The 57,671-nt window shown below is 43.2% G+C and carries 47 protein-coding genes (2 of these 47 cut by a window edge); 33 read left to right on the top strand and 14 right to left on the bottom strand.

Annotated features, from left to right (window positions below; translation table 11 throughout):
* The 10 genes from araA to Q1W14_RS06020 form a co-directional block, all read left to right on the top strand.
* Positions 1–512 carry the 3' end of an L-arabinose isomerase gene (araA, locus tag Q1W14_RS05975; protein WP_300699899.1) on the top strand. It extends 1,015 nt beyond the left edge of the window, so the window shows 512 of its 1,527 coding nt (coding positions 1,016–1,527); its start codon lies off the left edge, out of view; it ends in the stop codon at positions 510–512.
* Positions 513–622: 110 nt separating this feature from the next.
* A complete protein-coding gene (locus Q1W14_RS05980; RefSeq protein ID WP_300699901.1) occupies positions 623–2,221 on the top strand; it encodes an FGGY-family carbohydrate kinase in 1,599 nt (532 codons plus the stop codon).
* Between the two features lie 6 nt (positions 2,222–2,227).
* Positions 2,228–3,772: an alpha-L-arabinofuranosidase C-terminal domain-containing protein gene (locus tag Q1W14_RS05985; RefSeq protein WP_300699903.1), complete on the top strand. Its 1,545-nt coding sequence runs from the start codon at positions 2,228–2,230 to the stop codon at positions 3,770–3,772.
* 178 nt (positions 3,773–3,950) lie between these two features.
* A complete protein-coding gene (locus tag Q1W14_RS05990; RefSeq protein ID WP_300699905.1) occupies positions 3,951–5,960 on the top strand; it encodes a transketolase in 2,010 nt (669 codons plus the stop codon).
* Positions 5,961–6,048: 88 nt separating this feature from the next.
* Positions 6,049–6,492: a ribose 5-phosphate isomerase B gene (rpiB, locus tag Q1W14_RS05995; RefSeq protein ID WP_300699907.1), complete on the top strand. Its 444-nt coding sequence runs from the start codon at positions 6,049–6,051 to the stop codon at positions 6,490–6,492.
* A gap of 239 nt (positions 6,493–6,731) precedes the next feature.
* Positions 6,732–7,007 (top strand): tetratricopeptide repeat protein, encoded by a 276-nt coding sequence (locus Q1W14_RS06000; protein WP_300699908.1) that lies wholly within the window; start codon positions 6,732–6,734, stop codon positions 7,005–7,007.
* A gap of 12 nt (positions 7,008–7,019) precedes the next feature.
* Positions 7,020–7,247, top strand: coding sequence for a 4Fe-4S binding protein (locus Q1W14_RS06005; protein WP_294585707.1), 228 nt, complete (start codon positions 7,020–7,022; stop codon positions 7,245–7,247).
* 12 nt (positions 7,248–7,259) lie between these two features.
* The gene (locus Q1W14_RS06010; RefSeq protein ID WP_300699910.1) at positions 7,260–8,339 is read left to right on the top strand and encodes a 3-methyl-2-oxobutanoate dehydrogenase subunit VorB; all 1,080 of its coding nucleotides are present in this window, start codon (positions 7,260–7,262) and stop codon (positions 8,337–8,339) included.
* A gap of 280 nt (positions 8,340–8,619) precedes the next feature.
* A complete protein-coding gene (locus tag Q1W14_RS06015; RefSeq protein ID WP_300699912.1) occupies positions 8,620–9,381 on the top strand; it encodes a thiamine pyrophosphate-dependent enzyme in 762 nt (253 codons plus the stop codon).
* 22 nt (positions 9,382–9,403) lie between these two features.
* Entirely contained in the window at positions 9,404–9,949 is a 546-nt protein-coding gene (locus tag Q1W14_RS06020; RefSeq protein ID WP_300699913.1) for a 2-oxoacid:acceptor oxidoreductase family protein, read from the top strand.
* Positions 9,950–10,066: 117 nt separating this feature from the next.
* On the opposite strand, the gene Q1W14_RS06025 is transcribed toward Q1W14_RS06020, so the two are convergent.
* The 6 genes from Q1W14_RS06025 to Q1W14_RS06050 form a co-directional block, all read right to left on the bottom strand.
* A complete protein-coding gene (locus Q1W14_RS06025) occupies positions 10,067–11,194 on the bottom strand; it encodes a hypothetical protein (protein WP_300699914.1) in 1,128 nt (375 codons plus the stop codon).
* A 6-nt stretch (positions 11,195–11,200) separates the two neighbouring features.
* On the bottom strand, positions 11,201–11,782 hold the full coding sequence (locus Q1W14_RS06030) for a hypothetical protein (protein ID WP_300699915.1): 582 nt from the start codon (positions 11,780–11,782) through the stop codon (positions 11,201–11,203).
* 76 nt (positions 11,783–11,858) lie between these two features.
* Positions 11,859–12,464, bottom strand: a complete 606-nt coding sequence (locus Q1W14_RS06035) for a response regulator transcription factor (RefSeq protein ID WP_300699917.1) — start codon at positions 12,462–12,464, stop codon at positions 11,859–11,861.
* Between the two features lie 118 nt (positions 12,465–12,582).
* Positions 12,583–13,083, bottom strand: a complete 501-nt coding sequence (locus tag Q1W14_RS06040) for an ATP-binding protein (protein ID WP_300699918.1) — start codon at positions 13,081–13,083, stop codon at positions 12,583–12,585.
* Entirely contained in the window at positions 13,064–14,245 is a 1,182-nt protein-coding gene (locus Q1W14_RS06045; RefSeq protein ID WP_300699920.1) for a tetratricopeptide repeat protein, read from the bottom strand. The genes Q1W14_RS06040 and Q1W14_RS06045 overlap by 20 nt, the downstream gene beginning before the upstream one ends.
* Before the next feature lie 18 nt (positions 14,246–14,263).
* The gene (locus Q1W14_RS06050) at positions 14,264–14,473 is read right to left on the bottom strand and encodes a hypothetical protein (protein WP_300699921.1); all 210 of its coding nucleotides are present in this window, start codon (positions 14,471–14,473) and stop codon (positions 14,264–14,266) included.
* 96 nt (positions 14,474–14,569) lie between these two features.
* Here Q1W14_RS06050 and Q1W14_RS06055 point away from each other — a divergent pair, with 96 nt between their 5' ends.
* Complete coding sequence (locus Q1W14_RS06055) at positions 14,570–16,672, top strand: putative porin (RefSeq protein ID WP_300699922.1); 2,103 nt, start codon at positions 14,570–14,572, stop codon at positions 16,670–16,672.
* A gap of 12 nt (positions 16,673–16,684) precedes the next feature.
* A complete protein-coding gene (locus Q1W14_RS06060; RefSeq protein WP_300699923.1) occupies positions 16,685–17,503 on the top strand; it encodes a transporter substrate-binding domain-containing protein in 819 nt (272 codons plus the stop codon).
* 67 nt (positions 17,504–17,570) lie between these two features.
* On the opposite strand, the gene Q1W14_RS06065 is transcribed toward Q1W14_RS06060, so the two are convergent.
* Positions 17,571–19,496, bottom strand: a complete 1,926-nt coding sequence (locus tag Q1W14_RS06065) for an NAD(+) synthase (protein WP_300699924.1) — start codon at positions 19,494–19,496, stop codon at positions 17,571–17,573.
* 138 nt (positions 19,497–19,634) lie between these two features.
* Between Q1W14_RS06065 and Q1W14_RS06070 the strand changes: the two genes are divergently transcribed.
* The 7 genes from Q1W14_RS06070 (at position 19,635) to Q1W14_RS06100 (ending at position 25,156) form a co-directional block, all read left to right on the top strand.
* A complete protein-coding gene (locus Q1W14_RS06070) occupies positions 19,635–21,572 on the top strand; it encodes an ATP-binding protein (protein ID WP_300699925.1) in 1,938 nt (645 codons plus the stop codon).
* Between the two features lie 83 nt (positions 21,573–21,655).
* Complete coding sequence (locus Q1W14_RS06075) at positions 21,656–22,090, top strand: Fur family transcriptional regulator (RefSeq protein WP_300699927.1); 435 nt, start codon at positions 21,656–21,658, stop codon at positions 22,088–22,090.
* 21 nt (positions 22,091–22,111) lie between these two features.
* Positions 22,112–22,669, top strand: a complete 558-nt coding sequence (locus Q1W14_RS06080) for an NADH peroxidase (RefSeq protein WP_300699928.1) — start codon at positions 22,112–22,114, stop codon at positions 22,667–22,669.
* A gap of 133 nt (positions 22,670–22,802) precedes the next feature.
* On the top strand, positions 22,803–23,324 hold the full coding sequence (locus tag Q1W14_RS06085; RefSeq protein ID WP_300699930.1) for a sigma-70 family RNA polymerase sigma factor: 522 nt from the start codon (positions 22,803–22,805) through the stop codon (positions 23,322–23,324).
* A complete protein-coding gene (locus Q1W14_RS06090; protein ID WP_300699932.1) occupies positions 23,321–23,758 on the top strand; it encodes a hypothetical protein in 438 nt (145 codons plus the stop codon). Before Q1W14_RS06085 ends, Q1W14_RS06090 begins: the two co-directional genes overlap by 4 nt.
* Positions 23,759–23,780: 22 nt before the next feature.
* Positions 23,781–24,227 (top strand): DUF6108 family protein, encoded by a 447-nt coding sequence (locus tag Q1W14_RS06095; protein WP_300699934.1) that lies wholly within the window; start codon positions 23,781–23,783, stop codon positions 24,225–24,227.
* Positions 24,228–24,277: 50 nt separating this feature from the next.
* Positions 24,278–25,156 (top strand): hypothetical protein, encoded by an 879-nt coding sequence (locus Q1W14_RS06100; RefSeq protein ID WP_300699936.1) that lies wholly within the window; start codon positions 24,278–24,280, stop codon positions 25,154–25,156.
* A gap of 123 nt (positions 25,157–25,279) precedes the next feature.
* Here the strand turns inward: Q1W14_RS06100 and Q1W14_RS06105 are convergent, their stop codons facing one another.
* Together Q1W14_RS06105 and Q1W14_RS06110 are read right to left on the bottom strand one after the other, a co-directional pair.
* Positions 25,280–26,851, bottom strand: coding sequence for a TonB-dependent receptor (locus tag Q1W14_RS06105; protein WP_300699937.1), 1,572 nt, complete (start codon positions 26,849–26,851; stop codon positions 25,280–25,282).
* 30 nt (positions 26,852–26,881) lie between these two features.
* The gene (locus Q1W14_RS06110) at positions 26,882–28,258 is read right to left on the bottom strand and encodes a hypothetical protein (RefSeq protein ID WP_300699939.1); all 1,377 of its coding nucleotides are present in this window, start codon (positions 28,256–28,258) and stop codon (positions 26,882–26,884) included.
* A 282-nt stretch (positions 28,259–28,540) separates the two neighbouring features.
* On the opposite strand from Q1W14_RS06110, the gene prmA reads away from it, so the two are divergent.
* On the top strand, positions 28,541–29,386 hold the full coding sequence (gene prmA / locus Q1W14_RS06115) for a 50S ribosomal protein L11 methyltransferase (RefSeq protein WP_300699941.1): 846 nt from the start codon (positions 28,541–28,543) through the stop codon (positions 29,384–29,386).
* A gap of 268 nt (positions 29,387–29,654) precedes the next feature.
* Here the strand turns inward: prmA and Q1W14_RS06120 are convergent, their stop codons facing one another.
* Entirely contained in the window at positions 29,655–30,509 is an 855-nt protein-coding gene (locus Q1W14_RS06120) for a glycoside hydrolase family 25 protein (RefSeq protein ID WP_300699942.1), read from the bottom strand.
* Between the two features lie 105 nt (positions 30,510–30,614).
* The gene (locus Q1W14_RS06125) at positions 30,615–32,261 is read right to left on the bottom strand and encodes a diphosphate--fructose-6-phosphate 1-phosphotransferase (RefSeq protein WP_300699944.1); all 1,647 of its coding nucleotides are present in this window, start codon (positions 32,259–32,261) and stop codon (positions 30,615–30,617) included.
* A gap of 298 nt (positions 32,262–32,559) precedes the next feature.
* On the opposite strand from Q1W14_RS06125, the gene Q1W14_RS06130 reads away from it, so the two are divergent.
* On the top strand, positions 32,560–32,892 hold the full coding sequence (locus tag Q1W14_RS06130; protein WP_300699945.1) for an RNA-binding protein: 333 nt from the start codon (positions 32,560–32,562) through the stop codon (positions 32,890–32,892).
* A 75-nt stretch (positions 32,893–32,967) separates the two neighbouring features.
* Here the strand turns inward: Q1W14_RS06130 and Q1W14_RS06135 are convergent, their stop codons facing one another.
* Genes Q1W14_RS06135 through Q1W14_RS06145 form a run of 3 tightly spaced genes read right to left on the bottom strand, consistent with a single transcriptional unit; the run spans position 32,968 to position 38,736 of the window.
* Positions 32,968–34,344: an efflux transporter outer membrane subunit gene (locus tag Q1W14_RS06135; protein ID WP_300699946.1), complete on the bottom strand. Its 1,377-nt coding sequence runs from the start codon at positions 34,342–34,344 to the stop codon at positions 32,968–32,970.
* Between the two features lie 23 nt (positions 34,345–34,367).
* Entirely contained in the window at positions 34,368–37,478 is a 3,111-nt protein-coding gene (locus Q1W14_RS06140; protein ID WP_300699948.1) for an efflux RND transporter permease subunit, read from the bottom strand.
* A 7-nt stretch (positions 37,479–37,485) separates the two neighbouring features.
* Complete coding sequence (locus tag Q1W14_RS06145) at positions 37,486–38,736, bottom strand: efflux RND transporter periplasmic adaptor subunit (RefSeq protein WP_300699950.1); 1,251 nt, start codon at positions 38,734–38,736, stop codon at positions 37,486–37,488.
* A 311-nt stretch (positions 38,737–39,047) separates the two neighbouring features.
* On the opposite strand from Q1W14_RS06145, the gene Q1W14_RS06150 reads away from it, so the two are divergent.
* The 12 genes from Q1W14_RS06150 to pbpC all read left to right on the top strand — a co-directional run.
* Positions 39,048–39,317 carry a hypothetical protein gene (locus Q1W14_RS06150; protein WP_300699951.1) on the top strand — a complete coding sequence of 90 codons (270 nt, stop codon included), beginning with the start codon at positions 39,048–39,050 and terminating at the stop codon, positions 39,315–39,317.
* 2 nt (positions 39,318–39,319) lie between these two features.
* Complete coding sequence (locus Q1W14_RS06155; protein WP_300699953.1) at positions 39,320–39,874, top strand: lysophospholipid acyltransferase family protein; 555 nt, start codon at positions 39,320–39,322, stop codon at positions 39,872–39,874.
* Between the two features lie 5 nt (positions 39,875–39,879).
* Entirely contained in the window at positions 39,880–40,683 is an 804-nt protein-coding gene (locus Q1W14_RS06160; protein ID WP_300699954.1) for an amidohydrolase, read from the top strand.
* A gap of 48 nt (positions 40,684–40,731) precedes the next feature.
* Positions 40,732–46,344, top strand: coding sequence for an MG2 domain-containing protein (locus Q1W14_RS06165; RefSeq protein ID WP_300699956.1), 5,613 nt, complete (start codon positions 40,732–40,734; stop codon positions 46,342–46,344).
* Positions 46,345–46,679: 335 nt separating this feature from the next.
* Complete coding sequence (locus tag Q1W14_RS06170; RefSeq protein WP_300699958.1) at positions 46,680–47,225, top strand: hypothetical protein; 546 nt, start codon at positions 46,680–46,682, stop codon at positions 47,223–47,225.
* 806 nt (positions 47,226–48,031) lie between these two features.
* Complete coding sequence (locus tag Q1W14_RS06175; RefSeq protein WP_300699959.1) at positions 48,032–49,597, top strand: hypothetical protein; 1,566 nt, start codon at positions 48,032–48,034, stop codon at positions 49,595–49,597.
* Positions 49,598–49,643: 46 nt separating this feature from the next.
* The gene (locus tag Q1W14_RS06180; protein WP_300699961.1) at positions 49,644–50,429 is read left to right on the top strand and encodes a DUF4469 domain-containing protein; all 786 of its coding nucleotides are present in this window, start codon (positions 49,644–49,646) and stop codon (positions 50,427–50,429) included.
* A 207-nt stretch (positions 50,430–50,636) separates the two neighbouring features.
* Positions 50,637–50,864, top strand: a complete 228-nt coding sequence (locus tag Q1W14_RS06185) for a hypothetical protein (protein WP_300699962.1) — start codon at positions 50,637–50,639, stop codon at positions 50,862–50,864.
* A gap of 679 nt (positions 50,865–51,543) precedes the next feature.
* Positions 51,544–52,629: a leucine-rich repeat domain-containing protein gene (locus tag Q1W14_RS06190; RefSeq protein ID WP_300699963.1), complete on the top strand. Its 1,086-nt coding sequence runs from the start codon at positions 51,544–51,546 to the stop codon at positions 52,627–52,629.
* A 924-nt stretch (positions 52,630–53,553) separates the two neighbouring features.
* Complete coding sequence (locus tag Q1W14_RS06195) at positions 53,554–54,849, top strand: hypothetical protein (protein ID WP_300699965.1); 1,296 nt, start codon at positions 53,554–53,556, stop codon at positions 54,847–54,849.
* Between the two features lie 408 nt (positions 54,850–55,257).
* Complete coding sequence (locus Q1W14_RS06200; protein ID WP_300699966.1) at positions 55,258–57,390, top strand: hypothetical protein; 2,133 nt, start codon at positions 55,258–55,260, stop codon at positions 57,388–57,390.
* A 52-nt stretch (positions 57,391–57,442) separates the two neighbouring features.
* Positions 57,443–57,671, top strand: the start of a protein-coding gene (pbpC, locus tag Q1W14_RS06205; protein ID WP_300699968.1) for a penicillin-binding protein 1C. 2,093 nt of this gene lie beyond the right edge of the window; 229 of the gene's 2,322 nt are visible here — the first part of the coding sequence; the start codon lies at positions 57,443–57,445; its stop codon lies off the right edge, out of view.

Here is a 57,671-nt window from a genome sequence, read left to right on the forward strand (position 1 = left end):
AAGATTATACACTGAACTTCGACGGTGCCAACAGCTCCATCCTACAGTCACACATGTTGGAAATCTGCCCGATGATTGCAGCCAACAAGCCACGTCTGGAAGTACACTTCCTCGGCATAGGTATCCGCAAGAGCCAAACTGCCCGTTTAGTGTTCACTTCTAAAACAGGTACCGGATGCACAGCTACAGTAGTCGACATGGGTAACCGCTTCCGTCTGATTGTAAACGATGTGAAATGTATCGAGCCGAAACCGCTGCCTAAATTACCGGTTGCTAGTGCTCTTTGGATTCCGATGCCTAATCTCGAAGTAGGTGCAGGCGCTTGGATTTTGGCTGGTGGTACTCACCACTCTTGCTTCTCTTACGATCTTACAGCCGAATATTGGGAAGACTATGCTGAAATCTCCGGAATCGAAATGGTACATATCAATGAGAATACTACCATCAGCGATTTCAAGAAAGAGTTGCGCATGAATGAGGTTTACTACATGCTGAACAAAGCACTCTGCTAAGATTTAATTAGCAAATAATCAAAGTTAAAAGTGCTCAGACCATATAGTTTGCAGCACTTTTAATTTCATAATAATACAATTTTGTTGTACCTTAAATTATTGGTTTAAAGATGAAATTAGATGCAAAATCAACCATTGAAACAGGCAAAGCCATACTTGGAATAGAGTTCGGCTCAACACGCATAAAAGCCGTTTTAATTGACCAGGAGAACAAACCCATTGCCCAAGGAAGTCACACATGGGAAAATCAATTTGTTGACGGACTATGGACATACAGTGTAGAAGCTATTTGGAGCGGATTACAAGACTGTTATGCCGATCTCCGCTCAAACGTACAAAGTCAATATGGCACAGAGATAGAAACTCTGGCAGCAATTGGTGTCAGCGCCATGATGCATGGTTACATGGCATTCAATGAGAAGCAAGAAATTCTCGTGCCTTTCCGCACTTGGAGAAATACAAATACAGGTCAGGCAGCAGCAGCATTGTCAGAACTGTTTGTATACAATATCCCATTAAGATGGAGCATCTCCCACTTGTATCAGGCTATACTGAATAACGAAGGACACGTTAAAGACATTAATTTCCTGACAACTCTTGCCGGTTATATCCATTGGCAGATATCAGGCGAAAAGGTACTGGGTATAGGCGATGCCTCCGGTATGATCCCTATAGATCCGTCTACCAAGAACTATTCCGCTGAAATGATAACCAAGTTCGACAACTTGATTGCTCCTAAAGGATATGACTGGAAACTTTCAGACATTCTGCCCAAAGTATTGTCAGCCGGAGAAAATGCAGGCTTCCTCACAGCAGAAGGTGCTAAGAAGCTCGACGTATCAGGTCATCTGAAAGCAGGGGTACCTGTTTGTCCACCCGAAGGAGATGCCGGTACAGGTATGGTTGCGACCAACGCCGTAAAGCAACGCACCGGAAATGTATCAGCCGGTACCTCCTCCTTCTCAATGATTGTATTGGAGAAAGATTTGTCAAAACCTTACGAAATGATTGACATGGTCACCACTCCTGACGGAAGCCTCGTAGCCATGGTACATTGCAACAACTGCACCTCCGATCTCAACGCATGGGTCAACCTGTTCAAAGAATACCAGGAGCTCATGGGTATCCCGGTGGATATGGATGAAATATATGGAAAACTCTACAACCATGCACTGAAAGGTGATACCGATTGTGGAGGTCTTATTTCGTACAATTACATTTCAGGTGAACCGATAACAGGACTTGCAGATGGAAGACCCTTGTTTGTACGCTCAGCAAATGACAAATTTAATCTCGCCAACTTCATGCGGGCTCACTTACATGCCTCAGTCGGAGCTCTCAAAATAGGCAATGACATTCTTTTCAACGAAGAGAAAATAAAAGTTGATAGAATCACGGGACATGGAGGATTGTTCAAAACTAAAGGTGTAGGTCAAAGAATACTTGCAGCAGCCATCAACTCACCTATTTCAGTTATGGAAACAGCTGGTGAAGGCGGAGCTTGGGGTATTGCCCTACTTGGTTCTTACCTCGTGAACAATGAAAAGAAACAATCGCTTGCCGACTTCTTGGATGAGAAAGTATTTGTAGGTGATGCCGGCGTTGAAATATCACCAACAGCCGAAGATATAGCCGGATTTAACGTATATATCGAAAGTTATAAGACTGGATTGCCTATTGAAGAAACTGCTGTAAAATATAAAAAGTAATTCATAATGAGAAACAAAATTATCATCAGTGCTTTTATGCTTGCTGCTTCACTAACCACGACTGCACAGAAAAGCGCAACCATAACAATTCAAGCCGATCAAGGCAAACAAATCATCCCGAAAGAAATCTACGGTCAGTTTGCAGAACATCTCGGAACTTGTATCTACGGTGGACTGTGGGTTGGCGAAAACTCTGATATCCCTAACACACAAGGTTATCGTACAGATGTATTCAATGCTTTGAAAGAACTTAAAGTACCTGTCCTTCGCTGGCCGGGTGGTTGTTTTGCCGACGAATATCACTGGATGGACGGCATCGGTCCTAAAGAGAACCGCCCTAAAATGGTGAATAACAATTGGGGAGGTACTATCGAAGACAACAGTTTCGGTACTCACGAATTCCTGAATCTCTGCGAAATGTTGGGTACTGAGCCCTACATAAGCGGCAACGTAGGTAGTGGAACAGTAGAAGAACTTGCCAAATGGGTAGAATACATGACCTCCGAAGGCGATTCCCCCATGGCACGTCTGCGTCGCCAGAATGGTCGTGACCATGCCTGGAAAGTAAAATATCTCGGTGTAGGTAACGAAAGCTGGGGATGCGGTGGTAGTATGCGCCCTGAATATTATGCAGACCTATATCGCCGTTATTCCACATACTGCCGTAATTACGATGGCAATAATCTTTTCAAAATTGCCAGTGGAGCCAGTGACTACGATTACAATTGGACTAAAGTACTTATGGACCGTGTAGGTGGTCGTATGAATGGTCTGTCCCTCCACTATTATACAGTTACAGGATGGAATGGCAGCAAAGGTGCCGCCACTCAGTTCAGTAAAGATGATTACTACTGGACAATGGGAAAATGCCGTGAGATAGAAGATGTAATCAAGAAACATTGCGCTATCATGGACGAGTACGACAAGAACAAGCATATCGCTCTGATGCTTGATGAATGGGGAACTTGGTGGGACGAAGAACCGGGTACCGTACCTGGTCATCTCTACCAGCAAAACACTTTACGTGATGCCTTCGTTGCTTCCCTTAGCTTCGATATTTTCCATAAATATACCGACCGTTTAAAGATGGCAAACATTGCACAGATAGTTAACGTACTGCAATCCATGATTCTTACCAAAGGCAAAGACATGATACTCACTCCTACTTACTACGTTTTCAAGATGTACAATGTACACCAGGATGCCACTTATCTGCCTCTTGAACTGAATTGTGATATAATGGATGTACGCGATAATCGCAAAGTTCCTATGATTAGCGCTACTGCTTCAAAAGACAAGAATGGCAAGATACACGTATCCATGTCCAATATCGATGCAGACAATGCCCAAGAAGTAACCATCAACTTGCCCGGTATACAAGCCAAGAAAGCTGTTGGAGAAATTCTCACCTCAGCAAACCTGACTGATTACAATTCTTTTGAAAAGCCCAATATTATAAAACCGGTTCCATTCAAAGAAGTAAAAATTAATAAAGGAATACTTACTGTAAAACTTCCTGCAAAATCGATTGTTACTATTGAATTACAATAAAGCAGCTAAAAAAATACTTTATGTATTTTAGCAAGTAGTGGATGATAAAGGGTAGAAAAAAGACACACTTTCTATGTTGTGTTTTACGTTTAAAGAGTTATCTTTGTCCCTGATAAAGTTGACAAGTAGCAACTCAATCCGCAAATTTGTAATCAAATATATATAAAAATAGAAAGTTATGAACGATAACAAACTTATGAACCGTGCAGCAGATAACATCCGTATACTTGCTGCATCTATGGTTGAAAAGGCAAATTCCGGACACCCCGGTGGTGCCATGGGTGGTGCAGACTTTATAAACGTACTCTTCTCAGAGTTCTTGGTTTATGATCCTGAGAATCCTACATGGGAAGGTCGTGACCGTTTCTTCCTTGACCCGGGGCACATGTCACCGATGCTATATTCTACATTAGCCTTGACCGGCAAGTTCTCTTTAGACGAACTGAAAGAGTTCCGTCAATGGGGTAGTCCTACTCCGGGACATCCTGAACGTGACTTAACTCGTGGTATTGAAAACACTTCCGGTCCGTTGGGACAAGGACATACATTTGCCGTAGGTGCTGCCATCGCTGCCAAGTTTATGAAAGCCCGTTTCGAAGAAGTAATGCCTCAGACTATCTACGCTTACATCTCTGATGGCGGTATTCAGGAAGAAATTTCTCAAGGTTCAGGACGTATTGCAGGTGCACTGGGATTGGATAACCTGATCATGTTCTATGATTCTAACGACATCCAGCTCTCTACTGAAACCAAAGATGTAACCATCGAAGATACTGCCAAGAAATATGAAGCTTGGGGATGGAAAGTAATCAAGATCAACGGTAATGATCCTGACGCCATCCGTGCTGCATTAAATGAAGCTAAAGCTGAAAATGAATGTCCGACGCTGATTATCGGTCAGACCGTAATGGGTAAAGGTGCACGTAAAGCAGACGGCAGCAGCTATGAAGCCAACTGTGCTACTCACGGTGCTCCTCTTGGTGGCGACGCTTATGTAAATACAATCAAGAATCTTGGTGGTGACCCAACGAATCCTTTCGTTATCTTCCCTGAAGTTGTCGAACTTTATACAAAGCGTGCTGCTGAATTAAAGAAAATCGTAGCTGAGAAATATGAAATTAAAGAAGCTTGGGCAAAAGCTAACCCTGAGAAAGCAGCTAAACTTGAATTCTTCTTCTCTGGCAAAGCTCCTAAAGTAAACTGGACAGCTATCGAACAAAAAGCAGGTGCTGCTACCCGTAATGCTTCGGCTACCGTATTGGGTGCTCTCGCTACTCAAGTTGAAAATATGATTGTAGCTTCTGCCGACTTGTCCAACTCTGACAAAACAGACGGTTTCTTAAAGAAAACCCATGCTTTCAAGAAAGGTGACTTCAGTGGTGCCTTCTTCCAGGCTGGCGTTGCCGAGCTGACCATGGCTTGCTGCTGCATTGGTATGGCTTTGCATGGTGGTGTTATCACCGCTTGCGGTACATTCTTTGTATTCTCCGACTATATGAAACCTGCCGTACGCATGGCAGCATTGATGGAAGTACCTGTAAAGTTCATCTGGACACACGATGCTTTCCGTGTAGGCGAAGACGGACCTACTCATGAACCGGTAGAACAAGAAGCTCAAATCCGTCTGATGGAAAAGCTGAAGAACCACAAGGGACATAACTCTACATTGGTACTTCGTCCCGCAGATGCTGAAGAAACTACCATCGCATGGAAGCTTGCAATGGAAAATACTTCCACTCCTACAGCTTTGATATTTTCTCGTCAAGACATCGCTATGTTGCCCGCAGGAACAGATTATACACAAGCTGCCAAAGGTGCTTATATCGTAGCCGGATCAGATGAAAATCCGGACGTGATTCTGGTTGCTTCAGGCTCTGAAGTTGCTACTTTGGTTGCAGGAAGCGAACTGTTGCGCAAAGACGGCGTGAAGGTACGTATCGTATCTGCTCCATCCGAAGGTTTGTTCCGCAGCCAGGCTCCGGGTTATCAAGAATCTATTATCCCTGCCGATGCCAAGGTATTCGGTTTAACTGCCGGTCTGCCTGTAACTTTGCAAGGTTTGGTAGGTGCTCGCGGTAAAGTATGGGGATTGGAATCATTTGGTTTCTCCGCTCCTTACAAAGTATTGGATCAGAAGCTGGGCTTTACTGCAGATAATGTATACAAGCAGGTAAAAGCAATGCTTTAAAATATTAGAAGAAAGAAATGGAGTTACTTTAAAACCAAAAGTAACTCCATTCGTTATATAATAAGTCAATATTAAAATCGTAGTTAGAATGAAAACTATTGGAATCTGCTCCGACCACGCAGGATTTGAATTAAAAGAATACGTGCGCGGTTGGTTGGAGGTCAAAGGTTGGCCTTATAAAGACTTTGGTACTTACTCTACCGAAAGTTGCGATTATGCTGACTTCGCTCACCCGTTGGCACTTGCTGTTGAAGCCGGTGAATGCTATCCGGGCATCGCCATCTGCGGAAGTGGTGAAGGTATCAGTATGACGTTGAACAAGCACCAAGGTATTCGTGCTGCATTATGCTGGACCGCGGAGATAGCTCATTTGGCCCGTCAGCACAATGACGCCAATGTACTTGTTATGCCAGGACGCTTCATCAGTACCGAAGAAGCCGACATGGTTATGACGGAATTCTTCAATACACAATTTGAAGGCGGACGCCATCAAAGAAGAATTGATAAGATACCGGTACAGAACAACGGATAAATGATATAAAAGCTATAAAAGACGTTACGTTCAGAAATAGCTATATAAACAATAAGCTTGTATAGCAGAGCAAGCAAATTTATTACAATATAAGCCCAAAGCCTTGACATTCTGATAGAATTTCAAGAAACTTTGGGCTTCTTTATTTCCTCCTTTTTCTTATTTTTCACAGAGAAGTTGCTGATTGTCTTCAAATAAAAGCTATCTTTGCGATTCAATAATCCGGAACTCAGAATGAAATGGAGCAACTGAATACCATAAAAGAGCTAATCAATCAGGGAAACGTAGAGCAAGCAATTCAACTGCTCGACGAAGTACTACAAACTGATTTTCCTGGTAAAGATGAAGCTTATTATCTGCGGGGAAATGCCTATCGTAAACAAGGCAACTGGCAACAAGCATTGAATAATTATCAATACGCCATCGACCTCAACCCAGAAGGTCCTGCTCTACATGCCCACCAAATGGCTATGGACATTCTGAATTTCTACAATAAGGATATGTTCAATCAATAAATAACGTAAATTATGGCAAAAATCAAAGGAGCAATCGTAGTAGACACCGAGCGTTGCAAAGGCTGCAACCTGTGTGTGGTAGCTTGTCCGCTCAATGTATTGGCCCTCACCAAAGAGGTGAACATAAAAGGGTATAATTTTTCCCAGCAAATATTAGAAGATACTTGTAACGGCTGCTCATCGTGCGCTACCGTTTGTCCCGACGGATGTATCTCGGTATATAAAGTAAAAGTAGAATAAAATCAGAAGAATATGGCAGAAGAAGTTGTATTAATGAAAGGAAACGAAGCCATCGCCCACGCAGCCATCCGTTGCGGTGCAGACGGTTACTTTGGTTATCCTATTACTCCCCAATCAGAAGTATTGGAAACTCTTGCCGAACTGAAACCTTGGGAAACTACCGGTATGGTAGTACTCCAGGCAGAAAGTGAAGTAGCAGCTATTAATATGGTATACGGCGGTGCCGGTGCCGGAAAGATGGTATTAACCTCCTCTTCCAGTCCCGGTGTCAGCTTGAAACAAGAAGGTATCTCTTATATTGCAGGTGCCGAATTGCCGTGTTTAATTGTAAACGTTATGCGTGGAGGTCCCGGTTTGGGTACTATCCAACCGAGTCAGGCCGATTATTTCCAAACAGTAAAAGGTGGTGGACATGGTGACTATCGTCTGATAGCTCTTGCTCCTGCTTCTGTACAGGAAATGGCCGATTTCGTGAAACTAGGTTTCGAACTTGCCTTCAAATACCGCAATCCGGCTATTATCCTTGCCGACGGTGTAATCGGTCAGATGATGGAAAAAGTAATTCTTCCACCGATGAAACCTCGCCGCACAGATGCTGAAGTTATGGAACAATGTCCATGGGCTACCTTCGGTAAGACCAAAGGACGTAAACCTAACATCATCACTTCACTTGAATTAAAACCGGAAGAAATGGAAAAGAACAACATCCGCTTCCAGGCTAAATACAAGGAAATTGAAGAAAACGAAGTACGCTTTGAAGAAATTCATTGCGACGATGCCGAATACTTGATCGTAGCTTTCGGGTCTATGGCACGTATCGGACAAAAAGCTATGGAGCTTGCTCGCGAAGAAGGTATAAAAGTAGGTATGCTCCGCCCTATTACTTTGTGGCCGTTCCCAACCAAAACCATTGCCGCATACGCCGACAAGGTGAAAGGTATGCTCGTAACCGAATTGAATGCCGGACAAATGGTGGAAGATGTTCGCCTTGCTGTAAACGGAAAGATCAAGATCGAACACTTCGGACGTCTTGGTGGTATCGTTCCAGATCCGGATGAGATTGTAGTTGCATTGAAAGAAAAACTAATATAATATACGATTTAATGATGTACGATTTACGATTAAAGTTAGTAGCCGTAAGTCGTAACATTTATCAATCGTAAATAATTAAATCGTAAATAAAACGATGAATCCTGATAAAATAAGAAACGTACTGAATATCCTATTCATGGTACTTGCACTGGCAGCTATCATTATTTACTTTGTGGCGAAAGATGACTTCAAAATGTTCATCTACGTCTGCGGCGCGGCGATCTTCGTCAAGCTGATGGAGTTTTTCATACGATTCACCAATAGATAAGGAGAAGTGATTATGACAAGAGAAGATATTATCAAACCCGAGAATCTGGTTTACAAGAAACCGACTCTGATGAACGACAATGCGATGCACTATTGTCCGGGATGTAGCCACGGTGTAGTACACAAACTCATTGCCGAGGTTATCGAAGAAATGGGTATGGAAGACAAAACAGTAGGTATTTCCCCCGTAGGATGTGCCGTGTTTATCTATAATTACCTGGATATTGACTGGCAGGAAGCTGCACACGGACGTGCACCTGCTGTTGCCACTGCTATCAAGCGCCTGTGGCCCGACCGACTGGTATTTACTTACCAAGGTGATGGCGACTTGGCTTGTATCGGTACCGCCGAAACAATCCATGCCTTGAACCGTGGTGAGAATATTACCATCGTCTTCATTAACAATGCCATCTATGGTATGACCGGCGGACAAATGGCACCGACTACCCTCATGGGTATGCCCACTTCCACTTGCCCTTACGGACGTGACCCGGAACTACATGGCTACCCATTGAAAATGGCTGATATCGCTGCCCAACTGGAAGGTACTGCTTACGTAACTCGTCAGAGTGTGCAGACTGTTCCCGCCATCCGCAAGGCAAAGAAAGCTATTCGTAAAGCATTCGAGAATTCTATGGCAGGCAAAGGTTCCAACTTGGTAGAAATCGTTTCTACTTGTAATTCAGGTTGGAAGATGTCTCCCGAGAAATCAAACAAATGGATGGAAGAGCACATGTTCCCCTTCTATCCGTTGGGTGACCTGAAAGACAAATAATCATGCTAAAGACAGAAGAACAATGAAAGAAGAAATCATTATAGCAGGTTTCGGTGGACAAGGAGTTTTGTCCATGGGAAAGATTTTGGCATATTCCGGACTGATGGAAGGCAAGGAAGTAAGTTGGATGCCTGCATACGGTCCTGAACAACGTGGTGGTACAGCCAACGTAACTGTTATCGTAAGCGATGAAAAAATATCCTCGCCTATCCTTAGCAAGTATGATGCAGCCATCATTCTCAACCAACCCTCATTGGAGAAGTTTGAAAGCAAAGTGAAACCCGGCGGAGTACTTATCTACGACGGTTACGGTATCATCCATCCGCCTACACGTAAGGACATCAAAGTTTACCGTATCGATGCCATGGATGCCGCCAATGAAATGAACAATGCTAAGGCATTCAACATGATTGTATTGGGTGGATTGCTGAAACTCAAATCAATGGTAACACTAGATAGCGTAATCAAAGGTTTGAAGAAAACTCTTCCCGAACGTCACCACCACTTGATACCGATGAACGAAGAAGCAATCAAGAAAGGTATGGAATTGATAAAAGAAGTTCAGTAACTTCATTTATATAATATAAATCAGCCCCTGCAAAACAAGCATTGCAGGGGCTGACTTTTTTTAATTTAAGAGGAGAACAAACATTGTGTATACTCGCTTCCTTGCCATCTAACACCCTTAATCTTTTACAATACCGCTACGAGTTACCTTCCAAACGTGCCCACATTTTTCACAACGTATAGTTTCAATAGTCTTATAATAGTAACGTTTGCTTGTTTCTTTTGAACCGTCCAGATACTTGGTAGTTTCCTTTTCTTCCTCCTCCACTATCTCTCTTTTAATTACACGGCAATCGAACGAAGCACAGTTAGGACAACGTTTGTACAACGTAATACTTAAACATGCTAAAAAGCTTCCGACTGCAATCACCCAAAATACTACTTCCCAAATGAAACCATAAGGACCTATAATAAGTACTATTTTAGCAATACTTCCCCCCACAAACCAAGCAATTGCAATACTGATAATGATGATAGCCATATTCGATAGTTTGCTTCTGGTACTCATCATATAACTCGGAATATAACCGAATAACACTCCAAGCAGTAAAGGTACTAAGATATTCCACCACAATCCATAGTTATCTTTTCGATTGGCATCGGCTTTCTCACCTGCCGACCAAGCATTTGCTTTACAGTAGCTGAGTAAAGAATCCCGTCGCATGAAAGCATCCTTCACTTCCTTTTCCACTTTTGTAGACTCACCATAGTAGTAGATTTTCCGTTTATACTCGTCACCTAAACTCCCGTTGTATTTCAACTTCTTACTTATCAACCAATTTCCCTTCGAATCTACATCTTCCGGCTGATATACGGTTTTACCTACCCCATCTTCAAGTCTACGCAATTGTTCCTTTTTAGAAAGGACATAATTATTTGCCCTTTTAAAAACAGTATCAATAGATCCCCGGTCACCCAAATTGTAATAATAAGACTCTAGTCCTACTAAATTTTCATTTTCATCATAAGCATAAAAGGAGCTACTTACTATTGGGCGATGTGAATCAGGAGTGTCAAGATATTCTGCAAAAGCAGCAAGCATCTTGCCATCGCGGGTAAAATAGAAAGTTTTGCGCGGGCCACTATACAACCTGTCAATTACGATTTTGCAAGGACTTCCCGATTGAAAAGTCCAAACATGAGGACAATCCTCTATAATCGCCGTACTATCGGGCTTCTCTCCGAATGAAGATACCGGTAGCAGTGATAGTAAGAGAAATATTAATAAAGGCATCCATTTTCTCATAGCAATTTATTTCTTGTAACTATCTACCAGATTCTTAAATTCTGCGTACCTTTCATCTTCAAACAAATCCTCAAATTTATAACGAGCTTCACTATCTCCACATAAGTAGAAATAATCTCTAGCTACCTTTTCGGTTGCCACATATTCTGAATGTTCGCAATCGGGAGTTGGAACAAAAGTGAAGCTTGGAGTATTGTTCTTTACATCTCTTTTAATTTCGACACTTACATTCTCACCTTTCATATTTGCCATCACAAAAGCTTCCGGTGTACACTGAATGTTTTCACCAGCCATTACATATTTGTAAACAGTTATCACATAATTTTTTCCTATTTGATTCAGCATCAAAAACAAACCGTTGGCTGGCATTAAGTAACCATACTGTTTACGGGGATCAGTGAAATTTCCACAATAATTATTTACTGAGGCAGTAGGCATCGCATAACCTGAAGGTTGCTCATCAACTATATTTGAAGTTGCCTCTACAGAGTTTTCAGCACTTTGTTCACTTTTCTTTGTACCATTACAGGCACACATCATCAGTCCGCAGCAAAACACGGAAAGAATAGTAATCGATAATTTTTTCATAAGAATATTAAGTATTAGTAATTTGAATATCAGCATTTGCGGATAGGAATAATCCCTTTTGAAATAGCTGTCATTATCAGGTCGGCACATTGCGGGCATCCAGTTTCCCCATCAGATGCCGGCGGTGGGTATCAACAGTATTAGTCGACACACAAAGTTCTTGAGCTATTTCCTGGGTGTTTTTCCCTTCGGATATCCGTTTCAACACATCCAGTTCGCGTGAAGTCAAAGCAACGCCCCTACCCTCTTCCGAACGCTTCATCTGATTGCGAACCTGTTCGGCGTATGGGCAATAATAAGTTCCACCATCCAGCACACAACGAATGGCTTCCACAATCCTTTTAGAATCAATTGATTTGAACAAAATACCATTGACATCACATTGAATCAGATTTTTAATGAACCATATTTCTTCGTGCATCGTATTCACAATAATGCAAGCTTGGGAATCTTTTTCACGAATTCGGGTCACTATATCAATCCCAGACATATCGGGCAACTCCATGTCTAACACATAAAGGTGGAAAGGCCGGGAAGCAATCAGGTGCAAAGCCTCTTGTCCCGAAGACGCAGTACATACATTTTTTATTTCTGACAAAGAACTATCAATCACCCGTTTTAGCCCTTGAAGTACTAAATCGTGGTCGTCTACCAATAATATACTTATGTCTTTCACTTTCATTGATCTAAATTCGTGTTCTGTTTTTATGATGCAAAGAAAAGTTATTTATCAATACCCGGCATCATCAAAAATAGTGATTTTAGTCAAAAGAGCCCTTGAATTCTACAATCAACGCCCCTTATGGCAAAGGAACAATCAATGAAAATTCATGCCTACCATTGGAACTTTCAGCAAGCTTATAATCGGCATTAATGTTTTTTGCACGTTCGTGGATGGTGTTCAGACCTATGCCGTTGGACGAAACAGCATCGGTATATCCTTTTCCATTATCGGAAAGTAACAAGGTTAATTGTTTTCCTTTGATTGAAAGTTCTACATCCACTTCAGTAGCTTCAGAATGTTTTATTGTATTGGACAATAATTCTTGTACAACCCGATAAATTTCATAAGCAACATGTTCGGGCACCGTTTTCCAATCATTTTCGTTATTCAGTGAATGCAATACAATATGCATAGTCGGGGGAGGAACCAAATGTTCAACAAATGCATTTACTGCTTCCATCAATGTGACATATTGAAACTTGGGAGGCATCAATTCGTGGGAAATGTTACGAACATCGTGGCGCACCCGTTCCAGCATCCCAGTCATTCTGGCACGCTCATCGGAAGCAAATTCCATACATCTGCATACCAATGCCCAATAAATCATTGCACACTCCGTCATGCAACTCTTTGGCTAGTCGTGACCTTTCCTTCTCCAATCCCTCAATATAGCGTTGGGCAAGTTTGTATTCCTGCTCTTTTTGTAAACGTTTCCGCCGGAACAAGTAATACAAAGCAAACCATAAAAAAGCAGATGCTACCACAATCGTAGCTATGATCCACCGCATCGTACGCATTTCTTGTTCAAGTTTTACTTTATTCAAATGAGCTATTTCCAGTTCTTTCTCTTGTGTCTCATACTTAATTCTCAATTTAGACAACTCTTGACTGACTTGTTCGGCATGTACACTGTCGCCCATTTGATAAGCCCTCTCATAAAACTCCATTGCATGAACATAATCGTTCATATCTCTGTAATTGCGTGCCATCATCCAATACAGTTTATCTGTAGGCATGTGTAATCCTGCTCCGCGATACTTAAGTAACTTATTCTGTACTTCCAGACTCTCTTGATATCTGTCCAATTTACTCAATAGTTGAAATTGCTGTTCCAATAATCCTAGTACTTTTTGGGAGTTTTCCGGTACTAAAGGTAACACATTTTCCGCCTCTTTGAGGTAATAAGCAATCGAATCACGATCATCCAGTTTTTCGAACATATGAAGCATTGGCACGTAACCCTTCAATATAAACTTCGGCATCTTTTGTCGCTTAGCTTCGGCAATCAACGCCCGTATCATGTCAATGCCCTCATCATATTTACCTTGCATGAAAAGAAGACTCCCACATACATAGTTGGTATACATAATATCATCCATATCCTTACCCTCAGTTGCTGCTTTTACGGCTCGCTTGGCATAGAAAATTCCTTCTTCAAAACGGGAATTATTGCCATAAAATATAGCAATATTAGCTAGCAGATTTGCCTTTTCAGACCAATCATCACGCTTCTTCACTAAACGCAATGCCTGATTATAACAGTTTAATGCTGAATCAGGTTTTTCTATCTGACGATACACCACTCCCATTGCCGAAAGAACACTAATCAACAAAGTAGTATCCTTCAAACGTCTGCATTCACTACTCGTCCATATATATCCTTTCAACGCCTCTTCTGTATTACCTTCCGAAAAATAAGTCTCACTCAAATTGTTCAATAAAGCAGTATAAAGTAGCACACGTTTAGTTTCAATTGTTTACAATCCTTTTTTAAACCAATAGCGAGCTGTATTTGATGATCTATATGAGTAATATTCTCCTATACGACAATAAGTAGTAGCCATACTATCACGTTGTTTCAACCGCTCGGCACGTGCCACATCCGCTTTTAATTTTATCAATTCTTTCTGACTATAACCCAAAAGAGGCAGGCAACAAAAACTAATAAGAAATAATAGTGTTCTCATTGTATTCAAATATTAGTTTATCATGTATGCAAAAATAGCCAAAAAAGATAGAAATTATTAAGTGAATAATTTTTTATTGTATCTTTGCGCCTAATTATGAGACGAATTGTACTGACATATATACTCTTATCGTTTATAGGGATACTGGGCGTTCGTGCACAGAACACTCTTGACCCAATGAACAATCGTGACCGGTTTGGAAATCAGGTTGACCCCAATACTTTGCCGGACAACCTGGAAGATACCACCGGTGTGGAAATTCAAAGTATTGCACCCAAACTTTATCAATGGCAATTGAGTGAAACTTTAGGTGAACGTAAGATGATGCCGGCGGACACTACCAACCTCAATTTCCAGAATACGAACCTGGTGGAAGGCATGTTCGGACACTACAACTATTTAGGAAATTTGGGTTCACCACGTATGTCCCGCTTATTTTTTGAACGTCGTGACGATGAACCTACCATTTTCATGCAACCATTTTCAAGCTTCTTTATCCGTCCGGATGAAGTAAGATTCACAAATAGCAATGTCCCCTTTACCAATCTGACCTACTATAAAGCCGGAAGTAAAGTAAATGGTGAAGAACGCTTTAAATCGTACTTCTCCGTGAATGCCAATAAAAGACTGGCATTCGGTTTCAATTTTGACTATTTATATGGACGTGGTTACTATACAAACCAAGCAACTTCTCACTTCAACGCAGGATTATTTGCCAGTTATATAGGCGAAAAATACCAAATGCAAGCCGTATACAACAACTTTTTTCTAAAGATGAATGAAAACGGCGGTATTGCAGATGATCAATACATCACCCGTCCCGAAAACATGTCGGAAGGAAAAAAAGAATACGAGTCGTCCAATATACCTGTCAAGTTAGATAAACAAAGCCCGACTTCCAATCGTAATAAAGACTTTTATATCTATCTGACGCAACGCTATCGCCTTGGATTTAAACGTGATGTTACCAAAATAGAAAGCAGGCAAACGCAAAACAAAAAATTATTGGCAGATAGTACTTATGTAGCTCCCAAAGATACCATTACTACGGAAGAATTTGTGCCGGTCACTAGCTTTATCCACACTATTAAAGTGGAAAGGTCACGCCACCAATTCCGCACATCCAATGCGCCTGAAGGTTTTTTCCCTGAAAAATATTATATCAACAAGAGCAATAGCAACGACTCTACTACCGCTTTCAGCATAAAGAATGTATTTGGAGTAGCTTTGCTGGAAGGATTTAATAAATACGCTAAAGCAGGTTTGACCGCTTATATTTCACATAAGTTCAGTAGGTACGATTTAATGAATGTCGATACACTATCTGACATGCGTCGTATTCGTTATACAGAGCAAGAAGTATTTGTGGGCGGAGAACTGGCCAAGCGTGAAGGCAAAGTGCTACACTATAATGTGAATGGCGAAGTAGGCTTGCTAGACAAAGCTATAGGTCAATTCCGCGTGAATGGTAACTTGGATTTGAATTTCCGTCTTTTCAAAGATACAGTCAATTTCTATGCAAGAGGTTATATCAGTAATACTCTCCCTTCATTCTATATGCGTCATTATCATTCCAACTTTTATACTTGGGATAATGATAATATGGATAAAGAATTCCGCACACGTGTAGAAGGAGAACTGAATATTGATCGCTGGGGTACTAATCTGCGTGGTGGAGTAGAAAATATTAAAAACTATACATACTTCAATCAAAGTGCATTCCCCGAACAGAATGGTGGAAACATTCAAGTCCTCTCTGCTACACTGTCACAAAACTTCCGTTTGGGTATCCTCCATCTGGATAATGAAGTGACTTGGCAGAAGACGAGTAATGCAACAGTTCTTCCATTGCCAGAACTTTCGCTTTATCATAATCTCTACATACTTACTTCGCTTGCAAAGAAAGTACTAACTGTACAGTTGGGTGCTGATGTCAGATATTTCAGTAAATATAAGGCACCCGCTTACGCACCCGGTGTTCAACAATTCCACCTGCAACCTACAGACGATCAAGTAGAGATTGGAGGATATCCAATCGTAAATGTTTATGCTAATCTGCATCTGAAACGGACGCGCATCTTTGCTATGATGTACCACGTCAATGCAGGTATGGGAAATCGGAATTACTTCATGGTACCGCATTACCCCATCAACCCTCGCTTATTCAAGATTGGTGTTTCCTGGAATTTCTACGATTAATTCTTTCGAGATATGAATAAAGCCAAGCTATTAAAATACATTATCCTGGGAGTTGTTGCCGCTTTACTCGCTACTTTCTTTTTCAACAAGAAAGAGACTCCGCAGGGACACCCGAGGGATTATGCCGAAATTGCAGCAAGCGGTGTTATTCATGCCTCAACAGAATATAATTCAATAAGTTTCTATGTAGATGGCGATACTCTATCCGGTTTCCACTACGACTTGATTAAAGCTTTTGCCCGGGATCATAAACTAAAAGTAACTATTTCACCGGAAATGAGTTTTGATCAGCGGTTGGAAGGATTAGCCGAAGGGAAATTTGACGTGATAGCCTACGGATTACTTGCCATCAGTGAACTGAAAGATTCCTTGTTACTTACTACTCCCATAGTACTGAGCAAGCAAGTATTAGTACAGCGCAAAGCAACTTCCGACACAGATTCTTTATATATAAAAAGCCAGCTCGATTTGGCAGGAAAGACCTTGCATGTAGTTAAAGGTTCTCCCTCCATTCTCCGAATTCACAATCTTGGAAATGAAATAGGCGATACTATTTATATCAAAGAAGTAGATAAATATGGTTCTGAACAATTGATTTCATTAGTAGCACACGGTGACATCGATTATGCCGTATGCGACGAAAACATTGCGAGTGCCGTAGTCGACAGCATGCCTCAAATAGACATCAATACCGCTATCAGCTTCACACAATTTTATTCATGGGCAGTAAGCAAACAATCCCCCGTCCTTTTGGATAGTCTCAACACATGGTTGGAGAGGTTTAAGATGGAGAAAGAATTTAAGGAAATCTACGAGAAATACTATAAATAGTGATTAGTGGTTAGTGATTTGTTCATGTTATCTTTTAAACAAATCACAAATCACTAACCACTAATCATTACAGTGTCTCCACTTCTCTCAGCCACATCTCTGATGAAGCATCACTCGGCATTCTCCAATCTCCACGTGGACTGATAGAGATACTGCCTACCTTTGGTCCATCCGGTAAACAGGAACGTTTAAATTGCTGATTAAAGAATCGGCGGAAGAAGGTTTTCATCCATTTTTTGATGGTCTCCTCGTCGTAAGTACCATTGAAGGTACGTGTTGCAAGGAAAAATATCTTGGAAGGGCGGAAACCACAACGTAGAAAGTAATAGAGGAAGAAATCATGAAGTTCATAGGGTCCTACCAAATCTTCTGTAATCTGCTGAATATTTCCATTTTCATCGGCGGGTATAAGTTCAGGGCTGATAGGAGTATCTACAATATCAAGTAAGGTAGCACGTGAAGAATCATCCATGCCATTTTCTGCCACCCATTTCACCAAATGCTTGACTAAGGTTTTAGGAATACTTCCGTTTACTCCGTACATAGACATGTGGTCACCATTATAAGTAGCCCAGCCCAAAGCAAGTTCCGAAAGGTCACCGGTACCAATTACCATTCCCCAAGTCTGATTGGCAATATCCATCAAAATCTGGGTACGTTCCCGCGCTTGTGCATTCTCATAAACTACATCATGTACGTCGACATCATGGTTTATATCCTTGAAGTGCTGAACACATGCTTCTTTTATACTAACCTCGCGCACTGTAATTCCTAGAGAGTTCATTAAATTGATTGCATTGGTATAGGTACGGTCGGTTGTTCCAAAGCCCGGCATGGTCACTCCGATAATTCCTTTACGCGGCCATCCCAATTTATCAAAGGTCTTGACACAAACCAATAACGCCAATGTAGAATCCAGTCCACCGGAAATACCCACAACGGCACTCTTTGCTTGGGTATGTAACAATCGTTGTGCCAGTCCGGAAACTTGGATAGAAAACACTTCTTCACAACGTTCATCCAATGTAGGTCCCTGCGGTACAAACGGGTGGGGATCGAAAGTACGCGTCAGATTTAAATCCTTGCTATTAATATATTCCGTAGAAATACGCACAGGAAGCTGCGAAGCAGAATTCGCACGACAAGCAGCAAATGTAGTATTCACCCGGCGTTCTATGCGCAAGTGTTCCACATCAATATCGCTAATCACAACCTGCTCTTCAAACGAAAAACGTTTATTTGCTGCCAATAACGAGCCATTCTCATAAATTAATCCATTTCCGGCAAATACTACATCAGTAGTTGATTCGCCAAAGCCGCATGAACTGAAGACATAACCCGCAATACAACGAGCCGACTGCTGGCTAATAAGTGAACGCAAATAGCTATGCTTGCCAATACCTTCATTATCTGCCGAAAGATTGAACAATAATTCAGCTCCCTGCAATGCCAACTGAGAACTCGGTGGAATTGGCGCCCATAAGTCTTCACAAATTTCTATTCCGAACGTCGTATCTGCCGTATCAAATAACAGATTTCTTCCCATCGGTATTATTTGTCCGCAAAGGCGTACGCTAGTTTCAGACACTTCGGTAGCAGAAGTAAACCAACGTTTTTCATAAAATTCTTTATAATTAGGAAGATAAGTTTTAGGAATCACTCCCAGCACTTTACCTTTCTGAATGACAACTGCCGTATTTAGCAGAACACCATTCAAAGCAACCGGCATACCTAGTATGGAAATGATATCCATCTGACGTGTATTATTCAGTATCTGTATCAAACCCATTTCCGCCTCTTCAAGAAGAAGCTGCTGGGCAAAAAGGTCACCACAAGTATATCCGGTAATACACAACTCAGGAAATGCAATGATTTGCACACCTTTTCCGTCGGCAATAATTATTTCTTTTTCAATCTGTCCGGCATTGAACTTACAGTCCGCCACCTTAACACGGGGTACAGCCGCCGCTACTTTTACATATCCGTAGTTCATAAGGATGCTATTAGTTATTCGGTGACAAAAATACGGCAATTTATCAATAAACACAAAATAATCATCCTTTTCACTTTGAAGTTCAACGAATAACTAGTATTTTTATCAACTCAAATACACGGAATCTACTTTACCCTTATGGAGATATATCAACGCAAACTACTACTCACACTGTCGTTGCTTGTAGTAACATGCCTGACAGTATCGGCTAATAATAAAGACTATGCACTTATCTTGAATTCCATCAATCTGGAAGAAGGATGGGTGAAGAATTTTGATACGGAATTGAAAGAACGTTTTAAAACGGAAAAGGATCTGGAACTAAAAAGTTATTTTTTGTCTGTCCCCTTATTAAATAGTGAAGATGAAGTCAAGCAACTTCAAGAAAGAGTCTTAAAGACATATCCCATTCCCCCCAAAGTAGTATTGATCGTAGGTGATCCAGGATGGCTTGTTTGTGCTTCCCTCTTCGACGGGCCTTGGAAAAATATCCCTATCATCTTATGTTATTCGCGTAATAGGGTTCCGAAAGACCTCAACACCCTGTTAACCAAAGCTATATTAACAGACGACAATAGTATTCCTATTGAGGATTTCAACAAACGTTATAATATTACCGTACTAAGACAACCTTACTTTATTGAAGAAACCCTGAAGTTAATAAAACACCTTCAACCCGGGGTTAGCCGCATCGCCCTCATATCAGACTATCGCTATATCAGTGTAGTTACTCAAAACTCTATCAAAAAGATTATCAAGGAGAAGTATCCCACACTAACTTTTGAAAATTTATCATCCAGTACACTCAGTACCGAACAGCTATTAGATACATTGGGAAGCTATAACCAAGAAACCGGTGTCATATATTATTCTTGGATACGTCCATATACCAATAAAAACAGTTTCTATTTGTCCGACCATCTGAAGAAGGTACTTCCTACCTTCCTATCAACTCCTGTGTTTACATTGGCAGATCTGAATTTACATGAAAATCTTTATGCAGGCGGCTATTACATTTCTGCATCGGACTTTACTGATACAGCTATGTCTATTATTCATCGCGTCATAAATGGAGAAGCTGCCTCCTCTATTCCGTATCAAGATGGTGGTACTCCTCACACTTACCTCAATTACGCCGACTTACAATGGTGTAACATTCCCGAAAACTTATATCCCACTGATGCTATCTATTATTTCAAGCCACCCTCCTTTTACCAAAAATATGCAACATATATCTGGATGAGTTGTATTTTCACCCTATTGCTCATTGCCGTATACTTATATTTATCCAATCGTTCGAAAAATGCAGAAAGAAAAATAAAGAAAGAATTAATCAATGCCAAAGAACGCGCGGAAGAATCTGACAGATTAAAATCTGCATTCCTTGCCAACATGAGCCATGAAATCCGTACTCCACTCAATGCTATAGTAGGTTTTTCCAGCATACTTGCCGAAACAGCCGGCACCGCAGAAAATAAAGAATATATTCGTATCATTGAAAACAATAACCATTTGCTGTTACAACTCATCAATGATATTCTCGACCTCTCAAGAATAGAAGCAGGATCACTGGATTTTGAATATAGTAATGTAGATATCAATCATTGCCTTAAAGAACTTGCAAATGTTTTTTGCTTACGCATGCCGCCAAATGTAAAATGTCTCGTAGATACACCACTTACCGAATGTATCGTTTATATAGAGAAAAATCGTGTAATGCAGATACTAGGCAATTACATTTCCAATGCGATCAAATATACTACTAAAGGCAGTATTACCATTGGCTACTATTTACCTGAAAGTTATAAGCTACGCCTTTTTATCCGAGATACCGGATGTGGAATAGCTGCTGACAAATGCCAGTTAGTTTTTGAACGCTTCGTCAAACTGGACAGTTTCAAACAAGGAACCGGATTAGGACTATCAATCTGCCGAATGCTTGCCGAAAAAATGAATGCAACTGTCGGAGTAGATTCCAAAGTGGGTGAAGGGACCGAATTCTGGTTAGAACTACCCTATCAATTGCTAACCGAAACCTCCAATAGTTTTAATGAAAAGATAAAAACTTTTTCTTAATTTTGTTTGGCAAATCGGAAGAAGTGTCTATCTTTGCAAAAGAAATAAACTTGTAATTATTACAAGTTTGAATCATTAAAGAAATGAATGTAATAGAACAACTGCAAAATCATAACATAAAACCTTCCGTACAGCGTATAGCAATTATGGGATATTTGATGGAGCATCGTACACATCCTACAGTGGATGAAATATATACAGCATTATCTCCTTCTATCCCCACTCTTTCTAAAACAACTGTCTATAATACATTGAAGTTGTTGAGCGAACAAGGAGCAGCACAGACTCTGACTATTGATGAACGAAATACATGCTATGATGCAGATACCTCCACACATGCTCATTTCCTATGTAGACATTGCGGCAAAATTTATGATTTGAGCAATGATAATAATACCAAGAAGGTAGAAGACATGAATATGGATGGTCACGATGTACAAGAGATCCACTTTTATTATAAAGGGATTTGTAAACAGTGTATAGAAAACGAACGTTTGATTAAAATAAAGAATAACTAATTCAACTAATTTTTAAGAAAAATGAAAAAATTTAGATGTACTGTCTGCGGTTACGTATATGAAGGAGACGCAGCTCCTGAGAAATGTCCTTTGTGTAAAGCTCCTGCTAGCAAATTTGTTGAAGTTGAAGAAGCAAAAGCTGACGGTCCGTTGGTATTCGCTGACGAGCATGTTATCGGCGTAGCTAAAGGTTGCGACGACGAAATGATTAAAGACCTCAACAACCACTTCATGGGTGAATGTACTGAAGTTGGCATGTATTTGGCAATGAGCCGTCAGGCTGACCGTGAAGGTTATCCTGAGGTAGCAGAAGCTTTTAAACGTTATGCATGGGAAGAAGCAGAACATGCTTCAAGATTTGCTGAACTGTTGGGCGACTGTGTATGGGACACCAAAACTAACCTTGAAAAAAGAATGAATGCTGAATCCGGCGCTTGCGAAGACAAAAAGCGTATTGCTACACGTGCAAAAGCTTTGAACCTCGATGCTATTCATGATACAGTTCATGAAATGGCTAAGGATGAAGCTCGTCATGGTAAAGGTTTTGAAGGTTTGTACAACCGCTACTTCAAGAAATAATCAGATTACATAGTAATGAAAAGGAAGGGACTGCTATTTATAGTAAGTCCCTTTTTTATTATGAGTTATTAGTTATAACTTTTTTTGTTTTCTCATGTCACGTTCTTGTTTCTCATTCGTCTTATCTGTGTAAATGGAACTCAAACAATTCAAAATAACCGTTCTTCCACTACGTGCCAAGTTACTGAATTACGCACGTAAGTTAACCGACGAACCGGAAGATGCAGAAGATGCCATTCAAGAAGTACTGCTCAAGCTATGGAACAAAAGACTTGAGCTGGAACAATACCGAAGCATTGAAGCATTTGCCATGACGTTGACACATAACCTCTGTATGGATATGTGGCGAAGCAAGCGCACCAACAATCTGTCACTGGATGTTGTACAGGCCGTTGCTCCTACCGGAACACCGGAACGATTATTAGAGATTAAAGATGAAATCCGCTTGATGCACGAAATCATAGATTCGTTACCCCCACTTCAGCGCACCATTATGCGAATGAAAGATATAGAGGAGTACGAAACAGATGAAATCGCAGAGATTACCGGCTGCGGAGCAGAAGCGATTCGCAGCAATTTGTCAAGAGCCAGAAAAAAGGTAAGAGACATTTATCTACAAACTATACAAGAAAGGAAAAGGAGAAATGAGCCATGAAGATAGATGAACTATTAAATAAATATTTTGAAGGAGAGACTTCTTGCGAAGAAGAACGCGAATTGCGCCGTTACTTCACGGAAGCTAATGCAATACCGGAGCATTTGCAAATGTACCGTCCACTATTTGCTTGTCTGGATAAAGAGGCCAAAGCACATCAATCTCTTCCCCAAGAAGCTGAGAATAAAAAGGCTAAGACAAGGCATCTCATTCCCCGTCGCCTATATTATACTATAGGTAGTATAGCAGCCGGATTACTTATACTTGTTGGTATAGCCAATCTTTATCAGCAAATAGCAGTCACTCCGACCGACTATGTCGTTATTAACGGTAAACGCTACACCGATGCCAAGACTATACATGAACAGGCTCTTTCCGCCTTTCAGGATGTAAGTATGAGTCAAGAGGAAGTTCTTGAGTTAATGTTTGAATAATAAAGGACCAATAGATATGTTTATGAAAAAACTTATTCGCACCACATTATGCTGCCTATTGCTACTATGTAGTACTACTGCCCTATACGCCCAACAGGGGCTACAGATAGCCACTATATTCCAGAAATACGGCAATCAGAAAGGAGCTACTTATGTAGAACTCTCCAAAATGTTATCGAAAGAATGGGACATAACCCATTACAAAAGCCTGAAACTGGACAAAGCAGCAAAAGCATTACCGGACATCTATCAATGCCTGGAAGCTGATAAACAAAACGCAAAGAAAATAAAAGAAGTAATAACTAACGGTGAAATACAGTCCGGTTATTATCAACTTCCGGCGCTCAAAGGAAATATCAACCGATTTATCCTTTTCCGTAATGGCAAGAAAGGAGACGCAACACTTATCTATATCGAAGGCGAGATAGACAGTGATGATCTTGTCACCCTGATGTTCAGTAAAGAATAAAATTCCTGAACTATATAAAGTAGTCTATTATCAATTAAACAAATAAAGTTATGAAACACATGTTTTTATTATTTCTCCTCATGACTTCTCTATCAGTCATGGCTCAAGAAAGTATTCCACAAGACACGACCATCTATCTGAATGGACGAAAAATGATTATCCGGGAAAACAATGGAAAGATCAAAGTGAAAATGTATGAAGCAAAAACAGAAAACGACACCATTGAGAATGCCCAAGTCTTTGAAGGTGTCTATCTGGATGGGCGCAGCATTGAGCGCACTACCACAGTTTCCGTCCCCTTTGTGAAGAAAAAAAAAGGATTCTATTCTTTCGACCCGCATTATCCTGCTATCTATTTCGGTTTTAATAAATTAGGCGGACAAGCATTTCGCTATTCAGCAGAAGTACCGCAAATCGGAACTAAATCATGGGAATGGGGCATCAATCCTTTCTCAGGAGGTATAGCCATCACAAGAGACAATCACTGGGGAATAACCTCTGCATTAGGACTTGCACGCATGGTTTACAAATTGGATAACAACTATGGCTTTGAGAAGATTGACGGTATCACAGTTTGTCAACCGGCAGCAGAAGGAATTGAATATAAAAAAAGCTGGTTGAGATACTGGGCATTCCGAGTACCCGTTAGTTTGGAATGGCAAACAAAGTTTGGTAGCAGTCGTGCCTTTATTACTGCTGGTGTAGAAGCAGAATGGCGTGTTGGTATTAAATCACGAGCAAAATATGATGGTGACAAGCATACCCTTAGTAGTAATCTGAATGCAAATCCATTAGGACTTAACATGCTGCTGCAAGCCGGCTATGGTAGCTTTGCATTTAACGCCCGTTTCGCACTCACTCCGTTATTTGAAAAGAATAAAGGACCTGAACTATATCCTGCATCATTAGGTATTGGATGGTATTGGTAATTTACCAATCATTTAAATCATATAAACTTATACCCCTTTCGTATCTCTGTATTCCCAAATTCATAAGGGATAGAGAACGAAAGGGGTATTTCTTAAAAATTATTTGCAATAAAAGAAGTTTTGTTAGAAACGTACACCTAATGTTAGTAAAACCTGACTACGAGTATTAGTAACCTTAGTCACCGCCGGTCTTTCATTAGAGAATGCAAAAGGATAAAAATCTGCTTTCTGAGTAGAATACTTATAGGCTAAATCGGCATAGAACAATGAACCTCTATAACCAATACCCAATGTATAATTACTCAATGACTTAGCATTAGCAAAATCAGTATCCGTATTAATTGAATTCTCAGGAAGTACTTTTACAGCATCATCCTTATAGGCTGTAGAAGAATAATTGTAACCTAGACGAAAAGCAAACTGAGGGATTACCTTATACTCCGCTCCTAAACGGAAAGTATGCATTCCTTTTAGAGTCTGCTTCACTTGATTACTTTCAAAATCTATCTGCCCACCTTCAGGATAGTAAAATTTCATAGAAGACATATCTTCATACTCATATTCGGCACCCAAAGCCAAACTACTCCCCACGGTGTAACCCAAGCTAACATTATACTTCCACGGGGTATTCAAATCAAATTCGCGCTTCATATCATTGTCATACAATTGATAATAAGTGTCGGCCTTATAATGTTCCTGAGTTTCTTGTCCAGTTTCAAGATCTGTATACCAAAGATTTGACTGCAACACAGCACTGGTTCTATAGGTCAGACTATAAAAAGTCGGAGTATGAATAGCTAATCCAAAACGTAGCGGAGAGTCTTCAAAAGGACGGGCAATTATACCTAATTTAGCATTCCAGCCTATACCTTTAATACTATTCTCACTAGTAAGACTATAATCATCGTCATTTCCCAAATCTTCTGCATAAAAATAAGATTTATGGTAGTTTACGTCGGATGCACCTAAAGTAAAGCCAATGTAAACACGATCTTGAATATTGAAAGATACATTAAAATCATAATTATCAATACCTCCACGTTCTACACCACGATAATTAACATAAGGCTTAGTAGGATAATTAACAAAAGGCGAGTTATCATCACCCATCTCTATTAGTCCTGTATCAAAACCGAGAGCAGCTAACCAACCTACACGTTCATCATCATAAGGGTTAAGATCTTTATCTACTATTTCAGCAAGATCTGTACCACCAAAAAACATATTATTCGCTTGATTTACCATCAAATCCGTTTGCGAGAATCCCATTTGTCCCGCCATTGTAGTGGTGCGATTAAAAGTTTTTGCCTTTCGATAATTAAAACCGAAATTTACATAACGCAACGCTGTCTGATTACCAATCTTTGTAGAAATTACAATACCAGCATTATCAAGATTCCAACGGTTCCGGTTTGAATTGAAGGTTTGTCCACCTATCTTGCTATCAACGCCTATACTTGAATAGCCAAAGGTAAGCATTGCATCATTGCTACGATAAATTCCTATACCTGCAGGATTTGTACCCATGGTAGAAATATCTCCGCCTAATGCTCCCATAGCTCCACCCATTCCCACAAAGCGAGCTGTACCATTCAGGTCAGTTGTTGCAATATTGCCGGCATCGTATGCCGATTGCGCCCCTACACTTACACTTGCAAGCACAGCAAGGGCTATCAATGTTATTTTCTTTCTCATAATTTGACCTTTTTAGTTAAATATATACCATCATCTTCTGCGGGAAGAACCACCGCCTCCACCACCACTGGAACGGCTTGATCCACCACCGGAAGAGCTACCACCGGAAGACCGTGTACTACTGCCGGAAGAGAAACTTGAAGAAGAACGAGTATTAGTGCTACTATTATTATTATATGAACGTCTGCTACCTTCGTTAGAATAGCTACGTGAAGGTGTGGCTGACGAACCTCTGTTGTAAGTAGAAGCGGAACTCCTGCGAGTAGAAGTACCAGTAGGTGAAGTAGAAGAAGAACCTGTTCTAACTCCACTGCTACGACGAACACCTTCTACAGTACCGTTATTATAAGAACTGCTACGTGTACTACTCGGGCGAGTATATGTCGAACGGCGGGTAGAAGATGCATCCGTACGGGTTGATACTCCAGAACGTGTTGAAGCAGAACGTGTACCTACCACGCGGCGAGTTGTTTCACCCGAACTACGACGTACAGTTGTACCTGAATTACCTACAGAGCTACGGCGTACAGTTTGTCCACCATTCACAGCACTACCCGAAGAACGGCGAGTTGTACTACCTACACTGTTCCGAGTTGAATAAGATGGTCCTGTAGAACGACGATTGGTATAAACGCTACCGCGTCCCCAGTTACTACCGCCTCCCCAGTGTCCACCACCAGGATACCATCCGCTACCGGGATAGTGGTGATGATGATGGTGTCCCCATCCATACCAGCCACCGCCGTACCAGCCGCCCCAACCGAAGCCCCAGCTAGGACCATACCAGTTGTTCCAACCATATCCATAATTAGGATAGCCACCCCATCCGTAGGAGTTATAACGCCAATCCCACCATAAACGATTGCTAAACGTTGGGAATGCATAAGCATACATACCGTCGCTATATACGTTCCAGTCCCAAGAGTTCAGACCATAAACAACATCCCAATAAAGCGGGCTGCTGATACTGATGGCATAACGTGGATTACGAAAACGAATAATACGGGTAGCATATTCGTAATCGTCCTGTGAACCATCAAATTGACCATTCACCCATTCACCATCCAGACCGGGTTCGGATTTCTCTTCAATATATAACGTATCATCTTCCATGACAAAATCATTATCACGGGAGTCGAAACGACGATTATATTCGTCTATATCACGAGTATTTCCTTTACGGTCTTTCACTACAACGGTCGTGTTACCCACTGATGAAGTAACAACTGTTGTTGACGGTCTATTTGACTTCACCACGACTTCTTCTACCGCAGTCTTTTTCTTCTCCTGCTTCACTTCCTCCTTCTTTTTGGAAGGCACGTAGTAAAGGTCGTCATCCACACTCTGTGCCGAAAGTGTCCACGGAAGGCACAAGGCGAAAAGCGATAAAAAAACAATCTTTTTCATATTCGTTGAGTTTATGTGTTTACAACTATGTATTTTCCTACGCCACAAAGATAACGCCGTAATTTACTCCATCGAACAGATTTTCCCGATAGATTTGTAGGGAATCCCCTAAATACACTACCTTTAAATAAAGTAGGCTGCATTTCAGAAATGCAATTTCAAGTAAACTTGATTGTATTCCTCTCAATTTGCACTACCTTTGTACGCAATTAAACAAATATACGCAGAAATAGGTTTGCCGCCTACGGTAAGCATCTGCATTTAACAAACAATCATATTCCAATGAAATATTTAGAATTTACCTTCCGTACTACTCCTTGTACTGAGATCGCAAACGACGTACTTTCCGCTGTTCTAGGCGAAGTAGGTTTTGAAAGTTTTGTTGAACAAGCTGATGGAATATCCGCCTATATACAAACGAACTTATACAAGGAATCAGCTTTAAAAGAAGCTCTTGCCGACTTCCCGTTACCTGATACGAAAATAGAATACAATTATCAGGAAGCAGAAGACAAAGACTGGAATGAAGAATGGGAAAAGAATTTCTTCCAGCCCATCGTCATCGGTGACCGTTGTGTGATTCACAGTACCTTTCACAAAGATGTACCCCATGCTAAATACGATATTGTAATCAATCCACAAATGGCGTTTGGAACAGGTCATCATGAGACAACCAGCCTTATCATCAGCGAACTATTGGATAGTGACCTTCAAGGGAAATCACTTCTCGACATGGGCTGCGGGACTTCTATTCTCGCTATCCTTGCCCGTATGCGCGGAGCTGCTCCCTGTACGGCTATCGACATAGACGAATGGTGCGTACGCAATTCTATCGAGAACATAAAACTGAACAATGTTGACAATATAGCTGTTTCGCAAGGAGATGCTTCGTCATTGGAAGGAAAAGGTCCATTCGATATAGTGATTGCCAATATTAACCGTAATATACTATTGAATGACATGAAGCAGTATATACGTTGTATGCACCCGGGTTCAGAGCTTTATATGAGCGGTTTCTATGTAGATGATATCCCCGTTATTCTGGCAGAAGCCGAACGCAACGGATTACAATTTGTACATCATCAGGAAAAGAACCGCTGGGCAGCAGTTAAACTACTCGTCCCTTAATGCCTCCACCGGTAAATCATTAGAAGAAGACATCAGTTACCTCATAGCATCACACTCTTTACACTATGGAGTAAAGGTGTTTACACTACTAGGTAACGACCGTTACATTACGAGGTAAAGGTCGTTACATTATGAGGTAATGGCATTTACATTAGTATGTAATAGATATGTAAATAGAACACATTGATAATTAGACATATCGCATATCAATTCTCATTATAAGAAAACACAATAATGACTATTTGTGCTGGCAGTGCTGGCAAAATAATTATTTTTGCAGAGTGAGTGCCTGCAATTCTTCTAATGTGCCGTTGAATACATTCAAGTCGACTTCTTTCTCAATGCCGGGCACATTACCTACATCGGTATGCTGCCAGAAGTGCCATTTGTTTTCGTATTTCACGGAATCTACGTAGTAATGGGCTATCCAATAAGGATATTTGCTGAAAATAGAGTCGCTAAGGTAGCGCAATTTGAATTTATAAGAAGTATAAAGGATAGGTTTCACCCCATAATGAGCCTCTACCCTATCAAGCCATGTCTTAACGGCTATTTTTAATTCCTTATCTGATTTCTTACCGGTGGTTTCTACATCGAGCACCGGAGGCAGATCACCTTTAGCAAGCTGTACCGTACGGATAAAGAAATCGGCTTGCTTGCGTGCATCAGTTTTAGGAATAAAATAATGGTAAGCACCGCGGATAAAACCATGCTTGCGTGCCTGACCAAAGTTTTGTGAAAATGTATCATCTCCATGATCACCGCCTTCGGTAGCTTTCATAAAGATAAAGTGAAGAGGAAATCGGACATCTTTATTGTTTGCCAGCTTTTCCCAGTCAATGTCTCCCTGATAGTGGGATACATCTAGGCCATGTATATCATACTCCGTAGGCATACATACACCATAACCTTTCTCACCATGACAAGGTTTCCAGCGATAAGCGTACGGACGGATGAAGAACCAATAAAATCCGGCCGAAAAAACAAGAACGATACAGATAGCCAAGATATTGCGCAACCACGTGGGCATGGTGTGCACTTTCTTATTCTTCTTGTTTCGTGTAGAAGGAGTGCGACGAACAGCAGATTTACGACGGGTATTTGTATGGGGTTTAGCAGGCATATAAGCGTATAGTTAAAAGAAGAACACAAATTACGCAAATTACACAAAATAGAATTTGCGTAATTCAGGTAATTTGTGTCCTATATCTACAATTGGTTACAAGATTTACTTACCTTGTTCCAATTGCAAAGTCTTAGTCGGCTGGTCACAAACTTCTGTAGGACCGAAGTACTGGATAGGACCCGGATATACATAGTCTGTTTTCATAGCCCAACATTCACGTTTTGCTGCGAATGTTTTGAAAGGAGCACCATCCAGTTTCACCAAAGCTTTCTGGATAACCGGTTTCATTTCGCCGTGACGACGTTCCATGTTCATCATCATTGTGATGGGCACACCGCCAGCAATCCATTCGGCAGCAGGAGCAGTGGTATTGCGTACAGAAGACATATAACCAGTCTTGCCGTTAGCAATCAACATAGATGCTGTGAATCCCAGTGAGTAGCAGTAGTCAGCATCGTAGTTTGACGGAGCTGCACAACGTCCTTCGTAACCGAAGAAGTGGTGCTGAGCTGCAAACTTACCGGTGAACTTACCGTCTTCTTTCCATTGAGCCAACTTCGTACCTACCATTTCTGAAAGCAACTTTTCAGTTTCGATCAATGATACCTGTACGTTTCCGTGCGGGTCACGATCCAATGACAACTGACGAGCTACTGTCTCGGGCAAACTTGCATAAATTGCAGAGTTTTCCGGAGAGAGTTTACGGATGATATAGTCACGTTGGTGTGATTTCTTGATTTGAGCAAATTCTTCTGCGTTAGCAGCAAGGAAGTCGTTCAACTCAGAAATCAGACGCTTCATGGCAGGAATAAATTCTACCAGACCTTCGGGGATAAGAACTGTACCAAAGTTGTTGCCTTCAGCAGCACGATTGGCTACACACTGAGCGATGTAAGTTACTACATCATCCAAAGACATATCCTTTGATTCAACTTCTTCAGAGATGATACATACGTTAGGTTGTACCTGCAAAGCACATTCCAGTGCGATGTGAGAAGCCGAACGACCCATCAATTTGATGAAGTGCCAGTATTTGCGGGCAGAGTTACAGTCGCGTTGGATATTACCGATTACTTCAGAGTAAACCTTACAAGCGGTATCGAAACCGAAAGAAGTCTCGATCATTTCGTTCTTCAAGTCACCGTCGATAGTCTTCGGACAACCGATCACCTGTACGCCGGCGTTGATAGCTGCATAGTATTCAGCCAATACACAAGCATTCGTGTTAGAGTCATCACCACCGATAATTACCAATGCAGAGATACCCAATTGGTTAAGGATTTCAAGACCTTTGTCGAACTGTTCTTTTGTTTCCAGCTTTGTACGTCCTGAACCGATGATATCGAAACCACCAGTGTTACGATATTCATCAATGATATCAGAAGTCAATTCCATGTAGTTGTGGTCAACCAAGCCACCAGGGCCAAGGATGAAACCAAACAGTTTGCTATCTGCATTCAGCTTCTTGATACCATCAAAAAGACCTGAAATCACATTATGTCCACCCGGTGCTTGTCCTCCTGAAAGGATTACACCTACATTGATAGCAGGACAATTCACATTCTCGTCTGTAGCTTCGAACTTAATCAAAGGCATACCGTACGTATTAGGGAAAAGTTTCTGAATCGCTTCCTGGTCAGCAACAGATTGAGTAGCAGCGCCGATAGTGGCTTTTACGTTTGCTTTCAATGCTGCGGGAAGTTTGGGCTGATAAGCAGCCCTTGCAATTTGCAATGCACTTTTAGTCATTTCTCTTAAATATTTAAAGATGTTAGTAAAGTTCCTTCTAAAAAGCGTCGCAAATTTCGTCTTTTTTCAGAAGATATGCAAACAGGAACAGTGAAATAATATGAGAAATGGTAATTTATCACTTTTCTGCAAAAAAAATAAGAGATAAAGTATGGTAACCTAATTTTTTGCACTATCTTTGTAGCAGAGTTTGGATTACGTATTTTTATCGCATAGTTCTTCTTATTATAAAGCAGGTCCTTTACAAGAAATTACCTCCTCACTCCAACATTAATATTTATTTAAATAAAAAGTAAAAATGAACATTTACATTTCAGGTTTAAGTTATAACACCACTGAGGCTGACTTAAACGATTTATTTTCAGAGTACGGAGAAATTTCTTCTGCTAAGGTAATTATGGACAGAGAAACCGGAAGATCTAGAGGATTTGCTTTTGTAGAAATGCCCGATGATGCAGCTGCTCAGAAAGCTATTGACGAACTTAATGGTGCAGAATTTGACCATAAGACTATCGCTGTAAACGTTGCACGTCCTAGAGAAGAAAGACCTCGCAACGGTGGTGGTTACAACCGTGGTGGTGGTGACAGAAGAGGCGGTAACGGCGGCGGTTACAATTCAAGAAGATATTAATATTATATATCTACATAAAAAAGCAGGAGACTCCGAAAAGTTTCCTGTTTTTTTTATGACTCTATTTATCGTCTATCATTCTATTTGCCATCCCCCACCCAAAGCCTTATAGACATTTACTACAGCAATAAGTTCGTCACGAATAGCATTACTCACTCCAATCTGAGCATCGAAATACCCACGTTGTGCATCGAGCACATCCATATAATTGATAACCCCATTGATATATTGCAACTGGGCCAAATCTACATAACTTTTGGCAGATCGCTCCAATTTTGTGCGCAACTGATAGACTTCTTTGATTTTATTGAAATCCACAATCGCATTCTTAGCTTCCTTAAAAGCTTTCAATACCGTCTTCTCATAACTATAAACTTCGGCTTCGTATGATGCCTTTTGCGCTTTTAGAGCGGCTCGATTCTTTCCCCATCCAAATAGTGGAGCAAGCATAGCACCACTCAACAAGGAATAGGGCGATTGCAGGAAGTTGGACAGACCATCACTCTCCAATCCAAACTGACCGGTTAGAGCCAAACGGGGAAACATATTAGTATAGGCGACTTTCACACGAGCATGTTCTGCCCTTAGTTGTTGCTCTGCAGCCCGGATATCAGGACGCCGTTCCAGTAAATCAGAAGAGAGTCCGACTGGTAAAGATTCCGGCACATTGAGTTCTTGCAAAAAACGACTACGAGCAATCCGGGTAGGAAATTCTCCGGCAAGAAAAGCTATATCATTTTCTTTTATGGAGATACGTCTTTCCAAATCCGGCACAAGTGTAGCTGTACGAGCTAACTCCACCTGTGCTTGCTGATAGGAAGTCTCGGAAGTCAATCCACCTTCAAAACGAATACGTGCCAAACGCACACCTTCTTCACGAGCCTTCTGTGTCTGACGTACAATTTCTAATTCTGTATCAAGAGCTACCAATTCATAATAAGCCTGGGCTACCTCAGCAACAATCGTCATACGTAAGGCACGTTGTGCCTCAACACTTTGCAAATACTCGGCTACTGATGCCACCTTCTTCCATCGCAGATTCCCCCAAAGATCAAGTTCCCAGGAGAGAAGAGCTTTAGCTTCGTATGTATTTCCAACATCACGGTTATGTCCACCATAATTTTCTACTTCACGTTCGGCAGTTATTTCACCATTGAGTTGAGGTAACAGATTGGCAACACTAATGCGCTTCTGTGCAGCCATCTCTTTGACGCGAGCAGCTGCAATAAGCATATCTTTATTATATTCCAAAGCCTGGTCAATCAAGCTACGCAAAGTATTGTCAGTATATACGGACTGCCATTGCCGATCGGCAATGCTTGCACTATCTTGCTCGTGTACCAAGCTATCCGGAAGTGTCATTACCGGACGGACATAACTCTTACCTACTTTGCAGGAGGCAAATATCAACACGCTCAATAGTAAGTATATGTATATTCTATATTTTCTCATAAATCATCTTTTTTTTAAGTCAATCAATCTTTCTTGATCTTTTGTTGCACCTTTGCTTTCGTCTTATAAATCATCACGAAGAAGAACGGCACAAGTACAATACCAAAAACAATAGCAAATATCATTCCGAAGAATACACCTGTCCCAATAGCCTGGCGACTGGCAGAACCCGGTCCACTAGCCAACACCATTGGTAGCATACCCAAAACAAAAGCCAAAGACGTCATTAAGATAGGACGAAAGCGAAGTTGAGCTGCATGAATTGCAGACTGTACCAAATCTCCTCCCGCATCAACCTGAACTTTAGCAAATTCTACGATTAATATTGCGTTCTTTGCCGCCAATCCCACTAACATAACCAAACCAATCTGAAAATAGATATCATTCTCCAAGCCACAAATCGCAACACCCAAATATGCCCCCAAAGCAGCAATCGGTAAAGAAAGCAATACAGCAACAGGAACTGTCCAACTTTCATATTGTGCAGCCAGAAAAAGGAAAACAAAGAGAAATACTAATGTAAGCACCAAACCTGTTTGACCACCGGCTTTCTGCTCCTGATAAGAAAGACCACTCCATTCCAAACCTATATTATCGGGTAAGTGGTCTTGTGCAATTTTCTCCATTATTTCCATAGCTTGCCCAGAACTGTAACCTTGTGCAGCCGATCCCCGGATTACAGCAGTAGTAAACATATTAAAGCGCTTGATACTACCCGGTCCTGTAGTATAAGAAGCATTACCCAGAGATGTCAATGGCACCATAGCCCCATTAGACGCTTTTACAAAGAATAAATTAATATTATCCTTGTGTTCCCGATAGGGAGCCTCCGCTTGGATATACACCTTATATATACGATTAAACATATTGAAATCGTTTACATATACCGAACCTGTATAAGCTTTCATAGTAGAGAATACATCCGCCAAAGGTACTCCGAGCATCTTCACCTTATCACGATCCACATCGAAATAGAGTTGTGGAATTTCCGATTGTAACGATGAAGAAAGACCCGCCAACTGTTTATCTCTTTGAGCATAGTACATCAATGTATCTGCCGCCTGTACCAAGTCATCCAAAGTTGCGTCACCGCGTGCCTCAAGCTGTAACTCAAAGCCACCCGACGTACCTAAACCCGGAATCACAGGCGGAGTGGAAAGATAAACTTTACATTCAGGATATTCCTTCAAATCTCTTTCTACATTCGACATAATTTTATTAATCGAAGTTCCTTTACGTTCTTCCCAGGGTTTCAGGATAACAGTCAGTTCGCTACGTGCCTGGTTGCTACCTACACGTGGACTACTACCCGTTACATTCTGTATATATGCTACGTATGGATTCTTTTCCAAGTACTTCACCGCACGATCAGTTACGGCACGAGTACGTTCCAAAGTTGCACCTTCCGGTAATTCCAATTCTATTTTGAAATACCCCTGATCTTCTGTCGGCAGGAAACTGGTAGGTACCATCCGATGAATAATGAAAATAGCCACCAACACCAAGCCGAAAGTACTCATCAGTCGCTTCGGGTTCTTGATTACCCGGCTAATAACACCGATATATTTATGATTTCCGATATTCAGCCATTCATTGATTTTTCGGAAAACAATGTTTTTCTTCTTTCCGCTATCTGGTTTTAGGATAAGTGAACACATCACAGGACTGAGCGTCAAAGCTACTACCGTAGATAGCAAAACGGAAACCGCAATTGTAATAGTAAACTGACGATAAAGTTGTCCGGTAATTCCGCTCAGGAAACTAACCGGAACAAATACGGCGCAAAGCACCAATGATGTAGCAATCAGAGCACTTGCCAGCCCGGTCATTGCCTTCTTGGTAGCTTCGTATGGAGATAGTTTTTCCGTCTCCATTAAATGTTCCACATTTTCTACTACAACAATGGCATCATCCACTACAATACCAATAGCCAGAATTAGACCTAGTAGCGTCAGTATATTTAATGAGAAACCGAAAATAAGCATGAAACCAAATGTACCGATCAGAGAAATAGGTACTGCTACAATTGGTATCAAAGTAGCCCGCCAGCTTTGTAAAGATAGGAATACCACCAATACCACTAATATCAATGCTTCAAACAAAGTTTTATATACTTCATGAATAGATTCAGAAATATAAGTAGTCATATCGAATGGTATCTCATAACTCATACCTTCGGGAAAACTGGCACTGATTTCTTTCATAGCCTCCTTTACATTCTTCGCCACTTCCATCGCATTGGCACCGGGAAGCATATAGATACCAAGAACAGCAGCATTCTCTCCATTAATGCCGCTCTCAGTGCTATACGATGAAGCTTCGAGTGACACACGGGCAACATCACGCAAGCGAATAATAGACCCATTAGAGTTCGCACGTACCACAATATCCTCAAACTGGCTCACAGAACTCAGACGTCCTTGTGTAGTAATAGGAATGGTAATATCCAGTCCTGTTACCGGTTGTTGCCCTAAGACACCGGCAGCAGATTCACGATTTTGATCCTTCAAAGCATTCTGCAAATCCTGAACAGTCAACCCGAAATTTGCCAGCTTATCAGGCATCGCCCAAATCTGCATGGCATAGTAACGGCTACCAATATTAGAAACCCGTCCTACACCAGGAATTCGACGTAATAAATCAAGTACATTGATTGTTGCAAAATTACTTAAATATATTTCATCAAACTTTGGATCATTGGAAGTCAGACAGAGAGTCATCAACTGACTGGGTGCCTGCTTTTCCACCGATATACCGTTTTGAATAACTTCGGCAGGTAAACGGCTTTCTGCCAACTTTACGCGATTCTGTATTTCCACCGCTGCCAGAGCAGGATCGGCAGACACATCAAAAGTCACCGTAGCAGAAAAGCCTCCGGAATTGGAACTATTCGATTCCAAATACAGCATACCCGGAGTACCATTGATTTCTTGCTCAATAGGAGTTGCTACCGCTTGCGAAACAGTCAATGCACTTGCTCCCGGATAAGACGCACTGATTTTCACTACCGGAGGTGTTATTTGGGGATATTGATCTACAGGTAGCATTGTCAAACCAATGATACCGACGATAACAATCACAATCGATATCACCGCAGAAAACACCGGGCGATCTATAAAGAAACTTACTTTCATAATGTCATTACTTTGAGGGTTTGTTATCCTTTGCCTTATTCTCAGAAGAAACGCGCTTATTCAAGGAATCGGTCTGCTGATCTTCTTCCTTATCAAGAACTGCGGCTTGAGGACGTACTTTCATCCCCGGCGTCAACTTATGAAAACCTTCTGTCACCACTTGCTCTCCAGCAACCAAACCGCGTTCAACGACCCAATTATTTCCAAATTCGGGTCCTAGTTCAATAAAACGTTTTTCAACAATAGAATCACGGCGCATCACAAAAATATATGCCCCTCCCTTCTCAATAGTAACCGCTTTTTGAGGAACAGCAACAGCTCCCTCACGTACATCCAACAACAATTTCACTTTTGTAAATTGCCCAGGTAACAAAACCCGATTAGGATTCGGCATTTCAGCACGTACAGAGAACGTTCCTGTTTGCGGGTCAACCTGAGGTTCCGCAAAATCCACATAACCCTTATAAGGATAAACAGTATTATCAGCCAGAGTGATCGTTATATTCGGTTGCCAGGAACGTGTGGAGTCCTGACGACCTATTTCAATATTACGCTCCTTACTTTTCAGATAATCCAAACCGGTCATACTGAAATCTACCAGTACGGTATCACTTTTAACGACTGTAGCCAATAAGGACTTTCCTCCCGGTCCTACTAAAGTGCCTAAATCCACATTTCTTTCACTAATATGTCCCGACAATGGTGAGCGAACCAGCGTATAACCTAGTTCCAACTCTGCCTGATCCAAATCCGCCTGACTCATGGCAACCGAAGCTTCCGCCGTTTCGTATGCAGCCTGTGCATTATCCAAGTCCAGTTGACTGGCGGCATTCTGAGCATACAGCGGGCGAATGCGTTCCAAATCACGTTTTGCTTTCAGAGCCTGTGCTTCGTCTTTCTTCAACTGTGCACGAGCCTTATCAGCTTTAGCGCTGTACTGATCACGGTTAATCACAAATAAAACCTGATTCTTGTTAACATACTTACCTTCTGCAAAAAGCATACTTTCCAAATATCCTTCTACACGTGCACGCACTTCAACAAACTGTTGCGCACGAATACGTCCCACATACTCACCATATATTTCAACATCTCCTTTTTCAGCAGGTGCTATGATAACTGTAGGTGGTTCCGGCTGAACCTTTTTCGGCCAAGTAAAAATGATATAACCTGCCAATAACACGATCATGCAGGAAATCATTATTATTAATCTTTTTCTCTTTAATCTGAACTCTCTTTTCGTAAAAAATAGTCTCATGCTTGTCTGTTTAATAAATTTAACCCTGTATTCAATACCTATAAAAACAAATCCGATGCCAAACTTCTACAATACAGTCTATATTTTGCAGTAAACCACTGATTATCAAAACACAAAAGTACTATCAAATAAATATTCCATTCTTCTATCCTACACTCAATTTGTAGAATAAGTCTACAGCTGTAGAACATTTCCACAATCTCCCTCTGGAATTAAAAACACATAAAATACCATTATTCCTCTTCATTCATTAATAAAAACATTATCTTTACCGAAAATAATTCAGATTATTCACTTAAAACGTAAAGATTATGGCAAGTAGAAGAACTTTAAAAAAGAATATAAATTATATCGCAGGCGAACTTTTTACAGAATGTATGGTACACAATCTATATGTACCTGGAACAGACAAACAGAAAGCTGATGAGTTGTTAGGTGTGATCTTGAACATGCAAGATGAATTTATTAGCCGCATCAGCCATACAGAACCCGGTAATGTAAAAGGTTTCTACAAAAAATTACGCGTTGACTTCAATGCAAAAGTTGACGAAATTATTGACGCAATGGGCAAATTGAAATAAGGATGAAGAAAACCATCTATAGCTTTATTTATTATCGCCTGTTAGGCTGGAAGACCAATGTGACGGTACCAAACTATGATAAATGCATTGTTTGTGCAGCACCACATACATCTAACTTGGATTTATTCATCGGTAAACTATATTATGGCGCTATTGGTCGTAAAACCAGTTTTATGATGAAGAAAGAATGGTTCTTTTTTCCTTTAGGACTTTTGTTCAAAGCAGTTGGCGGCATTCCTGTAGATAGAGGACGTAAATCGTCATTGGTAGACCAAATGGCACAAAAGTTTGCAACAAGCAAGCATTTTCATTTGGCTATCACTCCCGAAGGAACTCGTAAAGCAAACCCTAACTGGAAAAAAGGCTTCTATCACATTGCACTTAAAGCACAAGTGCCTATTGTATTAGTCGGTATTGATTATCCTACGAAAACAGTCAGTTGCACCAAGGCTATAATGCCTAGTGGAGATATGGAGAAGGATATGCGCGAGATAAAGCTCTATTACAAAGATTTCAGAGGTAAACATCCCGAAAATTTCTCTATCGGAAATATATAATTACCATGTCCCCACTAAGTATCAGTATCCTGCAAACGGATATTGCTTGGGAAAATAAACAAGACAATCTCCGTCGTCTTCACGAAAAGTTAGAAACACTTCGTGGAGCGACGGAGATTGTTGTTTTACCGGAAACATTTTCTACCGGATTCACTATGAATACCGATAACCTAGCAGAACCAGTGACCGGAAAGACAATAACAACACTACGTCAATGGGCAGCGGAATATCAAGTAGCCATTGCAGGAAGCTACATCGCTTACGAAAAAGATACAACGTCCACCCAATGTACTTCGTATTATAATCGTGCTTTTTTTCTCACGCCCGAAGGTGATGCCTACTATTACGATAAACGCCATCTCTTTCGTATGGGTAAAGAATCAGAGCATTTCATTGCCGGTAACAGTCGCCCTATCATCTCATATCGAGGATGGAATATTCTATTGCTGGTCTGCTATGATCTCCGTTTCCCGGTTTGGAGTCGTAACGTGAATAATGAATATGATCTAATGATTTATGTTGCTAGTTGGCCTATTCCCAGGCGAAAAGTTTGGGATATTTTGCTTCAAGCGCGCGCATTAGAGAACATAAGTTATGTCTGCGGGGTTAATCGCATTGGTACAGATGGCAATAATCAATCCTATAATGGAGGCAGTGTTATCTACTCTCATAAAGGAGATCTTTTGACCAGCATACCCGACAATGAAGAAGGAGCTGCTACAGCTATTCTTGAGCTTTCGTCATTAAGAGAGTTCAGAAAGAAATTTCCGGTATGGAAAGATGCAGACTCTTTTTCAATTGAATTTTGAGAATCTATTGTTCTTAACTCGTTATTTGTAATTCATAATTCTTATCTTATGGAACGAACTGAAATTAAATGTCGTATAGCAGATAAGCTATTCTATCTTTTACTACTTGTCAGTGTTTTGTCCTCTTGCAAAAGCACTCCCAAAGATATTATCCCCTCTGCAGAATATGCCCCATACATAAGCGCATATACAGGTGGAGTAATCTCACAAAACTCAAGTATACGCATTGAACTGGCACAAGACCAGCCGATGGTAGATTTGAACAATGAATTAAAAGATAACCCTTTCAGTTTTTCACCATCCTTGAAAGGAAAGGCTTATTGGATTAGCAATAACACTATTGAATTCGTTCCGGAAGAAGGAACTCTGAAACCTGGAAAATTTTATGAAGCAACCTTTCAATTAGGAGACTTTGTCGAAGTAGATAGTCGCTTAAAAGAGTTCAATTTTTCTTTTCGGGTGCAGGAACGTAACTTCACCTTGCTTACCGAACCCATCACAGTGACTGCTACCCAACCTGATGTAGTCAATGTGAAAGGAGAATTACGTTTCAGTGATACAGTGAAGAAAGAAGAAGTGGAAAAAATTCTTTCAGCTTATGGCAATGGAAAGAAAATCACAGTTAGCATCACTGCTACGGATAACCCTACCCGATACCAATATGATATAAATAGTATTCCTCGAGAAGCCGAAGACTATTCTTTAAAAATAACCGCCAACGGTTCGCCAGCTGGCATAGACCTACAACAAGAGGAAGAAATACTGATTCCTGCCAAGAATAAATTTCAGTTACTTTCAGCCAAACGCATAGATCAACCTGAAAACGGAATTGAAATTGTATTTTCTAATCCTATTTCAGTAACACAGGATTTAAAAGGATTAATTGAAATTCCGGAAATATCTTCTTCCATATTTCAGATAAAAGACAATAAAGTATATATCTATTTTGAAACAAACCAACTAGATAAACTTACCCTAAAGATAGACGAAGGAGTTAAGGACTATAAAGATAAATCACTTGATAAATCACATTCCATCTCTTTCAGTGAACTTAATCTGAAACCGGCAGTAGAAATGGCAACGACTGCTGCTATATTGCCGGATTCCAAAAGTTTGATTATCCCCTTCCGCGCCGTTAATTTGTATGCTGTAGACTTAAATATCATTCGTATTTATGAAAATAATGTATTGATGTTTATGCAAACTAACACACTTTCATCCGCTAATGAATTACGCCGTTCGGGAAGATTAGTCTATAAGAATACACTATGGTTAAGCAAAGATAGTTCCAAAGATGTTCATCGGTGGGAAGACTATTCAATAGACCTTGCCGGACTGATTCGTCAGGAACCCGGAGCCATTTATCGTGTTATCCTCTCATTCCGTCAGGAATATTCAGCTTATCCCTGTGGCGGAGCAGAAAATCAGAACATGAAGTTTGCAGATAATTCTGCCGCCAACGAACTTACCAAAGTAGGTGGAGGCACCCTATCAGAAGACGAAGAGAGCGATTGGGACACCCCACAAAGCTATTTTTATTATAATGGTGGAGTAGAAATGGATTGGAGTCAATACGATTGGAGAGAACGCAACAATCCATGCCATCCTTCCTATTATATGGATTCTGACAGAGCAGCTGCCTGCAATGTATTAGCATCGAACATAGGAATGATTGTGAAGCGGAACTCTTTAAATAAGTTATGGATTGCCGTAAGTAATATGTTGGATACTACACCGATCAGTAAAGCTAAACTAACTGTCTATAACTTCCAGTTGCAACCCATTGGCACCGGAGAAACAAATGGCGAAGGATTTGCGGAAATCACTCCGAAAAGTGTTCCATTCATTGTTGTAGCCGAATCGGATAAACAAAAAGCATACGTCCGTGTAGTAGATGGCGAAGAACAATCTGTCAGTCGCTTCGACGTAGGCGGTAAAGAAATTCAGAAAGGACTGAAAGGCTTTATCTATGGCGAAAGAGGCGTATGGAGACCGGGAGATACATTGCACATCACTTTCATCCTCGAAGATCGTGAGAAAAGAATACCCGACAAACACCCGGTAGCATTGGAAATATATAATCCAAGAGGCCAATTTTATACTAAAATGATCTCAACGCAGGGTTTGAACGGATTCTATACATTCAATGTAGCCACACAACCCGATGCCCCGACCGGATTGTGGAATGCCTATATCAAAGTAGGTGGCACCTCATTCCACAAAAGTCTGCGTATTGAGACCGTAAAACCGAACCGTCTAAAGATAAACTTAAGATTACCACAGAATATTATACAAGCTTCCGAGAAAGAGGTTCCCGTCACATTATCATCTGCCTGGTTGACGGGAGCTACTGCTTCACGCCTCCAAGCCAAAGTAGAAATGTCTCTATCTAAAGTCAATACACAATTTAAAAATTTCGGGCAATATATATTCAACGACCCTGCTACGGAATTTACAACCATCAAGAACGACGTATTCAGCGGGACACTGGATAGTGAAGGCAAAACAGCTTTTATGCTGAAACTTCCTACTGCTACAAATGCACCGGGTATGTTAAATGCCACACTAACCACCCGAGTGTTCGAACCCGGCGGAGATGCCAGCATCTTCACCCAAAGTGTGCCTTTCTCTCCCTTCTCGTCATACGTCGGCATCAATTTGAATCAACCGAAAGGTAAATATATTGAAACAGACAAAGAGCATCGTTTTGATGTTGTCACAGTAGATGCCAAAGGACAACTGGTTAATCGTTCCAACCTAGAATACAAGATTTACCGCATTGATTGGAGTTGGTGGTGGGAAGAACGGGAAGAATCGTTCGGTACATACGTCAACAGTAGTTCCATAACTCCCGTTGCCAGTGGAAATCTACAAACTTCTGGCGGAAAAGCAAGCTTCAAATTCAGAATAGACTATCCTGCCTGGGGACGCTATCTGATCTATGTTAAAGATAGAGAGAGCGGTCATGCCACCGGAGGTACTGTTTACATAGACTGGCCGGAATGGCGTGGACGCTCAAGCAAAACAGATCCCAGTGGCATAAAGATGCTTGCTTTCTCACTCGATAAAGATTCTTACGAGATTGGCGAAACCGCAACAGCCATCATTCCGGCTGCCGCAGGAGGACGTGCACTCGTTTCTTTAGAGAATGGTTCAACAGTGCTACAACGCGAATGGATTGAAATCAACAATCAAGGAGATACAAAGTATTCATTCAAAATAACTCCGGAAATGGCCCCGAATGTATATTTACATATCAGCCTGATACAACCTTACGCTCAAACGGTAAATGATTTGCCGATTCGTATGTATGGAGTTGTCCCGGTTTTAGTAACCGACAAACAAACCATTCTGCAACCTCAAATCAATATGCCGGAAGTATTGCGACCGGAAACAAACTTCAATGTAACCATTAGCGAAAAGAACGGTAAACCCATTACTTATACTTTGGCTATTGTAGATGACGGTTTGCTTGATCTCACCAACTTTAAGACGCCCAACCCTTGGAACGATTTCTATGCGCGTGAAGCATTAGGCATCCGCACTTGGGATATGTATGACGACGTATTAGGTGCTTCGACAGGACGCTACGCATCTCTGTTCAGTACAGGAGGCGATGAAATGCTGAAACCTGCCGATGCCAAAGCAAACCGCTTCAAACCGGTAGTGAAGTTTATCGGACCATTCTATTTAGGTAAAGGAAAGCAGCAGACCCATACCCTGAAACTACCTATGTACATAGGTTCTGTACGCACCATGGTAGTGGCAGGTCAAGCCGGAGCCTACGGAGAAGCCGAAAAAACATCCTTCGTACGCACCCCTTTAATGCTACTTTCAACCCTTCCCCGCGTCCTCAGCACACAAGAGGAGATAGCTGTACCGGTTAATATCTTCGCAATGGAGAAAGAGGTGAAAAATGCAACAATATCTATCCAGACTACCGGTGGTGGTGTACAGATAGTAGGTAATACCCAGCAATCCGTCACATTCAGCCAACCCGGAGACCAACTTGTATTCTTCAAAATAAAAACAGGTAGTAAAACAGGAAAAGCCACTATCCATTTTACAGCTACCGGAGGAGGACAACAAACCAAGGAAACCATTGAAATAGAAGTTCGTAATCCGAATCCTGCCGTAACACTATGCAACAGTCAATGGGTAGAAACAGGAAAGAGTGTCACCCTTCCCTATTCATTACAAGGTGCTTCCACTGCCAACAGTAATGTACGCTTGGAAGTTTCGCGCATACCTTCTGTAGACATCAGTCGCCGATTCGACTTCCTCTATAATTATCAACATAACTGTACGGAGCAGCTGACTTCCAAAGCATTACCATTGTTGTTTGTCAGCCAATTCAAAGCAGTTGATGAACAGGAAGCCGAAAAGATAAAAGCGAATGTACAGGAAGGAATCCGTCAACTTTATGCCCGCCAGCTTCCCAACGGAGGATTTGTTTACTGGCCGGGAAATGCCGTAGCCGATGAATGGATTACGTCTTACGCAGGTATGTTCCTCGCTCTGGCTCAAGAAAAAGGATATGCAGTCAATCAGAATGTATTAAGTAAATGGAAGCATTTCCAACGTGCAGCTGCCCAAAATTGGCGGATGCCTCAACAGGAAAGTAGCTGGATACAATGGCAATCGGATTTGCAACAAGCATTCAGGCTTTATACCTTGGCGCTGGCAGGTGCTCCCGAATATGGAGCCATGAACCGTATGAAGGAACAATCCGGATTATCCATACAAGCTAAATGGAGACTGGCAGCAGCTTACGCTCTAACTGGTAAGACAAAGCCTGCCGGCGAATTGATATACAATGTCGAAACAACAATTACGCCCTACTCCTCTCAGAACTTTATTTACGGTTCATCCGACCGTGATGAAGCAATGATCCTGGAAACTCTGCTTTTGATGAATCGTGAACAAGCTGCCTTGCAACAAGCCAAAAAAGTTTCACACAATCTTTCTCAGGAAAGTTGGTTCAGTACACAGTCCACAGCATTCGCTTTAATGGCAATGGGACGGTTGGCAGAGAAACTTTCCGGTACGTTAGATTTCTCCTGGAGTTGGAATGGCAAACCACAACCGGTAGTTAAATCAGCAAAAGCCGTATTCGAAAAAGAATTGTCGCCTACACCGAATATAGGTAATGTGTCGCTGAAGAATCAAGGAAAGGGAGCATTAAATGTAGACCTCATTACACGTATACAATTATTAAATGACACACTTCCTGCTATGAATAATAATCTCCGGCTGGATGTGAGATATACGGACATAAACGGTACTCCTATTTCCATAGAAGATATCAAGCAAGGCACAGACTTCTTGGCAACCATTGTAGTAGGAAATATCAGTGGTACCACTGATTATAGCAACTTGGCATTGACACATATCATACCTTCCGGTTGGGAGATATCCAATGAACGGTTGAATACACCTGCTGAGTCTACCCCTAGCCGTAACTATACCTATCAGGATATACGTGACGACCGTGTATTGACTTACTTCGACTTGCAGCGCGGTGAATCAAAGAAATTCATTATAAGGTTGCAAGCTACCTATGCTGGTAACTTCGTTTTGCCGGCCATTCAGTGCGAAGCCATGTATGACGGTTCGGCACAAGCACGGACAAAAGCGGGAAGAACAAAGGTTAATAGATAGATGATAAAACAACCGTTTTTATCCGTGTAATCCGTACCTAAAAAGATAGAAGTATTTAGCTAATTACTGCGTTTTTCGTCCCGCTTCGTGCTCTAAGAAGGCATAAAGCGGGACTTTTTTTTACACATTTCCGTCCTCTTCATCTACTTTGATAGCGGCCTATTGGGGTACTTTGACCTGTAACAAGCGAAAAAGCCGCTTGTACCACTTTCATTTTCAACCAATTGTAATTTGCCTATAATTTTGCCTATACCTGTTTTGCATGACTTATCATACATAAACATTAATTTAGCGACTGTTTAAAGTACATTTTCTTTTATTTATTATAGACAAGCATGAATTTGACTAATGACATCATCGGACTACTTATCTTGATTGCGTTTATTTGCATAGCCGTACTTTTTCGCTATGTTCTTATTTGGCGTCTCCAAGTTCGGAACAGTTTGGTCCGACTGGAGAAGGTAGAAGACGAAATACAGCGGCATCCCCTGACTTGCCCAGTCAAGGTAAAGGTAGAAAAGCTTGCCGAAAAACAGGCAGAAAAGGCAACTACTGAGCGGATTTTGCAGAGTACGCAAAGTCTGCAAAAACGCCTGTTTACCTACGAAGAGGAAGAGGATTTCCGCAAAACGTTTACCTTATCCTACCCCGTGATATTGCACCGCCTGCGCACCCTTTGCCCCAAGGTAACCCGCACTGACGAACAACTGTGCATACTCATTATTCTTAAACAGAACAACGAAGAAATAGCACGCATACTAGGCATCAGCCGTAGCAGTGTGTTGAAAAACCGATACCGGCTGCGCGTCAAGCTCAATCTGCCCGAAGGCATTGACCTGGATGCCGAAATACGACGGTTGCTTGGCGATAAAGAAGAATGAAAAACATTCTATCATCTAAACACTAAGTAAACTAACAAACAAGCAAACTAACAAACAAATAAGTATATCGTATGAAAACTAGAAGCCTCTGCAAGAGCATCGCCCTCCTCGCCCTGATCACCTCGTGCGCCACCGAAGAGCTGACCACCCCCACACCGGGGCAGCAAGTTACCATCACCGCCACCCTGCCCGGCAGCGGCAACGACACCGACAAGCCCGGCACACGCATGGGCTACACTGAAAACACCGATGCCACAGTGGGCGGGCTGCTAACCACTTGGGCAGAGAACGATGCGCTTAGCATTGTGCCGTTGAACGGATCTAACGCTCCGGTAGGCGAAGCACGAACCTTCATCCTCGATAAGACTTCTCTCGACGCATCTGCCGACAAGAGCAAAGGCACCTTCAAAGGCACGGCACCCGATAAAGGCGACAAATATCGCATATACCACCCCACAAGCATCACTACGATCGCCCTGTTCGATGACTTCTCCTACGCCGAGCCGATGCAGGTGCAAACGGGCAACGACAAACGGGAGCACCTCACCGCCTATCACGCAATGGCACTTTCTACAACCGACTACACTACGATTAACTTCAGCGGAACGGGCTTCTCGCAGTCCTCGTGCATGAAGTTCGTCCTCACCCCCGGCGTAGCCATCACCCCGGTGAAGATTACCCTTGCCACGGCAGATGGTATCGAGCACTTCTACAACACCAACACAGGCTCTGATCCCACCGTCAGTCTGTCGATGGAGCTAAGCGGCTTCGGCGAAATCGCTGCCGGCACCCCAATCACCGCCTATATGATGATGAGCTGCCAGGAAGTAATCCTGCCCGAAACCGGCATCACCGTAACCGTAGATGCCGAAGATGGCAGCAGCTACACCCAAACCATCCTTACACCGAAGGTAGAGGGAAAAGACGTAACCCTCAAAGGCGGCAAGATTCACACCATCACCGCCAGCCGGATGACGAAGTTAGAGCCTGCAAGCATGACCTTCAAGGTGAAGGTAACCGCCGCCGACAATACCTTTAGCATCCCCTTCCCCATATACGGAGCAACCCCTGCCAATATGACCGTGACTTGGGAAGAGGGAGGCAAAGCAGTAGAGATACTGGCAGGCACAACGCTTACCGACAAAGCCGAAGATGATTTCAACCACACCTACTACAATGCCGACCCTAACGGCACCGAGTACACCATCACCATCACCTCCGCACAAACCGATGGGGCGAAGCAGCAGATACCCGATTTCAACTTCTACAGCAATAGAAAAAACAACAGCAACCAGAAAAAGCTCATCAGCATGGACACCCCGCTGCTAAACACAGGGGCAACAAACTTCAACTTCTGCTTCAACGAGTGTGAAGCATTGAAAGAAATCCCCAAAGAGCTGTTCACTAACAACACAGGGGCAACAGGCTTCTTCAGCTGCTTCGGCAAGTGTGCGGCACTAACCACCATCCACGAAGCACTGTTCGCTAACAACCCGGAGGCAACGAACTTCGGCTACTGCTTCTACGAGTGTAAAGCATTGAAAGAAATCCCCGAAAAGCTGTTTGCTAACAACAAAAAGGCAAACAACTTCGGAGACTGCTTCAGCAGTTGCGCGGCACTAACCACCATCCCCGCAGCACTGTTCGCTAACAACCAGGAGGCAGAGAAATTCAGCTACTGCTTCTATTACTGCAAGGCATTGAAAGAAATCCCCGAAGCACTGTTCGCAAACAACACAAAGGTAAAGGACTTCAGCTACTGCTTCAACGGTTGCGAGGTACTAACCACCATCCCCGCAGCACTGTTCGCTAACAACCAGGAGGCAACGAACTTCAACTACTGCTTCTATTACTGCGCAGCATTGGGAGAAATCCCCGTAGCACTGTTCACTAACAACAAGGAGGCAACGAACTTCGAATACTGCTTCTCCTACTGCACGTCATTGGAAGAAATCCCCCAAGGGCTGTTCGACGAGAATACAAAGGCAGAGATATTCAGCAGCTGTTTCAGTAGTTGCAGCAACCTCGCCACCATTCCCGAAGGGCTGTTCGCCAACAACCCGGAGGCAACGGATTTCAGATACTGCTTCTACAGCTGCAACCATGCGAAGCTGAACGCCAAGATATTCAGCATGGACGGTAACAGCGAAGGTAATAAACGCTTCGAAGGCAAGGCGATGAAATTCGATTATTGCTTCAATAATACAGGCAGTAGCCTTACTGATGCCGATATCGTCGCCCCCCAGCTTTGGAAATACGCTACAGGCGCAGGCACAACCTGGACAATGGACGGGTGCTTCGCAGGCTGCAAAGCCAACAGCAGCAGCTGGACCAACATGAACACCGATGTCTGGGGCAGCCCCGCAAAATAGCAAAACAATCTCCATCGTAATATTAACCATTACAAAAATAACCATTATGGCAACAAATGACATTAAGTACACCCTCAACGGCCAGCTGACCGACAACACCGTGACCAAGGACGACAAGAACGATAAAATCCTCACCCTCGTCTCCGCCGGAAAAGCGGACCAACAACGCATCATCTCCGAGATTATGGCGCTGAACCCCGGCATGGAACGCGAAACGGTAGAAGCCATCATCAACCTCGAACATCGCGTGGTGCAGAAGCTCGTGCTCAGCGGGTTCCACGTCACCACGGGACTCTACCAAGCCGTGGCGCAGTGCACCGGCATCATCGAGAACAAAACCTGGAACCCGGAAACCAACACCGTCTACGCCTCCTTCATTCAAGGTGCCGACATGCGTGAGGCCATCCGCCAGACCCACATCAACATCATCGGCGAGAAGAGCAACGTCATGTACGTGGCAGGCACCCAAGACGTCTCCACCCGTGCCACCGACACCAGCGCCACGGCAGGAAGAAACTTCACCGTCACCGGTTCGCTGCTCAAAGTGGTGGGCACCGACCCTACGGTGGGCATCACCCTGACCAACTCCAGCGGCGTGGTAACCAAAGTGCCCGAGGATATGTGGGCAGTGAACGACCCCTCAAAGCTCACCTTCATCATCCCCGCAGGACTGACGAAAGGCGAGTACACCCTCACCCTCACCACCCAGTACAGCGGCAACAGCAAGATAATGCTCAAGACCCCCCGAAGCGTGACGCAGACCATCTACATAGGTCAGGCCCCCACAGGCGGTGGCGGAGAACCCAACCCGGACGATAATCCGCTAGGATAACCCCGTCCGCCTTTTTCCACCAACCGGAATAGCTCTATTCCAACTATCGGAACAGCTCTATTCCGACCGATGGAATAGCCCTATTCCGACAAGTGGAATAGCTCTATTCCGATAGACGGAACAGTCCTATTCCGGCAGGTGGAATAACCTCCCCCTGCATGTACAAGACAACAAATAGACAATATAATATCTAAAAAACAAAAACGTATGAATACTGAATTGAAAAAACAAGCCTACACGGCACCAAGTATAGAAGTGATTGAGATGGAAAACGAAGGCGCCGTAATGACCGCCAGCGCAACCGGCAGCCTCGGCGGCTTCGGCAAGGGCGAAACAATAGGCGGCACAAGCGGCACAAAAGCAAGAAGCTACAACAGCGCCGGCAGCAGTGACCTGGAGGACATGATTAACGATATCCTCACCGTAGAGAACTAATCAACCCATTGAGTAACAAACAAGCTAACAAGCAAATAGTATGAAAACTAGAAATATCTACAAGAGCATAGCCCTCATGGCCTTGGCACTGACAACAGCCGCCTGCCAAAACGAACTCAAAGAAGAGACCAACGAACCCCAACCGGGCGAGAAGATAACCATGACCATACGTGCCACGCAAGGCACAGCGCCACAGACACGCACCATCTACGAGGACAAGCTGGAAACAACCGGCATCGAGAAAGTACTAGTGAAGTGGAACGGTACATCGAAGGAGAAGATTAAGGTGTTTGGCTTTGCTGCCGGTGCCGATGCCCTGGGTACTACTCCCAGCACGTTCACTAGCACACCAAGTACTATCAGCACCGACGGCAGCAGCATCGACTTCATAGGAGAAATTGGGACTTATGGCGATTACCTGGCTATATATCCTACTGGTGGCACTGCACCTGATGGTGGCTTCCTCACCTCATTTAGGGGCCAATCACAGGACTGTGCTAATCCGATGGCACATCTCAAAGACTACGACCTCATGGTGGGAACTCCTGCAACAACGGGCAAGTACGATAATTTCACCTTCGAACATAAAGCCACGATGCTGCGTTTCGATCTCAAACTGCCTACTGAAGAGGTAATCACCATGGTGAGCCTCTCTTCCACTCAGCAGCTGTACTACACTATGTTCACAAGTATCGCCGGGGGCGCTCCGCAATGCCAGGCAGACGATAATGTAGGGTCGGAAACAGAAAGTATCGACCTTTTCATCAACCATCATTCCTCTTCCAAAGAGCTGAAAGCCTACATGATGATGCCTCCTCCCCTCGCTGATCAAACCGGTGCCGCCACCCTCACCGTCACCGTCAGCACCCAGAGCGGTGCTAGCTACAAAGGCAAGCTGAATCTGGCAGACTACCAAATCCTGAAAGCCGGCTTCTGCCACACCCTGGTACCCACGCTGACGCTTAACCCCACCATCACAGTGCCCACCATAACGGCAGGCGGATTAGGGAATGCCTTAAATAGTATTATCCCCGCAGCCGGTCAAACTGAACTGGTACTGAAAAGCAACGGCGCAATAAACTCCAACGACCACAACAACCTGAAAGTCTTCCTGCAATACAGTGGCACCAAAATCACCACCCTCGACCTCTCGGGCCTCAACTATCCCAACGAGACAGTAGTGAACCTCACTGGCTGCACCAATCTAAAAGAAGTAATACTACCCGTAGAAGCAACCGCCATTGGCGACGACGCCTTCTCAGGCTGCACCTCACTAGCCAAAGTGAGCCAAGCCGAACCTGCCACACTCACCCGTGCCAGCATATCCAGCCGCATGAAAACCATAGGAGCCCGTGCCTTCAAAGGCACCGCCATCGACGTAATGTATCTGCATGCCAACATCACCACCATAGGCGATAATGCCTTCACGGATTGCACCGCACTGAAAGCCCTTGTCTTCGAAGGCACTAAAACAGTAGGCACCACCGCTGCCGCCGACAAAATAGTAATAGGTGCCGACATCATAAGCGGCACAACACCTGCCACCCTTCAAGTCTTCTTGCCCAACATTAAAGAAGCCAATGCCGCCGCCTCTTCCTACCAAAAGAAACTGAGCAAGGACACCCACTACAACTACACAGGAACCGGTGATGCCGGTAAGCTGACAGTAGGCAACTACACAAAGCTACCCGACGACCCCGGCGCAACCGCTCCCGGTCTGCCCGGCGGCACCCAGCTAGGCGACACCCCGGCAAGCGGTGAGTAAGCATACCTCATTCACCCTTTAAACAGGAATATTTTGTGCATCACAGCAATGGTAAAGCGGAGTAACACCATAAATAACCAGCACATAGCTATGTTGTGATGCACAAAAACTCCCCGTGAGAAGTACAACAACTTCAAACATGAATGTATTATAAGCAATAGAACAATGAAAAAGAACCCAATCATTCTTATCATACTAGCCACCACCCTCGGCCTGGTCACCTCGTGTGCCACCGACGAACTGGTAAACCCCAATCCCGAAGGAACCACCCCCGGTGGCAGCGGGCAGCAAATAACCATCACCGCCAAGCTGGGCGACGCCAACAGCGCCAACACCCCCGGCACCCGCATGGGCTACGAACCCGACGACGCAGGCACAGGGCTGAAAACCAAGTGGGAAGCGGGCGACGCATTCAACATTGTGCCGTATAAATTCCAGGAGCTCCTCCACCAGACCTTCACCCTTCCTGAAGGTACCGACAACGGTGTTAGTGCCGGTGCCGGCACAGCCTCGGGCACCTTCACCGGCACGGCACCCGAAGTAGGCGCTACTTACAATGTATATCACCCCACCAGCATCACCAATAAAGATAAATTCGATGCCTTCTCCTACACCGGGCAGGTGCAAATGCTCAACGACAACCGGGATCACCTCACTGCCAAGCACTCCATACGCCTAACAGGGCTTACGGACTACAAGACGATTGACTTCAGCAGCCCAACGGCTCAGTCCTCCTGCATGAAGTTCGTCCTCACCCTGCCCACCCCCACCGGCATCACCCCCACGAAGATCACCCTTGCCTCGGCCGATGGTAGCACGTGCTTCTACAGCAACAACAGCAGCAGCTCTGCCACCGCCAGGCTGGAGCTGGGGCTAGGCGGCTTCGACCCCACCACAAGTGATGCAAACACTATCACCGCCTACATGATGATGAGCTGCAAGGATGTGACCCTGCCCGCAGCCGGCATCACCGTAACCGTAACTACCGCAGACGGCAGCAATTACGCCCGTACCATTGATGCACCGTCGGTAGCCGGCAACGCCGTAGTCCTCGCCGGCGGCAAGACGCACACCATCACCGTGGGCGACATCACCTCTTGGACATACCCGTCCATCACCACCACCTACACCGACGCCACAGTAGCCAGCACCTTCCTGTACACCGCCGACGGCACCGCTACCAAGGCCGGTACCGCCACCAACCCCTACCTCATCCAAAGTGCCGCGGACTTGAAGATGGTGCAGGACATTACAAATGGTGTTATCACTAATGATACCTACAAAAACAAATGCTACAAGCTGACGACTGACATCACCATCGCCCTCTCCACCGGCACAAGCTGGACGCCGATAGGAAAAGACTATGACGATAAAAACAATTTCCAAGGCACCTTCGATGGCGACGGACATAGCGTGACGGGAGTATATATTAATACCAACCAGCAATATGTAGGCTTCTTCGGCTATGTAGAGAAAGGTACAGTAAAGAACCTGAACGTAACGGGCGATATAACATCTACATACAGTGATGAGGGATCTGTTGGTGGCATCGTCGGAAAACTCTACGGGAACTCCTATGTGATTGGATGCAGTTATAGCGGTAGCATAACAGGCACCAAGTATAACATAAAGATAGGCGGTATCTGCGGAAATGCATATGACAGCTACGTCATCGGGTGCTACAACACAAGTACTGTGAAGAGCATTCAGCAGCAGAATAGCTCACACTGCGGAGGCATTGCAGGAATCACCGGTAGTGGTAATGACCGCATCATCGGGTGCTACAACACAGGTGCTGTAACCGGCACTAACAATACAAAAGTCGGAGGCATCGTAGCAGCCAATCAAGGCAAAGTAATGGGATGCTACAACACTGGCAGCGTAACCGGTACTAATGCAAGCAGCGCATCTTGCGGTGGCATACTTGGAAATAATAGCACCATCACCACTAGCACCACCGGCTGTCTATGGGTGAAGAGCACCGCTACCGGCACCGCCACAACCGGCATTGGCAAAGAGACCGACGCCGGCACTATCACTCCTTTCGATGACATCGCCACCCTGAACAGCGACACCAACATCGGCACCCTGAACGCCGCCATCGATACTTGGAACAGTGACACCAGCGACACCACCAGCCCCAAGTATTGCCACTACAAGTTTAAGGCAGGCACAGACACCGCCACCACCCCGCCCACCTTGACGGCGGAAACACCCTAAAGAGAACCTATTAGGATAAGTCTATCCTAACGGCTGATTTGGTATTGTTTAGCCAAATTTACTAAGAGAGAGGGCAGGCAGCAGGTCGCTTCAGGTTAGGGGAAGCGGACGAGCTGCCTGCCTAATTCGAAAAAAAATTGGTGGCTTAATGACTTCCCCCGGTTCACCCCGGGGGATTTTTTGTAGGCACATGCAACATCCTACAGAGAAAAGCGTTACCTTTGCACGTGTACCAACTACAAAAATAGGATCGTCATGGAAACAAAAGGCATACCCTACGGACTGAGCGACTACACAACGCCGGCTATCGATAATTGTTACTACGTGGGCAAAACCCACTTCATCTTCATCCTCCTCTTACCCCTCGTCTTCCTACTCATAAGCTGCACTTCTCGGTCGACAGAGACATTGGACACCTCTGCCCCAAAGCACCTCATCGACTCGCTGGAAACCCGCTGCAACGACAGAATCATGCAAACCGACTCCCTGCGCCTTGAAGCCGAAAACTTCATGCAACACACCCGGCCCGGAACATCAGAATACTTCCATGCCCGCCAGTTCTACATCAACTCCTACTTCAACGAAAAGGACTACGACCGCGTGCTGCAGCTGCTGGCCGAGACTGAACAGATGACCGGCTACAAAGACCTGCCCGGCACGCAGGCCGACTACCTTTACACCCGCTCGCGCTGCTACCAGTTCACCGGACGCTATGACGAAGCCATCACCATATCCCGCCAAATCATGGATTTAGTGCCCGCCCCGGGCGACACGCTGGCTCACGAAAACATCCGTAGCCGTGCCGTAGGAGCCATGAACAACGTGAACAACATCTTCTACTTCACCGACCGCACTGCCGCAGGTGCCGACTGGTTCTTCCGCCTGCGCCGCAATCCACCCGCCCTGCTCAAGGAGTGTTGCCTGCGCGACATGATGATATTCGAAGGCTACCTCAGAGGCCTTGCCAAGCAACCCGAACGCGCCGAAGCCGTCATGGATAGTGCCCGTGCCCTGCCGGTTTATAGGAAGACAGCCGAAAATACCTTCCGCGACTGTTCTTTCGCCGCCAGCGTATATTACTCCCTTCCTCACAGGCAAGAGGAAATGGAGCGTCTGCTGAAATATGCCATCTCCGAAGGACGCAAAGACGGCTACATACCCGGTGTGCAGTGGGCTATGAATCTCCTGGGAATGAGATATGACGACCTAAACCGGTTTCAGGATGCCATACAATTGCAATACCAAGGATTGGAGATAGGAGCACAACTAAAGGATACTGCATTGTACGCACGTTGCTATTACGGCCTAAGTAAGCTGTATTACAAATGGACGCTATATCCTCAAGCAAAGTACTACATCGACAAATGCCTACAATGGAAAGAAAGCAACCTGATAACCACCACCGACCTTGGAGGATATTATCTGATGCAATCCATTATTCGCCAGAAAATTCCCGGATATAAGCGGGAAAAGCTACTGCAAACACTGGCATTGGCAGACTCTTGCTCCAATTTCACACCTGCCGGTAAGAGCAGAAAGTCACTCATCGCTCTGAATAAAGCCTACGAATGGATAATGGACCGGCCTTATGAACCCCAAAAGGGATTGGAGCAAATAGATAAGTACTACGAACAGGAAAACCAAGTAAGAAGAGGTAGTGCCAATGCCCTGCGTACAATTGCCCTTATCCGCCTGGGACGCAAAGCCGAAGCTCGCAACGCATTGCTTTCCATCGAAGAATATAGTAATTTGGAATACTTCGAATGTTTGGATACGCTGATGAATCACTACCTGGGGCAAAACGACGAGCAAGCCATCCTTCACCTTACCCGCTTGCGAGAACCCCTTCTAAAAGGCTACATGGAACAGAAAGCACGCGAAACCATGATTGGTGCCGATGTCCGCTATAAGACTGTGCAGAAGGAACAACAGAACCAGCTGCTCACTGCCGAAGTAGCCTTGAAGAGTAGCCGCATGCAAACGATCGTCATCTTGGGATGCGCACTGTTGCTGCTCCTCTCCGCCGGATTCCTGATACGCCAGCGCACCTTGAAGCTGCGTCTCCGCCTCCGTGCACAAGAGCAAGAGTTCTCCGAGAAACAATTGCAAGAGCAAGCCGAACGCCTACGCCAACTCATTGCCTCCCGACAAGAATTGAATACCCACAACGAAGACCTGCTACGCCAGCTTGCCGAGGTGCAATCCACCCGCGACAAGAGTTGCGACCTGGACAGTGTTCTTGAGAAGCTACAGCCCCGTCTTTTTACCCGCGAAGAAGAAGAGTCGTTCCGCCGGGCATTTGCTTCATTATATCCTTCAGTGTTGCACAAGTTGCGCTCCATTTGCGCCAACGTCACCCGTTCCGAAGAGTTGCTGTGCATGCTCATTGTGTTGAAGCAGACCAACGAAGAAATCTCCCGCACGCTGGGCATCAGCCGCAGCACGGTTCTTCAAAATCGCTACCGACTGCGCGTTAAACTCGGTCTTCCCGAAGGGGTGGATATTGACGCCGAAGTGCAGGCAATGCTGCTCACCTCCTAAATAGACTGAATAGACTTTGTACAAGAAGATTTGGTGCTCTTCAAAGAAAGAAATGAATATAAAATCTGCAAATCATTACAAACAATTATCAATCAATAGAAAAGTAATCCTCATCGTGATTACCCTTCTACTGATTGGCTATATTTTTTGTCTCCCCAGCCAATTATTCAACGTCTCCTACTCCACCGTAGTTGCCGACCGCAACGGCGAACTCCTGGGAGCACGCATTGCTTCCGATGGTCAATGGCGGTTTCCTCCACGTACCACTACACCGGAAAAGG

This window comes from Bacteroides sp. (assembly GCF_030151085.1).
Classification (GTDB): Bacteria; Bacteroidota; Bacteroidia; order Bacteroidales; family Bacteroidaceae; genus Bacteroides.

Coding starts and splice junctions, on each gene's coding strand:
- Q1W14_RS06105 (WP_300699937.1), bottom strand. CDS start 26,851: ATGAGAAAGAAAATAACATTGATAGCCCTTGCTGTGCTTGCAAGTGTA.
- Q1W14_RS06170 (WP_300699958.1), top strand. CDS start 46,680: ATGAATTTGACTAATGACATCATCGGACTACTTATCTTGATTGCGTTT.
- Q1W14_RS06165 (WP_300699956.1), top strand. CDS start 40,732: ATGGAACGAACTGAAATTAAATGTCGTATAGCAGATAAGCTATTCTAT.
- Q1W14_RS06060 (WP_300699923.1), top strand. CDS start 16,685: ATGAATAAAGCCAAGCTATTAAAATACATTATCCTGGGAGTTGTTGCC.
- Q1W14_RS06035 (WP_300699917.1), bottom strand. CDS start 12,464: ATGAAAGTGAAAGACATAAGTATATTATTGGTAGACGACCACGATTTA.
- Q1W14_RS06095 (WP_300699934.1), top strand. CDS start 23,781: ATGAAAAAACTTATTCGCACCACATTATGCTGCCTATTGCTACTATGT.
- Q1W14_RS06090 (WP_300699932.1), top strand. CDS start 23,321: ATGAAGATAGATGAACTATTAAATAAATATTTTGAAGGAGAGACTTCT.
- Q1W14_RS06030 (WP_300699915.1), bottom strand. CDS start 11,782: ATGAAAAAATTATCGATTACTATTCTTTCCGTGTTTTGCTGCGGACTG.
- Q1W14_RS06120 (WP_300699942.1), bottom strand. CDS start 30,509: ATGCCTGCTAAACCCCATACAAATACCCGTCGTAAATCTGCTGTTCGT.
- Q1W14_RS06160 (WP_300699954.1), top strand. CDS start 39,880: ATGTCCCCACTAAGTATCAGTATCCTGCAAACGGATATTGCTTGGGAA.
- Q1W14_RS06180 (WP_300699961.1), top strand. CDS start 49,644: ATGGCAACAAATGACATTAAGTACACCCTCAACGGCCAGCTGACCGAC.
- Q1W14_RS06140 (WP_300699948.1), bottom strand. CDS start 37,478: ATGAAAGTAAGTTTCTTTATAGATCGCCCGGTGTTTTCTGCGGTGATA.
- Q1W14_RS06150 (WP_300699951.1), top strand. CDS start 39,048: ATGGCAAGTAGAAGAACTTTAAAAAAGAATATAAATTATATCGCAGGC.
- Q1W14_RS06125 (WP_300699944.1), bottom strand. CDS start 32,261: ATGACTAAAAGTGCATTGCAAATTGCAAGGGCTGCTTATCAGCCCAAA.
- rpiB (WP_300699907.1), top strand. CDS start 6,049: ATGAAAACTATTGGAATCTGCTCCGACCACGCAGGATTTGAATTAAAA.
- Q1W14_RS06065 (WP_300699924.1), bottom strand. CDS start 19,496: ATGAACTACGGATATGTAAAAGTAGCGGCGGCTGTACCCCGTGTTAAG.
- Q1W14_RS06080 (WP_300699928.1), top strand. CDS start 22,112: ATGAAAAAATTTAGATGTACTGTCTGCGGTTACGTATATGAAGGAGAC.
- Q1W14_RS06185 (WP_300699962.1), top strand. CDS start 50,637: ATGAATACTGAATTGAAAAAACAAGCCTACACGGCACCAAGTATAGAA.
- Q1W14_RS06055 (WP_300699922.1), top strand. CDS start 14,570: ATGAGACGAATTGTACTGACATATATACTCTTATCGTTTATAGGGATA.
- Q1W14_RS06015 (WP_300699912.1), top strand. CDS start 8,620: ATGACAAGAGAAGATATTATCAAACCCGAGAATCTGGTTTACAAGAAA.
- Q1W14_RS05985 (WP_300699903.1), top strand. CDS start 2,228: ATGAGAAACAAAATTATCATCAGTGCTTTTATGCTTGCTGCTTCACTA.
- Q1W14_RS06050 (WP_300699921.1), bottom strand. CDS start 14,473: ATGAGAACACTATTATTTCTTATTAGTTTTTGTTGCCTGCCTCTTTTG.
- prmA (WP_300699941.1), top strand. CDS start 28,541: ATGAAATATTTAGAATTTACCTTCCGTACTACTCCTTGTACTGAGATC.
- Q1W14_RS05980 (WP_300699901.1), top strand. CDS start 623: ATGAAATTAGATGCAAAATCAACCATTGAAACAGGCAAAGCCATACTT.
- Q1W14_RS06100 (WP_300699936.1), top strand. CDS start 24,278: ATGAAACACATGTTTTTATTATTTCTCCTCATGACTTCTCTATCAGTC.
- Q1W14_RS06145 (WP_300699950.1), bottom strand. CDS start 38,736: ATGAGACTATTTTTTACGAAAAGAGAGTTCAGATTAAAGAGAAAAAGA.
- Q1W14_RS06005 (WP_294585707.1), top strand. CDS start 7,020: ATGGCAAAAATCAAAGGAGCAATCGTAGTAGACACCGAGCGTTGCAAA.
- Q1W14_RS06130 (WP_300699945.1), top strand. CDS start 32,560: ATGAACATTTACATTTCAGGTTTAAGTTATAACACCACTGAGGCTGAC.
- Q1W14_RS05990 (WP_300699905.1), top strand. CDS start 3,951: ATGAACGATAACAAACTTATGAACCGTGCAGCAGATAACATCCGTATA.
- Q1W14_RS06110 (WP_300699939.1), bottom strand. CDS start 28,258: ATGAAAAAGATTGTTTTTTTATCGCTTTTCGCCTTGTGCCTTCCGTGG.
- Q1W14_RS06010 (WP_300699910.1), top strand. CDS start 7,260: ATGGCAGAAGAAGTTGTATTAATGAAAGGAAACGAAGCCATCGCCCAC.
- Q1W14_RS06190 (WP_300699963.1), top strand. CDS start 51,544: ATGTTCACAAGTATCGCCGGGGGCGCTCCGCAATGCCAGGCAGACGAT.
- Q1W14_RS06020 (WP_300699913.1), top strand. CDS start 9,404: ATGAAAGAAGAAATCATTATAGCAGGTTTCGGTGGACAAGGAGTTTTG.
- Q1W14_RS06195 (WP_300699965.1), top strand. CDS start 53,554: ATGATGATGAGCTGCAAGGATGTGACCCTGCCCGCAGCCGGCATCACC.
- Q1W14_RS06025 (WP_300699914.1), bottom strand. CDS start 11,194: ATGAGAAAATGGATGCCTTTATTAATATTTCTCTTACTATCACTGCTA.
- Q1W14_RS06075 (WP_300699927.1), top strand. CDS start 21,656: ATGAATGTAATAGAACAACTGCAAAATCATAACATAAAACCTTCCGTA.
- Q1W14_RS06000 (WP_300699908.1), top strand. CDS start 6,732: ATGGAGCAACTGAATACCATAAAAGAGCTAATCAATCAGGGAAACGTA.
- Q1W14_RS06135 (WP_300699946.1), bottom strand. CDS start 34,344: ATGAGAAAATATAGAATATACATATACTTACTATTGAGCGTGTTGATA.
- Q1W14_RS06155 (WP_300699953.1), top strand. CDS start 39,320: ATGAAGAAAACCATCTATAGCTTTATTTATTATCGCCTGTTAGGCTGG.
- Q1W14_RS06070 (WP_300699925.1), top strand. CDS start 19,635: ATGGAGATATATCAACGCAAACTACTACTCACACTGTCGTTGCTTGTA.
- Q1W14_RS06040 (WP_300699918.1), bottom strand. CDS start 13,083: ATGGAATTTGCTTCCGATGAGCGTGCCAGAATGACTGGGATGCTGGAA.
- Q1W14_RS06085 (WP_300699930.1), top strand. CDS start 22,803: ATGGAACTCAAACAATTCAAAATAACCGTTCTTCCACTACGTGCCAAG.
- Q1W14_RS06175 (WP_300699959.1), top strand. CDS start 48,032: ATGATGATGAGCTGCCAGGAAGTAATCCTGCCCGAAACCGGCATCACC.